At 54.8% G+C, this 57,671-nt stretch carries 48 protein-coding genes (1 of these 48 only partly in view); 30 read left to right on the forward strand and 18 right to left on the reverse strand.

Going from position 1 to position 57,671, the window contains the following annotated elements:
- Positions 1-51 precede the first annotated feature (51 nt).
- Positions 52-1,068: a glycoside hydrolase family 113 gene (locus FH603_RS15975; protein ID WP_186738539.1), complete on the reverse strand. Its 1,017-nt coding sequence runs from the start codon at positions 1,066-1,068 to the stop codon at positions 52-54.
- Positions 1,069-1,143: 75 nt separating this feature from the next.
- Here FH603_RS15975 and FH603_RS15980 point away from each other — a divergent pair, with 75 nt between their 5' ends.
- Entirely contained in the window at positions 1,144-2,289 is a 1,146-nt protein-coding gene (locus tag FH603_RS15980; protein ID WP_186738540.1) for an FG-GAP repeat domain-containing protein, read from the forward strand.
- Positions 2,290-2,299: 10 nt separating this feature from the next.
- Here the strand turns inward: FH603_RS15980 and FH603_RS15985 are convergent, their stop codons facing one another.
- Both FH603_RS15985 and FH603_RS15990 read right to left on the reverse strand, forming a co-directional pair.
- Positions 2,300-3,058, reverse strand: a complete 759-nt coding sequence (locus FH603_RS15985; RefSeq protein WP_186738541.1) for an OBAP family protein — start codon at positions 3,056-3,058, stop codon at positions 2,300-2,302.
- 167 nt (positions 3,059-3,225) lie between these two features.
- Complete coding sequence (locus FH603_RS15990) at positions 3,226-4,770, reverse strand: Gfo/Idh/MocA family protein (RefSeq protein WP_186738542.1); 1,545 nt, start codon at positions 4,768-4,770, stop codon at positions 3,226-3,228.
- A 111-nt stretch (positions 4,771-4,881) separates the two neighbouring features.
- On the opposite strand from FH603_RS15990, the gene FH603_RS15995 reads away from it, so the two are divergent.
- Complete coding sequence (locus FH603_RS15995) at positions 4,882-6,729, forward strand: beta-N-acetylhexosaminidase (RefSeq protein ID WP_186738543.1); 1,848 nt, start codon at positions 4,882-4,884, stop codon at positions 6,727-6,729.
- A 129-nt stretch (positions 6,730-6,858) separates the two neighbouring features.
- On the opposite strand, the gene FH603_RS16000 is transcribed toward FH603_RS15995, so the two are convergent.
- Together FH603_RS16000 and FH603_RS16005 are read right to left on the reverse strand one after the other, a co-directional pair.
- A complete protein-coding gene (locus tag FH603_RS16000) occupies positions 6,859-7,920 on the reverse strand; it encodes an NAD-dependent epimerase/dehydratase family protein (protein ID WP_186738544.1) in 1,062 nt (353 codons plus the stop codon).
- Positions 7,921-7,975: 55 nt separating this feature from the next.
- Positions 7,976-9,919, reverse strand: a complete 1,944-nt coding sequence (locus tag FH603_RS16005; protein WP_186738545.1) for a KUP/HAK/KT family potassium transporter — start codon at positions 9,917-9,919, stop codon at positions 7,976-7,978.
- Between the two features lie 207 nt (positions 9,920-10,126).
- Here FH603_RS16005 and FH603_RS16010 point away from each other — a divergent pair, with 207 nt between their 5' ends.
- The 5 genes from FH603_RS16010 (at position 10,127) to FH603_RS16030 (ending at position 17,190) form a co-directional block, all read left to right on the forward strand.
- Positions 10,127-10,855: a DUF2064 domain-containing protein gene (locus tag FH603_RS16010; RefSeq protein ID WP_186738546.1), complete on the forward strand. Its 729-nt coding sequence runs from the start codon at positions 10,127-10,129 to the stop codon at positions 10,853-10,855.
- A gap of 152 nt (positions 10,856-11,007) precedes the next feature.
- On the forward strand, positions 11,008-14,049 hold the full coding sequence (locus tag FH603_RS16015) for a TonB-dependent receptor plug domain-containing protein (protein WP_235985262.1): 3,042 nt from the start codon (positions 11,008-11,010) through the stop codon (positions 14,047-14,049).
- A 172-nt stretch (positions 14,050-14,221) separates the two neighbouring features.
- Positions 14,222-15,442, forward strand: coding sequence for an ABC transporter substrate-binding protein (locus FH603_RS16020; protein WP_186738548.1), 1,221 nt, complete (start codon positions 14,222-14,224; stop codon positions 15,440-15,442).
- Between the two features lie 154 nt (positions 15,443-15,596).
- Positions 15,597-16,433 (forward strand): ABC transporter permease subunit, encoded by an 837-nt coding sequence (locus FH603_RS16025; protein WP_186738549.1) that lies wholly within the window; start codon positions 15,597-15,599, stop codon positions 16,431-16,433.
- Entirely contained in the window at positions 16,423-17,190 is a 768-nt protein-coding gene (locus tag FH603_RS16030; protein ID WP_186738550.1) for an ABC transporter permease, read from the forward strand. Before FH603_RS16025 ends, FH603_RS16030 begins: the two co-directional genes overlap by 11 nt.
- A 5-nt stretch (positions 17,191-17,195) precedes the next feature.
- On the opposite strand, the gene FH603_RS16035 is transcribed toward FH603_RS16030, so the two are convergent.
- From FH603_RS16035 to FH603_RS16045, 3 genes are read right to left on the reverse strand one after another with little or no spacing between them, the layout of a single operon-like run.
- The gene (locus FH603_RS16035) at positions 17,196-19,076 is read right to left on the reverse strand and encodes a serine hydrolase domain-containing protein (protein ID WP_186738551.1); all 1,881 of its coding nucleotides are present in this window, start codon (positions 19,074-19,076) and stop codon (positions 17,196-17,198) included.
- A gap of 27 nt (positions 19,077-19,103) precedes the next feature.
- Positions 19,104-19,628 carry a hypothetical protein gene (locus FH603_RS16040; protein WP_186738552.1) on the reverse strand — a complete coding sequence of 175 codons (525 nt, stop codon included), beginning with the start codon at positions 19,626-19,628 and terminating at the stop codon, positions 19,104-19,106.
- A gap of 13 nt (positions 19,629-19,641) precedes the next feature.
- Positions 19,642-19,992, reverse strand: a complete 351-nt coding sequence (locus FH603_RS16045; RefSeq protein ID WP_186738594.1) for a PadR family transcriptional regulator — start codon at positions 19,990-19,992, stop codon at positions 19,642-19,644.
- A 115-nt stretch (positions 19,993-20,107) separates the two neighbouring features.
- On the opposite strand from FH603_RS16045, the gene FH603_RS16050 reads away from it, so the two are divergent.
- The 3 genes from FH603_RS16050 to FH603_RS16060 are packed head-to-tail and all read left to right on the forward strand — an operon-like array spanning position 20,108 to position 22,154.
- The gene (locus FH603_RS16050; protein ID WP_186738553.1) at positions 20,108-20,728 is read left to right on the forward strand and encodes a hypothetical protein; all 621 of its coding nucleotides are present in this window, start codon (positions 20,108-20,110) and stop codon (positions 20,726-20,728) included.
- A gap of 12 nt (positions 20,729-20,740) precedes the next feature.
- Positions 20,741-21,394 (forward strand): hypothetical protein, encoded by a 654-nt coding sequence (locus tag FH603_RS16055; protein ID WP_186738554.1) that lies wholly within the window; start codon positions 20,741-20,743, stop codon positions 21,392-21,394.
- Positions 21,395-21,425: 31 nt separating this feature from the next.
- Positions 21,426-22,154 carry an ABC transporter ATP-binding protein gene (locus tag FH603_RS16060; protein WP_186738555.1) on the forward strand — a complete coding sequence of 243 codons (729 nt, stop codon included), beginning with the start codon at positions 21,426-21,428 and terminating at the stop codon, positions 22,152-22,154.
- 53 nt (positions 22,155-22,207) lie between these two features.
- Here the strand turns inward: FH603_RS16060 and FH603_RS16065 are convergent, their stop codons facing one another.
- Together FH603_RS16065 and FH603_RS16070 are read right to left on the reverse strand one after the other, a co-directional pair.
- On the reverse strand, positions 22,208-23,536 hold the full coding sequence (locus FH603_RS16065) for a WD40/YVTN/BNR-like repeat-containing protein (protein WP_186738556.1): 1,329 nt from the start codon (positions 23,534-23,536) through the stop codon (positions 22,208-22,210).
- A 174-nt stretch (positions 23,537-23,710) separates the two neighbouring features.
- Entirely contained in the window at positions 23,711-24,556 is an 846-nt protein-coding gene (locus FH603_RS16070) for a class I SAM-dependent methyltransferase (RefSeq protein ID WP_186738557.1), read from the reverse strand.
- Between the two features lie 75 nt (positions 24,557-24,631).
- Here FH603_RS16070 and FH603_RS16075 point away from each other — a divergent pair, with 75 nt between their 5' ends.
- On the forward strand, positions 24,632-24,832 hold the full coding sequence (locus FH603_RS16075; protein ID WP_186738558.1) for a hypothetical protein: 201 nt from the start codon (positions 24,632-24,634) through the stop codon (positions 24,830-24,832).
- A 367-nt stretch (positions 24,833-25,199) separates the two neighbouring features.
- On the opposite strand, the gene FH603_RS16080 is transcribed toward FH603_RS16075, so the two are convergent.
- The gene (locus FH603_RS16080) at positions 25,200-26,534 is read right to left on the reverse strand and encodes an Nramp family divalent metal transporter (protein ID WP_186738559.1); all 1,335 of its coding nucleotides are present in this window, start codon (positions 26,532-26,534) and stop codon (positions 25,200-25,202) included.
- A 234-nt stretch (positions 26,535-26,768) separates the two neighbouring features.
- Between FH603_RS16080 and FH603_RS16085 the strand changes: the two genes are divergently transcribed.
- The 10 genes from FH603_RS16085 to FH603_RS16130 all read left to right on the forward strand — a co-directional run bounded on the left by FH603_RS16085 (position 26,769) and on the right by FH603_RS16130 (position 39,170).
- A complete protein-coding gene (locus tag FH603_RS16085; protein WP_186738560.1) occupies positions 26,769-27,422 on the forward strand; it encodes a metal-dependent transcriptional regulator in 654 nt (217 codons plus the stop codon).
- Between the two features lie 131 nt (positions 27,423-27,553).
- Positions 27,554-28,630 (forward strand): LptF/LptG family permease, encoded by a 1,077-nt coding sequence (locus FH603_RS16090; RefSeq protein WP_186738561.1) that lies wholly within the window; start codon positions 27,554-27,556, stop codon positions 28,628-28,630.
- 79 nt (positions 28,631-28,709) lie between these two features.
- Positions 28,710-29,633, forward strand: coding sequence for a DMT family transporter (locus tag FH603_RS16095; protein WP_186738562.1), 924 nt, complete (start codon positions 28,710-28,712; stop codon positions 29,631-29,633).
- 80 nt (positions 29,634-29,713) lie between these two features.
- Positions 29,714-31,159, forward strand: a complete 1,446-nt coding sequence (locus FH603_RS16100) for a DUF6056 family protein (protein WP_186738563.1) — start codon at positions 29,714-29,716, stop codon at positions 31,157-31,159.
- 6 nt (positions 31,160-31,165) lie between these two features.
- Entirely contained in the window at positions 31,166-31,906 is a 741-nt protein-coding gene (locus tag FH603_RS16105; protein ID WP_235985261.1) for a dolichyl-phosphate beta-glucosyltransferase, read from the forward strand.
- Between the two features lie 91 nt (positions 31,907-31,997).
- Positions 31,998-33,734 carry a hypothetical protein gene (locus FH603_RS16110; protein WP_235985260.1) on the forward strand — a complete coding sequence of 579 codons (1,737 nt, stop codon included), beginning with the start codon at positions 31,998-32,000 and terminating at the stop codon, positions 33,732-33,734.
- A 77-nt stretch (positions 33,735-33,811) separates the two neighbouring features.
- Positions 33,812-34,816, forward strand: a complete 1,005-nt coding sequence (locus FH603_RS16115; RefSeq protein ID WP_394366362.1) for a glycosyltransferase family 2 protein — start codon at positions 33,812-33,814, stop codon at positions 34,814-34,816.
- A gap of 164 nt (positions 34,817-34,980) precedes the next feature.
- The gene (locus tag FH603_RS16120) at positions 34,981-36,279 is read left to right on the forward strand and encodes a hypothetical protein (RefSeq protein WP_186738565.1); all 1,299 of its coding nucleotides are present in this window, start codon (positions 34,981-34,983) and stop codon (positions 36,277-36,279) included.
- 27 nt (positions 36,280-36,306) lie between these two features.
- Positions 36,307-37,566, forward strand: coding sequence for a hypothetical protein (locus FH603_RS16125; protein ID WP_186738566.1), 1,260 nt, complete (start codon positions 36,307-36,309; stop codon positions 37,564-37,566).
- Between the two features lie 74 nt (positions 37,567-37,640).
- Positions 37,641-39,170: an MBOAT family O-acyltransferase gene (locus FH603_RS16130; protein ID WP_186738567.1), complete on the forward strand. Its 1,530-nt coding sequence runs from the start codon at positions 37,641-37,643 to the stop codon at positions 39,168-39,170.
- Here FH603_RS16130 and msrB read toward each other — a convergent pair.
- The 3 genes from msrB to prmC form a co-directional block, all read right to left on the reverse strand.
- A complete protein-coding gene (msrB, locus tag FH603_RS16135; protein WP_186738568.1) occupies positions 39,161-39,703 on the reverse strand; it encodes a peptide-methionine (R)-S-oxide reductase MsrB in 543 nt (180 codons plus the stop codon). The two genes, FH603_RS16130 and msrB, sit on opposite strands and share 10 nt — an antisense overlap.
- 32 nt (positions 39,704-39,735) lie before the next feature.
- Positions 39,736-40,713 carry an AAA family ATPase gene (locus tag FH603_RS16140; RefSeq protein ID WP_186738569.1) on the reverse strand — a complete coding sequence of 326 codons (978 nt, stop codon included), beginning with the start codon at positions 40,711-40,713 and terminating at the stop codon, positions 39,736-39,738.
- Positions 40,714-40,826: 113 nt separating this feature from the next.
- Positions 40,827-41,675 carry a peptide chain release factor N(5)-glutamine methyltransferase gene (prmC, locus tag FH603_RS16145; RefSeq protein WP_186738570.1) on the reverse strand — a complete coding sequence of 283 codons (849 nt, stop codon included), beginning with the start codon at positions 41,673-41,675 and terminating at the stop codon, positions 40,827-40,829.
- 146 nt (positions 41,676-41,821) lie between these two features.
- Between prmC and FH603_RS16150 the strand changes: the two genes are divergently transcribed.
- Together FH603_RS16150 and ribD are read left to right on the forward strand one after the other, a co-directional pair.
- Positions 41,822-42,208 carry a hypothetical protein gene (locus FH603_RS16150; RefSeq protein ID WP_186738571.1) on the forward strand — a complete coding sequence of 129 codons (387 nt, stop codon included), beginning with the start codon at positions 41,822-41,824 and terminating at the stop codon, positions 42,206-42,208.
- Positions 42,209-42,293: 85 nt separating this feature from the next.
- Positions 42,294-43,346, forward strand: a complete 1,053-nt coding sequence (gene ribD, locus FH603_RS16155; RefSeq protein WP_186738572.1) for a bifunctional diaminohydroxyphosphoribosylaminopyrimidine deaminase/5-amino-6-(5-phosphoribosylamino)uracil reductase RibD — start codon at positions 42,294-42,296, stop codon at positions 43,344-43,346.
- Positions 43,347-43,409: 63 nt separating this feature from the next.
- Here ribD and FH603_RS16160 read toward each other — a convergent pair whose 3' ends face one another.
- Positions 43,410-46,403 carry a TonB-dependent receptor gene (locus FH603_RS16160; protein WP_186738573.1) on the reverse strand — a complete coding sequence of 998 codons (2,994 nt, stop codon included), beginning with the start codon at positions 46,401-46,403 and terminating at the stop codon, positions 43,410-43,412.
- Positions 46,404-46,745: 342 nt separating this feature from the next.
- Positions 46,746-47,918 carry an N-acetylglucosamine-6-phosphate deacetylase gene (gene nagA / locus FH603_RS16165; RefSeq protein WP_186738574.1) on the reverse strand — a complete coding sequence of 391 codons (1,173 nt, stop codon included), beginning with the start codon at positions 47,916-47,918 and terminating at the stop codon, positions 46,746-46,748.
- A 142-nt stretch (positions 47,919-48,060) separates the two neighbouring features.
- On the opposite strand from nagA, the gene FH603_RS16170 reads away from it, so the two are divergent.
- The 4 genes from FH603_RS16170 (at position 48,061) to FH603_RS16185 (ending at position 51,460) form a co-directional block, all read left to right on the forward strand.
- A complete protein-coding gene (locus FH603_RS16170) occupies positions 48,061-49,326 on the forward strand; it encodes a 3-phosphoshikimate 1-carboxyvinyltransferase (RefSeq protein ID WP_186738575.1) in 1,266 nt (421 codons plus the stop codon).
- A gap of 30 nt (positions 49,327-49,356) precedes the next feature.
- Positions 49,357-49,881 (forward strand): YdcF family protein, encoded by a 525-nt coding sequence (locus FH603_RS16175; protein WP_186738576.1) that lies wholly within the window; start codon positions 49,357-49,359, stop codon positions 49,879-49,881.
- Positions 49,882-49,989: 108 nt separating this feature from the next.
- Positions 49,990-51,021 carry an NAD(P)H-binding protein gene (locus FH603_RS16180; RefSeq protein WP_186738577.1) on the forward strand — a complete coding sequence of 344 codons (1,032 nt, stop codon included), beginning with the start codon at positions 49,990-49,992 and terminating at the stop codon, positions 51,019-51,021.
- 94 nt (positions 51,022-51,115) lie between these two features.
- Positions 51,116-51,460, forward strand: coding sequence for a DUF4260 domain-containing protein (locus tag FH603_RS16185; protein WP_186738578.1), 345 nt, complete (start codon positions 51,116-51,118; stop codon positions 51,458-51,460).
- On the opposite strand, the gene FH603_RS16190 is transcribed toward FH603_RS16185, so the two are convergent.
- Positions 51,455-52,504: an AraC family transcriptional regulator gene (locus FH603_RS16190; RefSeq protein WP_208492984.1), complete on the reverse strand. Its 1,050-nt coding sequence runs from the start codon at positions 52,502-52,504 to the stop codon at positions 51,455-51,457. The two genes, FH603_RS16185 and FH603_RS16190, sit on opposite strands and share 6 nt — an antisense overlap.
- Positions 52,501-53,253, reverse strand: a complete 753-nt coding sequence (locus FH603_RS16195; protein ID WP_186738579.1) for an ABC transporter substrate-binding protein — start codon at positions 53,251-53,253, stop codon at positions 52,501-52,503. Before FH603_RS16195 ends, FH603_RS16190 begins: the two co-directional genes overlap by 4 nt.
- A gap of 119 nt (positions 53,254-53,372) precedes the next feature.
- Here FH603_RS16195 and FH603_RS16200 point away from each other — a divergent pair, with 119 nt between their 5' ends.
- From FH603_RS16200 to FH603_RS16210, 3 genes are all read left to right on the forward strand, one after another.
- Positions 53,373-54,251, forward strand: a complete 879-nt coding sequence (locus FH603_RS16200) for a GLPGLI family protein (protein ID WP_186738580.1) — start codon at positions 53,373-53,375, stop codon at positions 54,249-54,251.
- Positions 54,252-54,436: 185 nt separating this feature from the next.
- Positions 54,437-57,364 carry an outer membrane beta-barrel family protein gene (locus tag FH603_RS16205; RefSeq protein WP_186738581.1) on the forward strand — a complete coding sequence of 976 codons (2,928 nt, stop codon included), beginning with the start codon at positions 54,437-54,439 and terminating at the stop codon, positions 57,362-57,364.
- A gap of 73 nt (positions 57,365-57,437) precedes the next feature.
- Positions 57,438-57,671, forward strand: partial view of a hypothetical protein gene (locus tag FH603_RS16210; RefSeq protein WP_186738598.1) — the beginning only. 375 nt of this gene lie beyond the right edge of the window; 234 of the gene's 609 nt are visible here — the first part of the coding sequence; its start codon is at positions 57,438-57,440; its stop codon lies off the right edge, out of view.

Raw genomic sequence — 57,671 nt, forward strand, 5'->3', positions numbered from 1 at the left:
AATACAGCCACTACCAGGGTCTACGACCACTGGCAGGGCTGGGCTGGAAAACTACCAGACTTTGGTCAATAAGGCTTCGGCGGGTTTTCCCTGCGGACTGTATTGGTCGCGCTCCCGGTGCCGAACGTCGCTTTCCATAAACCATTTCCAGGCAAAACCGCCCGCAAACCAGGGCTGTGGCCATACGGCTTCCAGTAATGCCGAGTAGGCGTTAGTCTGGGCCGTTTCGTTCGGGCGACAATCGTTGTCTGACTCCCAGGGTCGGCGGGCGGTATGGTCGCAGCTTCGGTAGCCGAATTCAGTGAACAGGATCGGCTTCTGGTACTCGGCACTTATCGCCTGTAATGGCTTTACGTGTTGTTTCCAGCCCTTGACCAGTTGCCGTACGGTGGGTTCCCGATCGTCGGAGAGAGGAAAGTAGGCATCTACGCCCACATAGTCCAACTGCTTCCAGAAGGGAATTTTCTCATACCGATCCCAGTTGGCCGCGTAGGTCAGTTTACCGTGGTAAATCTGTTTTACCTGTCCAATCAGCGATGACCAGAAGGCGGGTCGGGCAATGGCAAAGCGGTCGAGTTCGGTGGTGATGCAGTACAGGTCGACATGCAGCGAGTCGGCAACTTTGGCAAAATACAGTACATACTGCGCATAGTCGTGTTCGAAGGATTTCCAGTCAGCCTCGTTCGAGAATTCCAGGTCGAGGTGCGACCCGCCCTGCATCCAGACATGTGGCTTGAGCATGGTTTTCAAGCCCTGCATGCGGGCCATGCGCACGGTGCCGGCTACCCCTGCCGGTGTTTCGCCCCACCATTGCCCATAATTTCGTTTTTCCTTGGGCCGGTTTTCACTGAAAAAAAAGTGGGGATCACCTTTCTTACAGAACCCATAAGGCACAATAGCGACCCACTCGCCCCCCATTTTACGGACAGGTGCCAGCGCCGTTGAGTCGGGCTGATGAGGAGGTGCGACCAGGTTAACGCCTTTTAGCTTCGAACCGGTAAACTGAAAGGGCGGGGCGGCCTGACAGCCGAGCAACACCAGGATGAGCAGAAGAAAACGAGTCGTCATTTCAGGCAACAAATGGGTTCAGGAGTACAGAATAATGATCATACCTGCCTGTGCGGGTTTTAAATCCAGTTAGCTATGCGTCGCATTGTAAGTAGCCTGTTCGTCGTGCTTGTCATGGTCGGAGCCGTTGCGCCCGAACCCACTGTTCGTTTCAGCCGCTATTTTGTCGCTGCGGAAAGTTACGAATCCGTTGCTGTATTCGATGTCGACCAAAACGACACCCTCGATATTGTGTCGGGCGATTTCTGGTACGAAGGGCCACGTTTTCGCAAACGACACCTGATAGGTAACCAACCTCGGCACGATCAATATTACGATGATTTTTCGACTATTCCGATGGACGTAAACGGCGACGGCCGGCAGGATTTTGTAACGGGCGGCTGGTTTGGCGGAACGCTTCGCTGGCTGGAGAATCCGGGGAAAGACGCCCGCTGGTCTATCCATACGATTGCCAGCGTGGGTAATGTCGAAACCGCGCGGGCCTGGGATGTCGACGGCGACGGGAAGCTCGACGTGGTTCCCAACAATCCCAACCATCCGCTGAAGTACGTAACGCTGAAAAAGCCCGGACCCGATTCGGCGGGCCGGTTTCAGATCGTGACCGTAGCCCCCACCCAGGATCATGGTCTGGGCTTTGGCGATATCAACGGCGACGGACGCGGTGATCTGATCGTGAGCAAGGGCTGGCTCGAAGCACCCGCCGACCGCACGGCTGGTCCATGGACGCTGCATCCGGAGTTTAGCCTGGGTACCGCAAGTGTTCCGATCATTGTTACCGATGTCAACGGCGATCGGCTCAACGACCTGATTGTGGGGCAGGGCCATAGCTACGGACTGCACTGGTATGAGCAAATCCGCGACGGCAGCGGAAAACGCAGCTGGACCAAACACCTCATCGATGACAAAAACTCGCAATACCACTGCCTGGAGTGGGTCGACATTACCGGCGACGGTCGTCCCGAACTCCTGACGGGTAAGCGGTACCGCGCCCACAACGGCAATGACCCCGGCGAAGAAGATCCCGTTGGCTTGTATTACTTCACGTGGAATGCCGGAAAGAAACAGTTCGTTAAACACGACATCGCCTACGGCCCGGCGGGTGTTGGGAAAGGTACCGGCATCTACTTCGCCATTGCCGATCTGCGCAAAACCGGCCGCAGTGATATTGTGGTAGCTGGCAAAGACGGGTTGACGGTGTTCTTTAACGAAGGAAGGAAGTAGCTCGCACAGGTCAAAAACTGTTCTGCTTCACGTGTTCGTGCTTGTGACCCGTCAGCGCAGGCAACTGGATGATTTCACCGGACTGCCAGGAGTTAGCACCGGGTTGTGCAGGCGGAACAGGAATGTCGCTGCGGTTTTTTCGTTTTTCAGCGGTCGATACATTGAAACGCTTATCGCGGTCGGCAAGCTTATCAGGCTTAAGCTGTCCGTCTTTGGTAAAGCCCATCATCAGAGCCGGGTTACCCAGCGGCAGTGTCAGGTCCTGATCTGTATGCCAGGTATGCCAGGTTTTACCGTAGGTCGATACGATGGTTTCCATAAGTTCGTGTTCAGCCGCAATGGGTAAACCCGGTGCAATCAGTTCCCCACTTTTAACTTCGTAAGCATGACTGTGCCAAAGCTTTTTCTCGTCGGGGGGCAGGGTCTTGAATAGTTTTTCAGAGACAATGTACTCGACACCCATGATCTTGGCATCGTTGCCGTTCCCATCGTAAATGACGCACTGGGTCAGGTCTTCGTTGAGCTTCGTACAGTAGTGATGTGCTTCCATCTGACCGTTTATCTGTCCATTGTAAAAATGAAATCCGTTCAGATAGATCTCCAGTCGGTCGACGGGGGTTTTGTCCTGTAGCGCCGTAGCGCCAGCCTCCAGTACGGTGGTCTTCGTCGTCTTTTCGCTGCCCGGCGATTGAACGTTCGATGATGTGTTTTTACCTCCGCAGCCCAGTGCTATCACTACCAGTACCGCCCAGTTACCAATCCGTTTCATGCCGTCATCAGTTGTTGATACGTTGACCAACGGTCTGCTGTGGAGGTTGTTTAGACAAGTTAGGATAGCACCCTTAAACGACAAGAACCGCCCCGAAGAGCGGTTCTTGCGTACCGCGGACTTCAGTCCGCAGTTAATTTTCTGCGGACTGAAGTCCGCATTACCTGTTACGCAGGCAATGACCAGCCTTCGCGGTATTCACGTTTAACGAATTGATTGGCTTCGTCGAGGTTCGTAATTTTCATGTTCTTACCATCCCACATAAGCTTTTTACGACCAGGATAGTTGAACCCTCTGCCGTCGGCTTTGGCAGTCCGGAGGGTGTAACTGCGGATGGCCAGGTTGCCCATCAGGACAGACTCTGTAAGGGGACCCGAAAAGTCGAACGAGGAGGTAAGCGCCTTATGCTCTTTGCTGTTGAATCCAGCCTTACAGGCTTCAGTCCATAGCACCTGGTGACCATTTTCGGGTAAGGGTTTTACCGCTCCACTGTTACCGGGCTTAGGGGCTGCTTCGTATTTCTGACCGTTTTTGGTATAAAGCCGTGGATCGTCGCCATACATGCCGCACACCATCAGCCCTTTATCTCCCTGCATCAATACGCCGTTCTCGCCGTTTTCGGGCATCATTTCGCCTTCCGGCAACATATCGGGGCGGAATGGGCGAAGACCGCCATCTTCCCAGATCATTGTCACCTCCGACTTGTTCTTGCCCGTAGCCGGGAATTTCAGTTCCACCTGAGAGGATGGCGGGCATCCTTCCGGATTGTATTCAGGCGTCCAGTCTTTCAGGAAGACAGAACCGATACTGCTCTCAACTTCTGTTGGGTAACCGAGGCCCAGCACCCGGAAGGGTACATCCATGATGTGGCAACCGATGTCGCCCAGGGCACCGGCACCGAAGTTCCACCAGCCGCGCCATTTGAACGGGTGGTAGGCCGGGGTATACCCCACTTTCTGAGCTGGTCCGAGCCAGAGGTCCCAATCCAGATCGACGGGTGTTTCGCCCGCTGCCTGCGGAACAGGAATGCCCTGTGGCCAAACGGGCCGGTTGGTCCAGAGGTTAATGGTATGGACAGTACCCAACAGGCCTTTGTCGAACCATTCTACCATTTGCTTCTGCTGCGGATTCGATGACCCCTGGTTGCCCATCTGGGTAACGACTTTGTACTTGCGGGCCGCTTCGGTCAGCATCCGGGCTTCGTAGATGTTGTGGGTCAGCGGCTTCTGAACGTATACGTGCTTGCCCCGCTGCATGGCCGCCATGGCTATAATGGCGTGCGTATGGTCGGCCGTTGACACGGTAACCGCATCGATGGATTTACCTTCCTTATCCAGCATTTCACGGAAGTCCTTGTAGCGTTTGGCGTTGGGATGTTTCGTGAAATTTTCCTTGACGCGGGCCAGGCCCCAGTCGACATCGCAAAGAGCCACGATATTGTTGGCCCCGTTGTTGTACGAATTGTTGGTATCACTAAATCCTTTACCGCCAAAGCCAACGCCGGCAATATTGAGTTTATCGCTGGGAGCAATAAATCCTTTTCCACCGAGCACATGGCGCGGAACAATAAAGAATCCTGCCGTAGCCAGCGCGCCAGCCTGGAGAAACTGCCGACGGCTGGTGCCCATGCCCGTTGTTTCTTTTGACGCCAGCGCATCGTCCTGAGTGCCGGAGCTAGGCTGATGGGGCGCTGAATTATCTGCTTGGTTCATGAGAAGTAATAATCAGAGTTTACACCTAAAAGACACCGCGCCGAAAATTTACCCGGCACCCCCCATGTTTTTCCTATTGGCTTTACCTTTGATCCCCCTAAACCATTCTTAATGAAAAAAATAGTCTTTCTGCTGCTGCTAAGTTGCCCGGTGCTGGCTCAGTCTGTTTCTGTTCCAGCCCTTATTCCGGTTCCGCAAACTCTCGAACCGGGTAGAGGTTCCTTTGTCATCACGTCCCAGACCCGCCTGAATATCCTGACACCCGTTCTTGCCGTGCGCCGGATGGTGACAGATAACCTGCCCGGCATCCCCATCAGCGACCGGAACATACCTAAAAGCCGTCCTATCACCGTCCGGCTGGCAGCAGTAGCCGGGGTTGGACCCGAAGGCTATGACCTGACCGTTACGCCAACGGGTATTCTGCTCACGGCTCCCGAAGCGGCCGGCCTATTTTATGGCTTGCAGACACTACGCCAGTTACTGCCGGTAGCCAATAGCCGAACCGGGCAGTTCGTAACCACCACCAAGGGGCAACGAATACCGGCTCTGCACATCCGCGATCAGCCCCGATTTGGCTGGCGGGGGCTGATGCTCGACGTAAGCCGGCACTTCTTCGATAAAGCATTCGTGATGCGCTACATCGACCAGATGGCTCAGTACAAATTCAATGTTTTTCACTGGCACCTGACCGACGACCAGGGATGGCGGATCGAGATAAAAAGCCTGCCCCGTCTAACGCAGATAGGGGCGTTCCGCGTGCCACGGGTAGGGGCGTGGGGCGATATCGAGAACCCGATGCCGGGCGAAGCGTCGTCCTACGGCGGTTACTACACGCAGGATGACATCCGGGAAGTGGTGCGCTACGCAGCCGACCGGCATATAACCGTTGTGCCTGAGATCGATATGCCTGGCCACATGATGGCGGCCATTGCGGCTTACCCGGAGCTGACCTGTGGAAACAAGCCAGTGCTTATCCCGACAAACGGTAAATTTTATAAACTCGAAGATAACAACCTCAATCCCTGCGAAGACAGCACGTTTCTGTTCGTTGATAAGGTACTCACGGAGGTGGCCGCCCTGTTCCCGGGACCGTATATCCACGTAGGGGGCGACGAAGCGTTCAAAGGGTTCTGGGCGCAGTGTGCCGAGTGTAAACCACTGATGGCTGCCAATAATCTTAAAACGGTGGAGGAGTTGCAGAGCTACTTTATCAAGCGCGTGGAGAAGATCGTGCAGGCAAAAGGTAAGAAGCTTATCGGCTGGGACGAAATTCTGGAAGGTGGACTGGCGCCAAACGCGACGGTGATGAGCTGGCGGGGGATGAAAGGAGGAATCGAAGCGGCCCGGCTGGGACACCCCGTTATTATGACCCCGGCGCAGTACTGTTACCTGGACCTCTATCAGGGTGAACCCACGGCTGAACCCAGCACCTATAGCATCTGCCGGTTAACCGATTCGTATTCGTTTGAGCCCGTCCCTGACAGTGTGCGGGCCGATCTTATTCTGGGTGGTCAGGGAAATTTGTGGACCGAGTCGGTGCCGAGTAGCCGCCATGCGGAGTACATGACCTGGCCGCGTGCTTTCGCCCTGGCCGATGTACTTTGGTCGCCCAGAGGGCGCAAGAACTGGCCCGACTTTGTGAACCGCGTCGAAGACCATTTCCGCCGGTTCGATGCCGCCGGTATTAACTACGCCCGGAGTATGTACAATCCTATTGTTGCCGTGAAACGGCCACCACTGGGTTTTTTCGACATCTTTCTAAGCCACGAATTACCCGACGCCTTCCTGTACTATACCACCGATAACACCCTTCCGGATGATCGATCACCCTTGTACACCAAACCATTTCTGATGCCCAAAGGAGCAGGTGTATTAAAAGTAGTTGCCTATCGAAACGGCAAACCCATTGGCCGGATGGTGGAGTTAACCGTAGCTGATTTACAAAAGCGGATGAAGTAAAAGCTAGTTTCCTTACCCCCGGCCCCTCTCCCAAAGGGAGAGGGGTGAAAACCTCCGGATGGAATGCCTGCCGGATGGCCTGCTCCCCTCTCCTTATGGAAGAGGGGCCGGGGGTGAGGGAATTACAAACTACTTCAGAATTGGTTCGAGCGCATCCCGGTTTTCGTTCAGCCAGTCGTGGATGTCGGTGACGATTTCGCGGATGCCTAGCTGAGGCTCCCAACCCGTGCGCTGTGTAACGTTGGTGTTGTCGGTAATGTAAAGACGGATATCAGCCGCCCGATTCTCGGCGACAGACGTGATGGGAATCGTTTTGCCCGTCACGTCCTGACAGATGCTCGTCAGTTCCTGCAAGGAAGCACTGCTTTTAACCCCGCCACCCGCGTTCAGGATTTCGCCGTTCACGGCGTCAAGGTTATGCAGCTCCCAATCAATCAGCCGGTACAGGTCGGCAATGTGGAGCATGTCGCGGGTTTGTTTGCCCGTACCGCCGTATCCAATATAAGCCAGCTTCTGCTCGAAATAGTGCTTGGCAATCCAGAGAACCATAACACCCTGATCGACCTTACCCATCTGCCACGGGCCGGTGATGACCCCACAGCGGTTGATGACCGTTTTTAGGCCATAGAACTCGTTATATTCCTGGATCAGTAATTCCGATGCCAGTTTGGTGGTGCCGTAAAGCGACCGCGCTCCGGTCAGGGGAAAGTCTTCGGCAATACCCCGCGACGACACACCTGGAACGGGCTGATCGTCGGTGAGGACAAACCGCGTATCGGCTTCGGCGAAGTTGAGCGTCTCAATCGTTTTGATCGGGTACACCCGGCTCGTCGACAGGAAGATAAAGTTAGCCTTATGTTTGAGGGCGAAGTTGAGACAATTGACCGTCCCGAACAGGTTTGTGTTGATGAGGTAATCGGGGGTGCCGTCCAGACCAGCCAGAACGCTTGGTTCGGCGGAGGCCTCGATTACCGTATCGACCGCAGGCAAGGCATCAAAATCTTCTTTGCTCCGAATATCGCCATGCAGAAATTCGATGCCCGCGGCTTTCAACCGTGACAGGCTTAACTCCGACCCGCGCCGTTTGAGGTTATCAAGCGCAAAAATCTGGTAAGACGGGTAATTTTTCTTGAGGGAAATGGCCAGCGATGCGCCAACGAATCCGGCTCCGCCGGTAATAAGAATTTTCATAAATTAGAGTAATGCGTAGAGACCGCACCGGGTTGCCGGTCCGCCGGTGCGGTCTCTACGAAGCTATACGTTTGAGTTTAACATTCTCGACCGGCCGGATAACGAGTGGGACTTTTTCAATTTTCACCGAGCTGCTATCCAGACCAAACCAGCGGTCTTCGGGGGTGGTGAAGCTTTTGATCGTGAAATAGATATTCATGATGAACCGTTCGGTGGCGGGCAACTCGTTCTCGAACGACAGGAATTTCTCCAGCACGACAAACCGGAAGTCGCCAATCACGTTCTGGCGGCTAAGCGATTCATAGCGGCTCGTGATATCCACTTCTTTATTTTTTACCATATCCTCGATCACCTTACGAAAGAACAGGTTGATGCGCTGCTCCACCCGGAAACCAAGACGGAAGGTTACTTTGTAGGCATCGTCCGGAGCGATGGTATTCACTTTGTACTCCATTGTATAAGGATCGTCGGTCGTGTCGACGTGAACGAACCAATAGATATCCGCCCGTTTGGGCCGTTTCTGAAAAATGGAGTAAATAATCTTCGACTCTATCTCCGACTGACGGGCCGCATTGCTCATGAACACCAGGTGGGTCGCATACTTGGGGATGCTGATGTCGCGGCTAAGTTCTTTGATCGACTGTGTGTACTGGTCGATACGAACGTATTCGGTCAGGCGGAGTTTAATTTTAAAGGCCTGCAGCCAGATGATCATGACGCTGGCCATGACACCCGCAATAAGCACCGATACCCAGCCTCCAACCGGGAATTTGACAAGGTTAGCAACCAGAAAACAGCTTTCCAGGCTGAGGTAGAAAACCAGGAAGAAGATGACCAGCCAGGCATTGTATTTATGCGAGTACATGTAATAACTGAACAGAATCGTACTCATCATCATGGTCAGCGTAATAGCCAGACCATAGGCGGCTTCCATGCGCGTCGATTCCTGAAAATACAGCACTACGGCAATACAGCCGCTATACAGTAACCAGTTTATACTGGGTACGTATAGCTGTCCTTTCTGAACACTTGGGTAACGCAGTCGTACTTTCGGCCAGAAGTTAAGCCGGATAGCTTCGCTGATGAGCGTAAACGCACCACTCAGCATGGCCTGGCTGGCAATGACCGTAGCCGCTGTGGCGATACCGATACCAATGATCAGGAACCACTCTGGCATGAGTTCATAGAACGGGTTACGTTCGCCGAGTGGCTGGCCTGCCAGTGACTCTACGAAGGCACCCTGCCCGAGATAATTCAGCAGGAGACATGATTTAACGTATATCCAGCTCATCCGAATATTGGCACGGCCACAGTGGCCCATGTCGGAGTAGAGCGCTTCGGCACCAGTCGTTGACAGGAATACCGCGCCAAGCAGCCAGAAGGCACCCGGATATTCGGTTAGAAAGCGATAGGCATACACAGGGCTGACCGAACTCAGAATGCTCAGATCGTCGGCGATGTTGATAATTCCCAGAACCCCCAGCATGGTGAACCAAACGAGCATGATAGGGCCAAAAGCGGTACCGACAACGCCTGTGCCGAACGACTGAATCAGGAACAGGAGCGACAGGATGGCAATAACGATCGGGATAATTTCAATGTTCGGATACAAAATCCGAAGTCCTTCGACCGCCGACGAGACGGAGATAGGCGGAGTTATGATACTATCAGCCAGCAGGGCACTCCCCCCAATAATAGCGGGGATCGTTAACCACCGGGCATGCCGCCGGACCAGTGCATACAAGGCAAAAATGCCACCTTCGCCCCGGTTGTCGGCTCGTAGTATAAGTATCACATACTTGATGGTCGTTTGAAGGGTGATTGTCCAGAAGATACAGGAAAGGGCTCCACGTACCATTTCGGGCTGTATGGGCCTTGTCTGGCCGATAATGGCCTTTAGCACATACAGGGGCGACGTACCAATATCGCCGTAGATGATGCCCATCGCCACCAGTAAGCCGGCGGCTGTTACGGTGTCTGAATGCTTCTTATCTTCCATATAACAGGCTTGCGCCTAGTCGCTCCAAGAACGGTATAAAACGGCGCAAAGATAATCTTTGTTTATATTGATTAACGTGGCGTTCCGGGAAAGTTACCCTTTTGTTAGGCCGGTCAAAAATCAATTGCCAGACCAGTACGTAACTTTACGAACAGATTATCTTTTTCTATGAAGTTTGGGCGTTTATTTGTGCCCAATTCTATCAACATGTTCGACCAACGTTCTCCGACGGCTGTTCTGCTGTTTTCGTTGCCTACTACGCTCGCTGCGGCCCGTAAGGGACTGGCCGGGCCACAGGCAGATCGAAACCGCGCCTTCTGGGGAACGCTGCATCAGCTAACGACGGCTAAAGTCAACGCGGCTGGTCTGCCCTGCATTCGCTCGGGCAGTGTTGTGCCTGCTCCCGATTATTCGGCTTCCTTTGGTGAACAGCTACAAACGGCGGTGTCGGCAACGCTGGCGCTGGGCTACGAGCATGTCCTCGTCATTGGGAACGACTGCCCCGACCTGCGCGTCAACGATCTGCGCGCTGCCGCCAATGCACTGCTTCAGGGACAGCTGCCCGTTGGATACGACCAGCGTGGAGGTGTTTTTTTGTTCGCGCTGGACCGGCGTTTTTTGTCGGTCGGGTCAACGCCGGAAACGGCTTTGTTCCAAACGCTTCCCTGGCAGACGAGCCAGCTCGGTCTGGCTTTAACGCAGTACCTGGATCTTACTTTCGGGCAGGTCGTAAGTCTGTCGGCCGTTCGGGCTGACTGGAATGAGCAGGTCGATATCCGGTCGGGTAACTGGCTGCTGGGCGCTTTTGCCGGCCTGGCCCACCGCGTGTGGAGCCTGGTTAGCCGATCCTTTCGCCGGTTCACGACGCCCGAATTTCAGTTAAATCTCGCTCCTGTACGTACCGTCTGTCTGCGTGCCCCACCGGTTGCCGGCTGAGCAACCTTCTCTGTATCCTCACGTACTGATCGGGTCGAGGCCATTCCGGGCGAATGGCCTATCGATAGCCCTGCGCGAAAGCCGGGCTTCAACCAGTTAGTTACGTTTCATTCATTCCCAGGTGCCTACTCTATTTCATGAGGAAACTTTTTATGCTTTGGCTCCTTGCGAGTCTTTCCGTGCGGGCGTTTGCCCAAACGGCCGATCTTGACGTAACCGTTCGCGAACTGACCCGCCAGCAAGCCGCCGTTGGACAAACTATTTATTTGGAAAACCCCTCCATTGGCTTTTCGCAGTCGGCCCGGACAGATGCCAATGGGAAAGTGTTGTTTCGGTCGCTTTCCCTAAACGGCACGTATCGCCTGTACACCAAGGAAAACGACACATACCTGGAAAGCTCAGCCGAAAATATCGATCTGCGGGCCAACTTCAGGCGGGGAGTTACGCTGCTATTACCCACCAAGCGGGAAATTAACCTTACCGAAGTGAAGGTCAGCACGAGTGCGTCGCGCATTAACACGACTAACGCGGAAGTATCGTCGGAACTGACGAGCAAACAGGTGGAGGAGCTACCCGTAGAGGGGCGCGACATTACACGGGTGCTCTATCGCCTGCCCAACGTGAGTCAGGCAACGGGCTTTTTCGCCGAAGCACCAAACGTGAGCATCAACGGGGCTAATGCCTTGTTCAATAATTACCTGATCGATGGTATGGACAACAACGAGCGGTTCCTGGGTGGGCAGAAATTTGCCATTCCCGTTGGTTTCGTTCGCAACGTATCGGTGCTGACCAACAACTACTCGGTCGAGTTTGGTAATACGGGCAACGGGATCGTCAACATCACCAGCAAGTCGGGCAGCAACCAAACAACGGGCGAAGTATTCCTGCTGTCGCGGCCCGGTGCGGTCATCGATGCCCAGACGAGCTATCCCCTGCGCGACCTGTCGGGTAATCAGGTAAAAGATGGCTTTGCGCGCTATCAGGGCGGTTTTGGTATCGGTGGGGCACTGGTTAAAAATAAAACGTTCTATTACCTGAACGTAGAACATACGACCGATGTAAAGGATAACCTCCTAACGTCTCCGCAGCTGGGTGTGAACGAAACCGTACGCGGCACGAACCGCTTTACGTACATTTCGGGCAAGATCGATCAGTTCTGGACCGACCGGTTCAAATCGTCACTGCGCGTAAACGTGGGGCAGGTGGCCGTTGGCCGGCAGGCGGGCGGTCTTACAGGCGGCACCACGTTCCCGTCGGCGGCCAACGCGCAGGATCGCAATTCGGTCCTGATTGCATCGCGCAATACGTACACAACAGACCGCTTTGCTTCGGAAACCAATGTTCAGTACAGCAGCTTCCGCTGGAACTACGCCCGGGCCGAAAATCCCGACAGTCCCGATGTTACCGTCCGGGACCCAAGCGGGCAGGGCATTGCCTATATCGGTCATCCCGGCTACCTCTTCGACTCGCATGAGAACACGGTGCAGGTACAGCAGAAGTTTTCTTTTTACCGGGGTAACCACACATTCCGGGCGGGAGCGGAGGTGATATCGGCGCGGCACCGGCTCTTCGGCGGTGGCAACCCCAACGGGAGCTATACCGTACAACTCAACGCCGGCCAACTGGCTTCGCTGCGGGAGCGGGGGGTAGGCGCAGCCATCAGCCCGGTCGACCTGCCGGCCGATGCGCAGGTTGTCGGCTATGCTGTCGAACTGCGCCCGGCCTCGTTCGGAACGACGCAGAATATTTTCACGGCTTACGTCGAAGATCAGATTTCGGCTGGACCGCGCCTGAACCTGACGCTTGGGGTTCGGTACGATTATGATAACCTCAGCAAAGGCGGAGCGGCTTCGGGAGATTTTAACAACGTTGCGCCCCGCGCCAGCGTCAACTACAAACTCACCGGCCGGGCGGCTTTGCGGGGTGGGGTAGGTATCTTCTACGACAAGATACTCTACTCGGTTTATAGCGATGCGCTGGCTCAGAACAACACGGGAACGGACTTCAAACGCCAGTTGCAGTACTTCGTCGAGACGGGTGCGTTGCCCGCCACCACGAACATCGACCGTGTCACCTTCAACGGGAATCAATCGGTTGGAAGCACCAATAACGCGGGGGTGCCGATTCGCTATTTGCAGGGGCCATCGGCCGAAACCTTTGCCGGACAACGGAACCTGTTCAGTAGCGAACGCCGGATTCTGAACCCAAACGGTTACGCTAACCCGTACACGTTCCAGTCGACGGTGGGTTACCAGTATCAGGTAAGCGACAAGATGCTGTTTTATGCCGATGTGGTTTACAATGAATCCTACAATCTGTTTCGCACGACCAACCTGAACGCCCCCGCTGCCTGGGATTATGCCCTGAGCGCTGAACGGGGTATTGCCCGATCGACGGACGCGGCTAACCTGACACGTCCCTTACCGATTGTGAACGGCGCTGGCGTCATCGGCGGGCAAACGCTGACGGGCGTGGCCCAAAGCGTGGTGATGACTGAAGATAAGGGCTGGTCGCGCTATACGGCCCTGAGTGTAAATCTGCAAAAAGACCGGGCCAGCGACGTGTATGCTTACCGACTGATCTACACATTGTCCCGGCTCTACAACGATACCGAGGATATCAACTTCCGGGCCATGGATGCCAATAACTTCGCAGCCGAATGGGGGCCATCGGTCAACGACCGGCGGCACATCATCAACGGTATTTTCAATTACTACATTGGCCAGCGGCTAACCGCGACGGTGGCGGCACTGCTCCAGAGTGGGCAACCTATCAACCGCATACCAAACGGCGCTAACTACGTCGTGGTCAATCAGAACCTGAACCCCGTACTGAACGGCAACGGTCAGCGAATCACCTCCGCCGATCTCAATGGCGACGGGACAGCCTTCGGCGATGCGTATAATGGCAGTACCGATCGTCAGCCGGGCGAAAGCCGTAACGCCGACCGGCTACCCTGGTCTAAAGTGGTTGACCTGAGTGTTCAGTACAACCTGCCGATCGGGAACGAATCGCGCCGTTTTGAAATTCGGGCCGATGTGTTCAATTTGCTTAATACCAACAATTTGAGTGGTTATTCGAACAATGCTACGCAAAGCAACCAGATCCAGGTTGGGCAAGCGGGCACTGGCATCGTACAACGTAATGCGGCTCCCCCACGACAGTTTCAGTTTGGGGTGCGGTACCTGTTTTGAGTTAAGGCAGTGGCGAACTATAGGTGGTCAGAAGCATCTGAACGGCGCTGATTATCGTACTTATAGATGGCAACCTTCCTTTCTAAACGTTTTACTTTAATTAGTAATTAGGCGTGTTTAGCAGACGGCTCGTTCTCTGAGCGAGCCGTCTCTTAGTTTATATTGACCCTGTATGCACACATATAGACGACTGCTCACCAATTTATTTCTCCTTTTCCTGACGGCCTGTTCATCCGCTGAGCAGCGCGATCCGGCCACCGTTCTGAGTCAGTCGTGGGCACAGATCGAAGCGCGGGGCCGCAATCAGCCGGTCACGCTGATGATGTGGCTCGGCGATCCGTTCATCAACGACTACATGAATAAATACGTCAAGCCGGAGGTAAAAAAGCGGTATGGTATCGATCTGCAAACAGCGGCCGGGCAGGGTACTCAGGTCGTGCAGACGCTCGTAGCCGAACGGGAGGCCGGTCAGCCAAGCCAGATCGATATGGCCTGGATCAATGGTGAAACGTTTTACCAGCTTCGCCAGATCGACGGACTGCTCGGGCCAATAACCGACAAGATGCCCAACGCCAAATTGATCGACTTCACCAATCCCTACATCGGTACGGATTTTCAACAACCTGTGGCGGGTATGGAAGCGCCCTGGGGAAATGTACAGTTAGCCATTATCTACGACGGGAAGACCGTTCCAAACCCGCCCCGTTCCTTTGCCGAACTACCGGCCTATGTAAAAGCACATCCCGGCCAGTTGACCATCCCAAACGAATTTACGGGTATGACACTGCTGAAATCATGGATGATCGCGCTCGCTGGCAATCCCAAACTGTTTCAGGGTAAATTCCGGGAGGAGGTGTACCTCAAGTGGTCAACGGAATTGTGGAAGCAGGTCAATGCCATCAAACCCTATTTCTGGAAACAGGGGACGACCTTCCCGGAACAGCTGGCTACGCTCCACCAACTGTTTGCCAATGGGGAGGTGGCCTTCACTTTTTCTGATAACGACGCCGAAGTGGACAACAAGGTGAATCTGGGCTTTTTCCCGAAAACAGCCCGCGCCTATGTTCCCGCACCCGGTACGATCCGAAACTCCCACTACCTGGGTATCGTCAAAGGGGCGCAGCACCCGGAAGCGGCCATGCTGGTTGTTAATTTCCTGATGTCGCCCGAAGCGCAATTAAAGAAGATGGACCCGAACATATGGGGGGATCATACCGTGCTGGATCTTAGCCGATTAACCGCTGGGGATCGATCCAAATTCGAAAATCTACCCACGCGACGGTACGCACCGAAACGCGCCGAAATTCAGCATCTGGCGTTTCAGGAGCCCGCCCCGGAATACATGACGCGGTTATTCAAGGATTTTCGGACGTTTGTGATCGAAGCGAAGTAGCCCTGCCAGTGGGCAACGCCCCTGGTAGTGGCTGTAAGCTGGCGATACGTCTATCAAGAAATGACCCCTACCAATGGCGTTGCGGACTATTGGCTGAATAAAGACTGAAACCACTACCAGGGGCGTTGCCCACTGGCAGGGTTGATCGACTCCCATGAACAGAGTTATTTTATCTTTTTACGCCCTGCTTATCGCTGGCCTGCCGCTAGCGGGTCTGATCAATGCACTGGGGTACAGTGTGGGAATTGGCGGTCCGTTGGCAACGGGTTTTACGACGCAGTACTGGCAACAGCTATCTACAGAAACGTCCTTACTGGTGTCGCTGGCATTTAGTCTGTATGTAGCCATCTCGTCGGTGGGACTGGCCCTGCTGATTGCGCTGGCCCTGGTACTGAACCGGCAGCGCATGCTCCGGCGCTGGCCATTCCCGGCGCTGTTGTATGTGCCCCTGCTGTTTCCGTCGCTCGTAGTGGCGTTTTATCTGTTTCAGTTGCTAAGTGGATCCGGTTGGATCTCCCGGATGGTGGTTGCCCTTGGCCTGACCCAGACACCGGCTGATTTCCCGAATTTGATTCAGGACGGGGCCGGACTGGGAATCATCAGCGCGCAGGTGGTGATGGCCTTTCCGCTCTTCACCCTGTTGTTCGACGGCCTTTATACCGATGCCCGTCTGGACGAGCTACGGAGCCTTACCCGAACGCTGGGGGCGTCGGAGGGGCAGTTCAACCGGAAAGTGGCCGCGCCAATTCTGCTGCGCCGGGCTGCGCCAACGCTGGTGCTGTATGCCATTGCCGTACTGGGCGCTTATGACGTTCCGCTGTTACTGGGCCGCAACTACCCGCAAATGTTATCGGTATTTATCACGGCCCGTCTCCAGCGGTTCGACCTGGCCGATCTGCCCATGGGTTACCTGATCGGCTTTCTGCTGACGGTTGGGCTCATGATCGTGATTTACCGAACAACCCGATGGACCCAACGGCATGCGCTCTAACCCCGTCCTGACCAGTATCCTTATCGGTCTGTTCGGCCTGCCACTGGTACTGCTGGCCTTGCTCGCTACGGGGCAGTACTGGCGTTTTCCGGACGTGCTTCCACCAGGCTACTCCCTCGATGCGCTGGCGCGGGTGATTTCTGCCGAAAGCGATCTGGGAGCCGGGCTGCTGCTGAGCCTGGGTATCGCTACCGTCGTTTCGGTACTATCCACGGGGCTGGGTTTTGTGTTTTCCCGTGCCGTAGCCCGTACCAGACACCCCGACCGCTGGGTGACGCTGAGTTACCTGCCCTATGCGCTGCCACCTGTGCTGCTGGCCATAGTCATCCAGCCATTCATTATCCGGCTACACCTGTCGGGTACGGTGATGGGTGTAGGACTGGGATTGCTGATGATAACGCTGCCCTTTTGCACGCTGTTCTTTCGATCTTTTTGGGGGAATCAGGCTAGTCAGTACGAGCAGGTAAGCCGGACGCTGGGGTGTACACCTACGCAGGCGCTCTGGCGGGTGCTGCTGCCGCTGGCCCGCCCATTGCTGGTAACGTGCCTGTTTCAAACGTTTCTGATCGCCTGGTTCGACTTTGGCCTGACCAATTACCTCAGCGTCGGTAAAGTCCGGACGCTGACGGTGCAGGTGTTTCTGCTTGTGGGCGAAGCCAACAGTCGGCTGGCCGCCGTGGCGTCGCTCCTGCTGTTGCTGCCACCGTCGCTGCTGCTCTGGCTGAACCAGCGGGCCATTGCCCGGCGGGTGATCTAGCTGCTTTACAACGCCCAGATTCGGATGGCGAGCCATCCATTGGCGATCATAAACCCGGTCAGGTAGCCGCCCGCCAGCAGAATCACGATCAAATAGCTTTTCAACGCCCGGTTAGTGAGTTGGCGCCACTGCAACACCAGCAGTACGAGAGCCGCCAGGAGGCAAATCGGGAATAGCAGCGTACCGATGAAGACGAGCCAGGAGTCGAACAACATGCTCGTTCCCTGGATAATGTGCTGGTCGAGACCCGACAGCCCAATGATAACGGCAACTGCCAGCATCGCAAAGCCAAGGGCGGGCAGCAGCCGTAGCCAGGCCGTAGGTCGCCGGATCTTTCCCAGGAGCAGACCTGCCAGCCAGACCGCCCCTGTTATGAGGGAACTCGCCATGATGAGTACACTGATGAGTAACAGAACGAGCGGTGCCCAGGCCTCCAGTGCCGATATCTGCCTGAAATAAAGACCACTTTCCATAATGGCCCTATGGCCGTCGGAGTCGGTGACGAATGCGCCGGTCGGTTGGTTACTCCAGGCCATCCGGAAGGTGGTTGGCCCGGTCGGCTGTAATTGTATCGATGGGCCAAGCAGGAGCGTTTCGGTGAGCGTGTTGCCTGCTTTCTGCAATCGGAACCGGACCCGTAACTGCTCAATAATCCCGGTAATTCGGTTTTGCGGACTGTCGAACCGGTAATACCCCAGAAATGGCTCGACGGCGTTGGCCTCCAATGGATATAGAACTGGTTTATCGGGCGTAGCTGATTGCGTCAGAAAGTGTCGTATGATGGTTTCAACGGGACCAATATCCTGATGCGTAGTAAAGGCATAGGCATAACCAACTCCCAACTCACGATTGTAGCCCATGGAGGAAACAAAAGCGCCAATGCTTCCTTTGTGCCCATGAAACACAAAACCGTCGGGTCCGCCTGTGGCTTCGTTGCCTAGTCCGTAGCCCACCTTTACTCCTGCGCGGGCGGCTAACGTAGTGTGCGGAATTTCCGTTTCGTCGAGTACCTTACGCGACAGGTAGGACCGACCCGCCGGGGTTTTCCATCCGTTCAGGTACAACCGTAAACAGGCTGCCATATCGGACGCGCTGGCGTTGAGCGAGCCATTTCCTCCCTGATAAAGCGGCAGAAACGGCACGGGCTGGTAATGATCATTCTGCCAGAAATAGCCCTGAGCGTATCGCCTGGAAGCATCCGGCCGAAGTTGTACAGTGGCATTCGGCATACCCATGGGCCGGAATACGGCTTCGGTCATGTACTGTTCCCATGGCTTTCCCGACAGTTTTTCGATCAGGTAAGCAGCCACATTGTAGCCGGTGTTTACGTAGGAGTGCCGTTCGCCGGGTTTCCAGCGGGAATGCAGCGAGGGAGCGAAGAATTGTACCGCTTCCAGACCCCGCAGATCGGTTGAACCGAAATTTTGCGCCTTGTTGGGTGTCTTGTCACTGAAACCAGCGGTGTGTTCGAGCAAATGAATGACGCGTACCGGGTGGGTCGACTCCCAGGGATTGTCGATGGGCAGTTCGGGGGCTAGTGACCGGACTGGATCGTCAAGTTTTAGTTTTCCCGCCTGCACCAGGTTCAGGATACCGAGGGCCGTGAACAGCTTTGTGATCGAGCCCATGCGGAACAGGTGGTTGTCATCGACAGGACGTTTCCGACCAACATCGGCATAGCCCAGTCCCCCGGCATACAGCACCGAATCGCGGGTGGTCAGTACGAGCATCATACCTGGTATATGCTGCTGGTGCATGACTTGCCGGAGGGTATCTTTCAGTTGGGCCAGCGTCTGAACAGGAGGGCGCAATGACTGGGCCGGGGCCGGTAAAAAAAGGCATAGCCATAGCATACCGGCCCATAAGCCCGTTGGTAAACGATTCATACAGATAGGGAAAAGGGTGGATTCTGTTTAGTGCAGGTTCAGCGTTTGGGTACCTTCCTGGTGCAGGTGCCAGTTAAAGCCAACAAAGGTTATGCCCGCCAAACCCGTTAGCCAGACCGCTCCCCACGAGCTGAAGTACGAGAACGTACCGTGACCTACCATGTGCATGACCGCCATCAGCAGCATACATAAACTAAGTGTCATGATCGTTGCGTTGCGGAGGTTCTGGGGATAAGCCTGCCGCAGGGCGTAAGCACCATAGGCTTTGTTCCGGAACTCGAACACAATATCGTCCTTGCTGGCCTTCTCAAGCCGCGATCCACGCAGACCCAGCTCCCGCTGGTAGGTTTGCCGAAGCTCACGGACCACCCCGGCATTGACTTCGAGCAGGGCTTTGTCCATGGCCGACTCGAACGGCAGGCCAATCCACATGTAATGTTCAACTTCGCAGGCGAGGTGATCGAGGAGTTCATCGATCAGGGCAGCGTTGGGGCAGGTCCGGATGAGGTGATCGTGGAGCCGGGCTACCTGTTGCGGGTTTAGTGTTTCCATGAACGTAGCTGATTTATTTGGTAAGGGCCAGGGTAGGGGATTGCAGCAGTGACCGCATCATCTCCACGAAGCGTTCAAATTCCGACACTTTCTGCTGAGCCGTTTCGGTACCACTGGGTGTGAGGGCATAATACTTGCGGGTTCGTCCGTCGACCTCGACAGACTCGGTCATGAGCAGGCCTTCCTGTTCCAGTTTGTGCAAAATCGGGTAAAGCGCTCCAAATGTGAGCAAGAGCTGCCCCTGTGTACGCTCTTTTACCGCCTGAGTAATCTCGTATCCATACATGCGCTCCCGGTTGGCCAGCAGATTCAGGACGATGGTTTTGAGGGTGCCGCGTAAAAATTCGCTGTTCGTTTGCTCCATCGGGTAGAGAAATTGGTACATTGATGAAGCGAATATATGTATAAGATTCTTATATATAAAAATCGATTCGGCTCAATGTTCATTAATCTTTCTTCGCTGGTTGTCTTATAGGCCTATGCTCAATGCGCTTATCATCTCCAACAACATTGTTGGCCTGACGGATTATTACGTTTCCAACGACCTCGTGACGTATACCATCGCTCACGTCAGCGGGCATTTTAACCCTGACCTTACGCCCTACGATGTACTGGTGGTACCCAATGGCTCCGACCATATTGCCATGCTCAGGATCAAGGATAAGGTGCGGGCCTTTCTGGACGAAGGCAAGGCGGTTATATGCTCCGATGGGTGGTTCACCAGTTGGGTGCCCGGTAATCAATGGGTAATGGACAACACAAAGCGGACGATGGACACGCGCTATTTCCTCAAAACCGACGCCTATAAGCTATTGGCTGATGTCGACATCGATGAATTGATCTACTCGCACGGGATGACGGGTTGGTGGGCCTGCGGCTACATCGACGCAGCCCCCGGAGCCGATGTGGTTGTGGAAGATACCTGGCAGCGACCGATTGTTGTGCTGGATGAGGTGAGCACTGCCGGCATACTTTTTCTGACCGCCAGCGGACCATTGGCCGATGTAACGCATGCGGGTGAAAAGGAGGTAGCGCTGGTTAAGCTCTACCGAAATTTTATGCGTATGCTGGTCTCCCGAAATGAATTGATTTCCCGCTAACCCTATCCGTTTATGCAAACGATTGGCTTGATCTTCAATGGCGTATGGTCGCATTATGCTATGGCGACGGCACCCAAATACCGCGCTATTTATAAACTGATCTATATCTATGATCTCGATGTCGCGGCTATCGAAGGGCTTGAGGCACTGGTTATTCCGTTTCAGTCGAACCAGGCCGAACTGGTTGCCCGAAAGAGCGTGATTTATAATTTTCTAAGTCAGGGGAAAAAGGTATTCGTGGAAGGCGACAGCACCGCCGACTGGCTCGATGCCCAGTGGGAAGACCGGCCCGTCAATAATTACTGGTGGGTAGACAATCCGGATAACCCCCCTGTTTCAGAAACAAATTATGACCATCCCGTTTATCGGGGTCTGACGCCCCGGCAGGCCTGCTGGCATACTCATGGCGTTTACACCCGCATTCCCGACTACGCCGACATTGTTCAGTCAACCCCCGAAGGAGAGGTGATTTCGTGGGAAACGAACCGGTATGGCGGAACGCTGTTTGCGACGACCCTCGACCCGATTGTGGAGCATGGTGTGCAGCAGATCAGCCACCTCGATCACTACGTCGACCGCCTGACCGAATGGCTCTCGGGCATCAAACCGGCCCCCGGTAAGATGACCATCGAAAAAGACCTGTACGGAGAAGGCGCGCTGGTGTAGTTTTGTGATCGATCGAACGACTATCGCACTTATGCTGACTGTTTCCCTGCTGGCTAAATCGTTTGGGCCGACGCCCGTGCTGAACGACATTTCGCTCGACCTCCCAACCGGGCAGGTGCTGGCCGTGCTGGGCCGGTCGGGTTGTGGCAAAACGACCCTGCTCAAGATCCTGGCCGGGCTGGAAACACCCGACCGGGGCGACGTTCGTATGGATGGTCAAAGCGTGTTGAGCGTGCCGCCCGAGCGTCGGCAGGTGGTGTATCTGTACCAGGAGCCGCTCCTGTTTCCGCACCTGAACGTATTTGAAAATGTAGCCTTTGGCCTGCGCATCCGGCATGTCGACGCTGCCACGATCGACCAGCAGGTAGACGCGATGCTGAACGACTTGGAACTGAGTGATCAGGCCCGCAAACAGCCGAACCAGTTGTCGGGTGGTCAACGGCAGCGCGTTTCCTTCGGGCGGGCGCTCATTATCCGGCCGCGCCTGTTGCTCCTGGACGAGCCGTTCGGTAATCTCGATGCCCAGACCCGCGCCACCATGCAGGAGCTATTCGGGCGGGTGGCAAAACAATACGCGATGACAGCGCTGTTCGTGACCCACGATACCCGCGAGGCCCTGACCATTGGTACCCGCTTCGGCTACCTCGATCGGGGGGTAATGACCACCTACGACTCTGTCGCTGATTTCGTTGCCGACCCCCGCACCGGTGTCCACACCGAACTGGCTTTCTGGGAGTCGGTACAGACGCGGGCTGTTTAGGTGACTGGTCGATGGTAAAACCAGGGCCGCGACCACTCACAAAAAAACAGACGTTACGAAACGGAATGCCGTTCCAGCTTGTAGACCTTGTGGCGGTGCTGATCGGGGTGCTCACCAAATTCCGTAATCGAAATGTAGAGTACGTTTGACGAAACAGGGGAAGAACTGGCTATGCGAACTTCATGTTTGGTGCCGTCGAACTCGATTATCCGTGCCCATGAGTTTCCCGAATCAGTCGTACACATGAGCAAGCTTTTGGCCTTGTTCGAGAGGCAGCTGTAGGACGAGGCCCACACCTCCTCACCGGATGATGATTGCCGGATGACCATGTTCATGACCGGGCTTCGACGATAGGGGTCGGGTAAAACCAGTTTCCTGAATTGTTTGCCATCTGCTGTGCTGACAATGAAGTTTGTTCCCCCCAGGTAATCACTTCCCAGTAATGTATTTTCTGCTGTTTCGGCCATCGATGTGTATCCGCCGGTCTGGTGGTGATGTTTCGTAATCAATTGCCATCCGTCTTTACGCCGACCTGCCTGTTTATCGAAATGCGTAAGTGCCGAGTTAATCCATACCTGCTTTTTGTTATCGCCATCGGTTAGTAGAACGGCGTTCAGGCGGGCGCAATATTTCACCAGATGAATATGCTTGTTGACGCCCTGCTGCTTCAAAAAATCAGCCGTTGTCCAGGTATTACCCCCATCGGAGGAGTAATATAAGAAAGCAAGATTTTCCCAGGTTTGCCCATGCCAGATTGATCCATATTCACCGATCATCAACCGTTGGTCGGGCAATTCTGTCATGCCATTGTTGAATAGGAAATAACTGATACGGGTTGAGAGTTGCAGGACGAGCCTGAAGGAAGCGCCCCGGTCCTCACTTTTATAGATCACTCCGTTAGCACAAACGAAAAGGGTATCCTGGCTGCTCAGAAACAGGGAAGTAATGGGATGATCGAATGTATAGACCCGTATGGCTGACTGGCTCTGGTCGTGACTGCAACAAAGTACAGTCAGGCTGGAAAAGCGGCAGCCCCATAGTAGGCTATCCCTCGTTTGAACACAATATTTCCAGTCGACCACTACCGGTTGAAAATGAAAGCCCTGGTCGCACAGGAACGAGGGGGTGTCGGCCTCGTTCCTATGCCAGCTACCCATTCCATCCTCGCTCGTCAGGGAGAGGTAGTTGTTATCGGTGAAACTGATGTACTGCTTCGCGAACTGGTACACACGCAGTTTGTGATTTATTTCCCACAAGGCGAACGAGCAAAGCTCTCTTAGCTTGCCAACCCGATAAATGTCAATTAAAAAGTACCAGACGTATTTTGGCCAATGGAGGCTGGGTCGCTTCAGCAGCGAAAAATATTTGGAGGAAACGTCCATGAAACAAAGCAGGAAGCGTTCCGGTCAGGCTCCCTTTTGGGGAGCCCGGCTGGAATCGAACGGATGGATAGAAGTAAAGAAACCTAGGTACTGTTGTAAAGGGCAATGAGAAACCGGGTTGCCAGGCTTGCCTGGAAACAGTTGCTTTTGTAAGCGTTAAAACAGCCTACGCGATTAGCCTACCTGTGTGGGCATGGGTACTGTCCGGTTAGCTACCAGCGTATACATGAGATGGCTTTTGTTATGTTCGGCAAAAAACTGGGTGTGGTAGCTGATATGAATATCACCGAAGCCGAGTACGTCTAAAAATTGCTCAAGCAATTCAGGTGTCAGGTGCCACCATGTTTCTTCGGGGTGACCTACAGACGCAATTGGTCGGAAGATCATTGAAGGACCCAGTAGCTTATGACGAATTCGGCGCACGGTCCTGGAACCTAGCCAGCCGAAGAGGGTATTGATCACCTTCTGGCGATTGTTATCCAGGATTTCGGTAATGACGATGGTCTCTTTCGTCAGGCGGGCTGCCTGCTGTATAGCCAGGAATGGGTCCCGTACGTGAAGTAAAATACTGCCGAATGTACTGATGTCCACCATCCCAACCGATTTTGGAATGTCATACACGGTACCGTGTATGAACTCTGCCCGGGAGTTGAGAAGTGAATGGCTCAATCGGTAAGCGTTGTTCAGTTTTCGAATATGATTTTTTCGCTTGGGGGCCCAGGCTGCTCCGTCTTTGTGTGCGAAAGGAACCATATCCCAGTCAAGGTCAGGCGACAGATCGTAACTGATGACAGAAGCCCCTTCCTTTTCCATATGGAAAGACAAAAATCCATTGGCCGCTCCTATTTCAAGGACCCGTTTGTTGTGTAGGTCGATGTGGCCCAGGTAGGCCCTGGCGAAAGGGCGTAGATCCCATTCACCCTTCATTTCGCCCAGGCCGGGCAGATCAATCGTATGGTAGAAGTAATAGTCATCGGGGCTGATTTGAGCCGGATGGTTTGCGGGTTGCGGAGCGCTCATGGTTGTGGCGGTTGAGTAATGAATGAGACAAGGGAAATGGTTTAGTCAGGATATGGATAGACGTGGAAAGCGATTGTGTTGGCATTGACACGCGTTGGTGAAGCGGGTTCCGGCGATTTCAATGTCGTTGTCGAGTCTCTATCGGAGCAGGGTCAAAAAGGTGAGCAACGCAACCGGATTTTTTTTGCGGCTCAGTTTCTACTGCCCTCACCCCCGTTGCTACCACCGCATTCAGGGCCTTTCTGGTGGCAGAAAGGCACCTACAGGCGTGGGTGATTTCACGTCAGGAGCACGAGCAGCCCACTCTGTCTGATAGGGCCAAACGAATGAACGAATGTCGATAACTGGCCGGATGCGGTCTTATCTGTTGGGGACAAATTCTGGTAGATCGGGGACAGCAGCTACCGTCTGGTAAATAAGAAAAAAGAGCCGCGTCCAGATTGGGCTGGCGCGGCTCTTTTCATAGAAGCTGTCTGGGGTTTTATGTTGGCCTTGATTTTTCTAATCAGGCTGTTGGTTGTATCCTGTACGGCCACGTCCGGGTATAAACAGGTTATATTCTCGCCCGGACGTGGCCGTACAGGATACAACCAACAGCCTGTCGGTAATCCGGAACAGGTTCGTATTCGACTTTGTGTTAGACCTACGTAATCGTATCCCAGAGCAGATAAGCGTTCAGGGTGATGATGATGACCGCAACAGCCCAGGATAGGATGCGCACCCAGCCGGGGTTGACAAACGCGCCCATTTTTAGCTTGTTGCTGGTAAAGGAGACCAGTGGTACAACCGCAAAGCTAAGCTGGAGTGAGAGGATTACCTGGCTGAGAATAAGCAGGTCAGACGCCCCTTTTTCGCCGTACAGGATAGCTACCACCAGGGCCGGTACAATAGCCACAAGCCGCGTGACGAGCCGACGAAGCCAGGGCTTGATGCGCAGGTTTATAAATCCTTCCATCACGATCTGACCGGCTAGTGTACCCGTGAGCGTTGAGTTCTGCCCCGAAGCCAGCAAGGCGACCGCAAAGAGAATGCCCGCCAGCTTAACCCCCAGAATAGGGTCGAGCAGGCGGTGGGCGTCGGTGATGTCGGCTACCTGCTGGTTGCCGGAAAAGTGAAACGCGGCTGCCGACAGGATCAAAATGGCCGCATTGATGAAGAAAGCCAGAAACAGAGAAACCGTCGAATCGATAGTCGCAAATTTGATAGCCGACCGGCGCCCTGCCTCATTCCGGTCGAAGTCGCGGGTTTGTACGATGCTGGAGTGCAGGTACAGATTGTGTGGCATGACCGTTGCGCCTAAAATCCCGATGGCGATATAGAGCATAGCCGGATTGGACACAATTTCAGCGCGGGGGAGCAGACCGCCAACGACATCGGCTATGTCGGGCTGTGACACGAACAGTTCGTACCCAAAACAGGCGACGATCAGAAAAATCAGGCTGGCAACAATGCGTTCCAGTACCTGAAATCCTTTGTTTTGCAGGAACAGCAGTAACAGCACGTCCAGTGCGGTAATGAGAATACCAACCGTGAGGGGCAGGCCGAAGAGGAGGTTCAGGGCAATAGCTGAGCCGATGACCTCAGCCAGATCGGTGGCGGCAATGGCGACTTCGGCCAGTAGCCAGAGTACAACGGCAACAGGGCGGCTGAAATGGTCGCGGCAGGCCTGGGCCAGATCACGGCCGGTGGCAATGCCAAGCTTTAACGACAGGTGCTGGAGCAGGATGGCAAACAGGTTCGAGATCAGCACCACCGACAGGAGCTTGTAACCGAACTGAGCACCGCCCGCAATGTCGGTAGCCCAGTTGCCGGGGTCCATATACCCAACAGCCACCATCATGCCCGGACCGGCATAGGCCATTAGTGTTCGGAAAAAACCAGCGTTTCGGGGCACCCGTACCGATGCGTGTACCTCGGCCAGCGAATTTGCCGAGTTATCCTGACGCCAGCCTTTCGTTGAGGTATCTTTTACTTCCATTAATTGGTCAAACTATAGCCTGTTGAGCGGTTATCTGGTTACCTGGCCTGGATGATAGGCTGATCTATCCGGTAGGTTTTTGGCTGGCTGATCTGAAATAACAACGCAAATATATGTATTGTTTAAATAAAAATTTAGGCCAGTCTAAATTTTTAGAAAGTTTAACATAAAAACTACCTTTGCCCGTAAACTGTTTAACGCCGTTCAACCGTTTTAGCTACGTAACCGCACCACATGCAATCGTTCACCGAAGAAAATTACCTGAAAACGATCTATTACATCGCCACCCGCCAGGCGGGTGAGGTAAGCACGAATGCGCTGGCTGAAATGACTGCGACGAAGGCTGCTTCTGTGACGGATATGTTACGTAAACTGGCTGATAAACAGCTTATTCACTACAAAAAATACCAGGGTGTTCGCCTTACCGAAGAGGGTGAGCGACTGGCGTTGCAGGTAATTCGCCGGCATCGGTTATGGGAAGTTTTTCTGGTTGAAAAGCTGGGTTTTGGCTGGGATGCCGTGCACGAAATAGCGGAAGAACTGGAGCACGTTCGGTCAGAAGAATTGGTTACCCGGTTAGATACGTTCCTAGGAAGCCCGCAGTTTGATCCGCACGGCGATCCCATTCCTACCCAAACCGGCGACATGCCTCAAACGGGTTATCGTAAATTGTCTGAAGCCATATCGGGTGATACCGTACGGTTGATGGCGGTACTCGAACACTCGACCGAATTTTTGCAACACCTCGATCATTCGAATCTCACCCTGGGCTGCACCGTGGCCGTAACGGAGGTCAATAGTTTCGATAAATCGATGCTGGTGGCTGTTGGAAATGGTCGTACCGTGTTCATTAGTCACGACGTTGCCAGAAATTTGCTGGTTAGTTAATTCAGTTAGTCAGTCAGTGAGTTGGTAAGTTGGTCAGTGGCTGACGCCAGAGGTATTACTCACCAACTGACCGACTCACCAACTAGCTGACTGACCGACTGACCAACCTACCGACTGATTAACTACTTACTATGAAATTACTCGATTGGTATATATTAAAGCGATTCCTGCTAACCTATATTTTCGTAGTGTTGGTGATCGTGCTCGTGGTGGTGATGATCGATTACACCGAGAAGGTGGATAATTTTCATAAAAATAGTGCGCCCGGCGACAAAATCCTGTTCGATTACTACCTCAACTTTATTCCCTACTGGGCTAATTACATCAGCCCGTTGATGGTGTTTATTGCAACGGTTTTCCTAACGTCGCGGTTAGCGGCCCGCACCGAGATCATTGCCATTCTGAGTAGTGGCGTCAGCTTTATCCGGCTACTTTTTCCGTATGTACTGGGTGCATCGGTGCTGGCGGTGGTCACTTATTTTCTGGTCAATTACATCATCCCGCAGGCCAATAAAACCCGGATTGCTTTTGAAGTGAAGTACATCAATGATGCGTATACCTACTCCGGTCGCAATGTTCACCTGACCATAGCGCCGAATACGTATGCTTACATGGAGAGTTATAATAACCTGAGCAACACCGGCTATAAGTTCACGCTGGAGCGTATCGAAGGCAACCTGCTCAAACAAAAACTCTCGGCCGACCGGATCGAATGGGATGCCAAGAAGAAGAAATGGGCCGTCTACGATTATAAGATCCGCACGATCGACGGGCTGCGCGAAACCCTGACGCCCGGTATACGGCTGGATACGACCCTCAACATGAAACCCGATGATTTCGGGTCTGACTTCAACCTGTATGAGACCTTTACCCGCCCCGAACTCAACAAACACATCGACCTGCTGAGAAGCCGGGGGGCCGATGGCGTGGAAATGTACCTGCTTGAAAAATACAGCCGCGATACCCGCCCGTTTGCCATCATCATCCTGACCGTCATTGGCGTTATCATGTCGGCGCGCAAAAGTCGCCGGGGGGTTGGCTGGCAGGTCGCCCTGGGCTTCATGCTGGCGTTCACCTACCTGCTGTTTTTTATGCTGGCCAAGGGTATTGCCGAGTCGGGCAATCTGAATCCTATTGTGGCGGTCTGGTTACCGAATGTTATTTTTGCAGGAATTGGGGTGCTTTTGTATAATACGATACCCCGCTAGAAATGATGAATGACGCGTGACAACGGATGACATCGCTGGCATTCGTAACGCATCGTTCCTCATTTATCGTTCTGCCTTGATGAGTAAACCTTCTATTTCTGATTACTTCCAACTCCATTTCATTGTTCTGATCTGGGGGTTTACCGCCATTCTGGGTAAGCTTCTTGAACCGCTCGATTCGTCGGCGGTGGTGCTGTTTCGTACGGTGCTGGCCGTTCTGGGTATGGGCGTGGTATTGCTGGTACGGCGGCAGACGATCCGGGTTGCGCCCGGCGATCGCTGGCGTTTGCTGGCAACGGGTGGTATCATCACGCTCCACTGGGTTGCCTTTTTTCTGGCAGCCCGTATTGCTAATGTGTCTGTCTGTTTGGCCGGTATGGCTACAAGCTCCCTCTGGGCGAGTGTGCTGGAGCCGTTGATCCTGCGTCGGCGGGTACGAACGATAGAAGTGGTTCTGGGTGCCGTTGTGCTGTCGGGCCTGTACCTGATCTTCCGGTTTGAGTTCGACAAGGTTGTCGGCCTGGCGCTGGCGGTGTTCTCGGCCATGCTCTCGTCGCTCTTTACCATTATCAACAGCCGGTTTACCCAACGGCTCGACGCTTACGTGATTTCGTTTTACGAGATGGCCGGCGCTTCGGTAGGTGCTTTCCTGATGTGGCAGGCCATACGTATGCTGGACCCGCTCGATGTAAATCAGGTAACGCAGTATATACCCAATACGCCCCAACAGTGGGGCTGGTTGTTGGTGCTGTCACTGGTCTGTACCGTCTATGCCTACACGGTAGGGGTTCGGCTGTTGCGTAAGTTTTCGCCGTATATGGCAATCTTAACTGTAAATTTGGAGCCGGTGTACGGAATATTGCTGGCTGTACTCATTTTCGGCAATTCCGAACGCATGACACCGGGCTTTTATGTGGGTACCCTCGTCATTCTGATAGCCGTACTGGCCTATCCGATGTTGAATCATCGCCTGAATCGGTCAACACCCACCGAAGTTGCGTAGGAAAAAGAAGGGCACCAACGTCGATCCGTCGGTTGTCTGATTAACCGTTCACACCGGGCCGCTGGGTTAGGTGCTACACTATGAAAGAAACGTTTACTGGGCGGATTGCAGACGCAACCGCTGTTTTTTTGTTTTTGCTGGCCTGTATTCCGCTGCTTTGTCTGTCGTTCTTCAACCATCCATCGGCAGCCGATGATTACTGTTTTGCGGATACGGCCGTTCGATATGGTTTCTGGCCCGCTCAGAACTACTATTACAACGGGTGGACAGGGCGTTATTTTTCCAACATGCTGGTTCATGCCAATCCGCTGGTATGGGGTTGGTACAATGGCTTCAAGCTTATTCCGGCCCTGGCTGTTACGGCGCTGCTCTCCGCACTGTTTACGCTGGTAAGCGAACTGCTCCGGGGCGAATCGTTCAAAACCCGCCTGCTATCGACCGGGGTTCTGTTTTTTCTGATTGTACTGGCGCTGCAAAGCGTTGTCGAAGCGTTTTTCTGGACAGCGGCCATTGCCACTTATACCGTCCCGACTGTACTGACAATCTACCTGCTGGCGGTTATGATGCGCTGGTATCGACAGCCTGCGGGCTGGAACAAGCGCCTGACGGTAGTATGGGCCGCGTTTCTGGTCTTCGCCAGTATCGGCTCCGGCGAAACCAATCTGGTGCTGCTGCTTTTGCTGTTACTCACCATTGCGGGCTACCGCCTGGTGTTTCAGCGGACGCTCGACCCGTTTCTGGTCTTTCTGGTCGTGGTTGCCCTGGTGTCGACCTGGCTGCTGTTCCGGGCACCGGGTAATGCCATCCGGATGGGAGGCAACCCGCAAAGTGGCGAGCTGGTGAAGTCGATGGGCGCGTCCTTTGGCTGGCTGGCCCGGTCGGTAGGGGGGTGGCTCATCAAAACGCCCATACTGCCTCTGTCGCTGCTGTTCTGGCCGATAGCCCGGCGCATCACCCGGCCCGACGCGCCCTACGCCCGCCTGTTTGCGCTCCCCCCTGTTCTGCTTACCCTTGTGTATATCGGCATACTGGCCGCCATTATCTTTCCGTCTTACTACGGTATTGGCTTGCCGCCTTTTGCCCGAACGATGAACGTGTTGTTCGTCTTCTTCACGCTTGGCTGGTTCTTTGTCCTGACCGTTTGGTCGGTCAATAGGGGGCCACGTGCTCCTGTCATGGCTTTTTTGTCCGGAACGTCGATCTCCCTGCCGGTACTGGTCGTGACCGGCATATGGCTGGTGGGCAGTATCGCTTTCAGCAAATCAGTGAAGCAACTGTATACCGACCTGCTGGGTGGCAATGCGGCTACCTACGACCGCGAGATGAGCGAACGCCACCGCCTGCTTCAGTCATCGGCCGACACACTTCGGCTGGCTCCCATCAGCGTGTATCCGCCCAGCCTGTTCGTCGAAGACATCCGGCCCGAACGGACGCACTGGTGGAATCGCTGCCAGTCGGGTTACTACAACCACAAAGCCATCGTTCTCGACTCTACCCTCCTGGTGGCTACTCCTGCTAAACGCTAACCCCGCATGTCGTCAGTCTGCATGATTATTCCGTGTTACAACGAAGCCAACCGACTTCCGGGCGACGCCTTTATCCGTTATCTGCGCCAGGTGCCGATGGTGACCGTATGCTTCGTTAACGACGGTAGCCGGGACACTACGCAGGCGGTACTGGAAGGATTACGCCAGCAGCAGCCCGGTCAGATCGAAGTCCTGAATCTCGCTCAGAATCAGGGTAAAGCCGGTGCGGTACGGGCGGGGATGCTTCATTGCGCCAACCGGTCTGTCGATTACGTTGGCTTTCTGGATGCCGACCTGGCCACCCCGCTGGATGCCATTGGCGATTTGCAGGCGGCACTCGACCAGAAACCGTCGCTCGACCTGGTGATGGGATCGCGTATCAAGTTCCTGGGTGCCGATATCCGGCGCGACCCCTTCCGGCATTATGTTGGCCGCGTTATTGCTACTTTCATCAGTAATATTCTGAAACTGCCCGTTTATGACACCCAGTGCGGGGCCAAGCTGTTCCGGCGTCGGGTCGTGGCCGACTTGTTCCGGGAGTCCTTTATCAGTCCCTGGCTGTTCGACGTAGAACTGCTGGCCCGGCTGATCCGGCAGCATGGCCGGGCCAGTATGCCAGTTCATGTGGCCGAGGTGCCCCTGAAGCAGTGGATCGAGCAAAGTGATTCGCGGATCAGCACGGGGTATATGTTCAAGATGTGGTATGAACTGTACCGTATTCACCAGACTTACCGGAACGCGGGCTGATCGTGTTCGCTGCCCATACGTGACTGATTGCGTGAACGAGAAAACGCCGGTATTTCCGTACTAGCGCAAGATCAATCTGTTAGACCTAGTTATGCTGACTTCTGCTGCTTTATCCACTAAACCCATTGCCCTGACCTGGATGCGCCGGGTAGCCCCGCTGGTGATAGCGCTGCCCCTGGTGTGCTACCTGGTTCTGGTGGTTACCTATGCCGTCAATGTGCCCTGGGTGGACGATATGGATGCTTTTCTCAGCTTTATTCTGGGCTACAGCGACGCAACCACGCTAGCCGACAAGGTCGACTGGCTGCTGCGCCCCAATAACGAACACCGGATTCTGACCGCTAAACTGTCGGCGGTGGTGATGCGGGCGTTAACGGGCGAGGTCAACTTCCGGTGGCTTGTCTTCGTTGCCTTTGGGTTCCTGTTTGGCACGTTTGCCTTATGCTACCGCGTCTTCCGATCCATGAATCTGCCGTTGTTGATGTTTGCACCGGTCTGTTTCATTTTCTGGCAACCGCAGTATTACCTGACCAGTTTGTGGGCTCTGACGGGTTTGCAACATGGCGTTGTTATCTTCCTGACGTTGCTGGCCCTGTACCTGCTGTCGGGCAGTGGGCGGTACCGGTTCGCCGGCGCTATCCTGGTACAGGTGCTGGCGTCACTCTCCATGAGCAACGGGTTGTTCGGCTGGCTGGCTGGCGCGGTGGTACTGGCGCTGGCGCGGCAGTGGGGACGGTTGGGCCTGTGGCTCAGCATCGGGGTGGCTACCATCGTTTTTTACTTCCACGACTTTCAGAACGCACAGGGGAACGATAGCAGTGTTTCGTTCTTCCTGCATTCGCCACACATCGTCATGGCTGCCTTTTTTACCTTCACCGGGGCCTTGCTCGATCTGGTGCCGGTAAGCAATATTTTCCGGCGGAGTCTGTTACCCACACTCTTTGGCCTGCTGCTGGTGCCGACGGTCTTTTGGTTCTTATGGCGCATGAACTGGCCGCTCTGGTCCCGCCACCGGTCGGCCAATGCGGGCCAGCAGCGTCGGCGCTATTTCTTTACGGGCTGCTACACGTTTCTGTTTGTTAACGCGGCTGTTGTGGCTATACTGAGGCCTCGCTTTGGGTATGATGTTATGCTGGTCAGCAACTACATGATTTATCCGGCCCTGCTGACGGCCCTGGTGTACCTGACCGGACTAAGCGAACTACGGCCGCGACTGGCCCTGGGTCGGTGGGTACGTACCGGTCTGGTGGTCAGCCTGGTGGTCTGGTCAGTTTCCTACGCGCTACACTGGCCCCAGATTGCTTTCCGGAAGCAGATGCTGCTTACGTTTTCCTACAACCAGAAACACAACGATATTGGCCTTGGCCCCAACTGGGGGTCGCCTTTTGCCGATATGGTACGAACGGTCATGCGCGAGACCGTCAGGCGGGGTATATACCGGTATCCAACGGGTTATTTCACTCCTTACGAGACACGCGTTAGCTCATCGACTCCCATGCCGGCCGATCCTAACCTGAACCTCCATATGCGCGGAGGGGGCTATGATTATATTGTTGAAACAGATGTCGATGCCCTGCCGCAGCCTGTGGGTCAGGCAGCTGTGGTGATCCAGTCTAACCAGCGTACGTACCTGTTCCCGTCGGAGTTCGGTTACAGACCCGGCGTATTTTACCTGGGGCGTCCGGTCAGAACGATATGGGCCGAGGTGATCAACCCAATCTTAGCACCGGGAACCTACCGGGTTGGCCTGCTGACGCCACCCGTTCGGGGAGAAAAGGGCGTAAATTCGCCGATTCGTTTCAGTAACCGGCAAATAACGATTCCGTAAGAAACCGGTGTCGGATGCTACCCAAACATCAAAAAAGCGTACTTTTGTCCGTTACCAACTGTCCATTACTTACTGTTTTGTCAGATCCGCAGATTTCTATTGTTGCTCCGCTTTACAACGAAACAGAATCGTTTCCGCATCTTGTTGGCCGGTTAAACGCCGTTATGGACGCATCGCCCCTGAGTATAGAGGTCGTGCTGATCGACGACGGGAGCCGCGATAATACGGTGGCATTGATGGAGCAACTAGCGCTGGCCGACCCCCGCTATCACTGTGTTTTTCTTTCCCGTAATTACGGCCACCAGATTGCGCTGACAGCGGGTATGGCATCGGCCCGTGCAACCGAAGCGCTGTTTATTATCGATGGCGATCTCCAGGACCCGCCTGAGTTGCTGGGTGAGTTTTACGGGAAGCTCCGCGAAGGGTATGACGTTGTGTATGCCGTTCGGAAAAAGCGCAAGGAGAACTGGTTCAAGCGGCTGGCTTACTCAACGTTCTACCGCCTGATGCGCTCGATCTCCTACGTGGAGATTCCGCTCGACAGTGGTGATTTCTCGCTTATCAGCCGCCGGGTGGCCGATGTCCTGAGCCAGATGCCGGAGGAGAGTCGTTTCATCCGGGGTATGCGGAGCTGGATCGGTTTTCGGCAGGTTGGTGTCGAATACGAACGCGACGCCCGTCTGGCCGGCGAATCGAAATATTCTTTCAAGATGCTGCGCCGGCTGGCCTACAACGGTATTTTCAACTTCAGCGAATACCCAGTCAAGCTCGTAACGCGACTGGGCATGATCACGTTTGCTGCGGCCATGCTGTATCTGGTGCAGACACTGGTTAAGAAATACGTCTATGGTGATGTGCCCCAGGGGTTTACGGCTCTTCTGTTCGTGATCGTTTTGTTCAGTGGTGTGCAGCTTATTGCCCTGGGTATGATTGGCGAATATGTATTACGTATATTTTTTCAGACGAAAGGTCGCCCTTTATACGTTGTGCGGGAAATAATACGGCGTCAGGAACGTCAGCCGATCTCGGGTGCCAACACGATAATGCCACAAGCCACACTACCGAATCAACCCATACTATAAAAAACGCTTACCGGTGTTTTGTAGCTCCCGGCAGGCGGTACCCAACAGGAATACGATCCATTGAGTACCCATCCCGCTCGTTTAAGCAGGTGCTGGCCCATACCGGAAACACAGTCTACTTTGATTGCCACTAAAAAAAGTGCCGTTGATTTACCAGATTATCTATGATCTCATTCGATACCACTTCGCTTGTTAAAAGCATTATTGTCGTTGGTCTGGCGGTGGCTGTCTGGTTGGTGTTCTCCAACCGTCAGCGAGTGGGTCCGTTTTTGCAGCGTCATGAAAGGATCACCACCTACCTGTCATTTCTGCTCCTTCGCCTGGTACCGTTCCTGTGTGTGTATGTCGTTCTCAATCAGGAGCCCCGCAGCGATGTCGACTTCTTTTATCGCAAAGCCGAGGCTGCCATACAGGGTAAGCTCGTTTATCGCGATTTTCTCTCGTACCACGCTCCGCTGTTCGGCTACCTGATTGGTTTGCCGCTCCTGCTGTGGCATAATGCCCGGGTATTGATACTGCTCATGGCTGTTATGGAGTTCATCATTGCCAAAGCCACCCTGCGTCGCTACCGTACTACGGCTGATGCGCCCATTATCTGGTTCGTGCTGTATTACCTCTTACCGTTGCCATTCGTGGCCATGGTCCTTAGTGGCGAGGAGGACATCTGGATGTGGGGTTTCTGCCTGATGTCGCTGGCCTTGCCCCGGGGGCGGAAGTTGAGCTTCCAGCTTGGCCTGCTGTGGGGCGTTGGTATGCTGGTGATCAAGTTCATGCTGATCGTATTTCTGATCCCTCTGTTTTTTATCGTGCCCAACCGCTTTCAGTACCTGGCCGGGCTTTTGGTCGTGGGTGTGCCGAGTCTACTGGTTTTGTACAGTTTGGTGGGTATGGATTTTCTGATGCCTATCCAACATTCATCCCTGCCCATGACGCCCAATGTCGTGAGCGTATTGCGGCCTGTACTGGGTACCTATTTTGATCAGGTTCCGTTAACTTACCTGAACTGGGCAGGACTGCTGACAACCATCGGTGGCGCATCGCTGATGGGTCACCGGTGCCGATCGATGGGCTATCATCGATTACTGCCATTGTTATACGTCTTTACGTTTGCCCTGTTCCAGCTGTGCCTGCCAAGCTCGCCCGGTTTTTACTTGTTTACGCATACATTGCCGCTGGTATTCATCGTGCTCTCGACGCCAGGAGGAAAGCGGGCGTGGCCTGCTTTCATCGTGCTCAACGTGCTGACGGTCGTACAGCCGATTCTGTCGGTTTTGTATAACGAGCAGGAACTTTACAACACCTGGTCGCTGATCGACAGTCCCGCCGAATGGGTCGACTACCTCATCCAATGTATTGAAGTAGGCATTTTCGTTTATCTGTTGCGGATTGTGCTGGAGCAGATGCGATCGGGAGCCGGCCAGGAAAAGCTCACGGAGGTGCCCTCGTCAATACCGTTGGCCTAAGTCAACTTTGCCTACTTAAGTCAACGTATGTTTATTGTTTTTGCTAAGTCGGGAGTCTCTATACTGCTTGGGTTGCTGTTGCTGGTAGCGCTTTACAAGCGTAACTGGCTGGAAAACCGATTGGAGACGCCGGGCGTACCGTGGCTGTTTTTATTCTGGTTCGTGCTGAGGCTGCTGCCGTTTCTGGGCATTTATGTCTTGCTGAGCTATGAGCCGCAGTCCGATGTCAGGGACTATTACTACCCCATCGCTATTGGGGCGGGCGTTGGCAAAGTGCTGTACCGGGATGTGTACTGTCCTTACTCGCCCTTCTTCGGTTACTTTCTGGCTGGTCCGCTCTTCCTGTGGAACAGCACCCGTACGGTTGTGCTGACCATGACCGTTGTTGAAGCATTAGCCGTCTGGCTTACCTACCGCGATAACTACGGCAACGAGCCCAAAGGGCAGCGGCTGTTTCGTACCTTGTTTTATTACCTGCTGCCCGTACCGTTCGTGTTCTGCGTGATGAGCGGGCAGGAAGACGTTAGCCTCTGGATCTTTGCCATACTGGCAGGACAGGCTGTTGCAACCGGAAAGTCGCTCCGGGCGGGCCTGTGGTTCGGATTAGGGTTGCTATCGACAAAAGCCATCTTCGTGCTGTTAGGAGTACCCTTCTTTTTCCTGGTCAGGGATAAAATCAAATTCCTGACGGGCGCTGCCATGCTGGGGCTGCCGGTGCTGGTATTTCTGTACTGGAAAACAGATATGCTGTTCATGACCCAGCCGCTGGAAGAAGGAACGTACCTTAAAGCCCCTAACCTCCGGTCGGTGCTGGCTCCGCTCGTTGGCGAAGCCATCAACCGGACAGTCAAATTCGAAAACTACGCCGGGCTACTCCTGACGATGGGGATTACCCTGGGCGTGATGCTGACCATGCCGACAACGAACCGGCGTCGGTCGGTAGCATTACTGTATATACTGATGTTCAGCCTGACAACGGTCGTGCAGCACAACGCCATCAGCAACTACGCTTATCTGTTCATGCTGCCGCTGGTGTTCAACCTGGTCGATTTTCGCGACCGATGGTCCTGCTTCTGGCTCATCGGGTTTAACGTGGCCGCGGCCATACATCCGTCGTTCTGGTGGCGTATCGGTCAACCTTTCTACTATAGATTCAGCCAGCTGAACCAGCCGAATTACTGGCTCGACTACGGGCTTGAAGTGTTCCTGGTCATCGGCTTTGCGTACATTGCATTCCGGGCCGCCCGGTCGTTGAGGACAGCTATGGTGGCCTATGGTGAGCGCTAGCCAGTCAGACCCGGTGTCACAAACAGGCACCCGCTACGCGCTGAACGGATTTTGTACGATTACTTAGAGCCTGCATGTTATTTAATTCACTACAATTTTTACTTTTTTTTATTGTCATTACCCTTACTTACTTCGGTCTGAAGTGGCAGGGGCGGTGGATGTTGCTGCTGGTAGCCAGCTGCTACTTTTACATGGTGCTCAAACCAGAATATATCCTCATTCTGTTTCTGACCATCGTCATCGACTACATTGCGGGCATCTGGATCGAAAAAACAACGGGTCCGGCCCGGCGGTGGCTCCTGATCCTGTCGCTGATTTCAAACCTCGGTATTCTGGCTTTTTTCAAGTACCTCGGGTTCTTCACAGAAAATGTATCCTGGCTGTTTGAGCAGCTGCACATGCCGGAAGTTGCCAGTCAGGTGTTCAATCTGGGCAACCGGCTGTTTATTAAGGTATTGCACCTGTTTGGCGAGAGCGGTATCTCGTCCTTCAAAGACAACAAGAGCATCCTTCCTGTTGGCCTGTCGTTCCATACGTTTCAGGCCATGAGTTACACTATCGAAGTGTACCGGGGCAACCAGAAAGCCGAGCGCCATTTCGGTATCTATTCGCTTTATGTCATGTTTTACCCGCAGCTCGTGGCAGGCCCCATCGAACGGCCGCAGAACGTGCTCTGGCAGTTTCATAAAACATTTCCGTACGATGCCGAAAATGTGAAGGCCGGGCTGATGCAGATGGCGTTCGGGCTGTTTAAAAAGCTCGTTATCGCCGACCGCCTGGCCCTGCTGGTCGACTATGCGTACGGTAGCCCCGACCAGCGTAACGGGCTGACACTACTGGCGGCCACGTTCTTCTATACCATCCAGATCTACTGCGACTTCTCGGGCTATTCTGACATCGCCATTGGAGCTGCCCGGGTGATGGGGTTCTCGCTCATGGAAAATTTCCGGACGCCCTATATCGCGCAGTCTGTTTCGGAGTTCTGGCGACGCTGGCATATTTCGCTCTCGACCTGGTTCCGCGATTATCTCTATATCCCGCTGGGTGGCAACCGCAAGGGCGAAGTCCGGCAGTATATCAACATGATGATCGTGTTCCTGGCCAGTGGCTTATGGCATGGTCCTAACTGGACGTATGTGATCTGGGGTGGGCTCAATGGCTTCTATCAGATCCTGGCCGTTCTGCGCGACAAGCTTCTGGCGCGGCTGGGTTTTTCGGCCAAACCAGCCCGGCAGATAACCTCCCCTGTAAACGAGCAGAAAGCCCAGTCGCCCCTGCGGGTGGTTGGAAACGTGCTGTTCACCTTTGTGCTGATCATGCTGACGTGGGTATTCTTCCGGGCCCGCACCGTCGATGATGCTTTCCTGATCCTGGGCCGGATCGCTACGCTGTCGCCATTCGAGCACATCGACAGCCCGCTCAATAGCGTTGAGATGTGGTTCAGTATGGCGCTGATTGCGTTTTTGCTGGTGAAAGAATATTTCTACCTCAGCATACCTACGGAGAATACCACCCGCTTCGCCGTGCTGTTCGTGCTGATCACGTTCGTAACCTACCTGTTCGGCGTTTTTTCATCCAACCAGTTCATTTACTTTCAGTTCTGACGAGGAGCCCCGGTCTGGTTCTCGCCCGGTACACCGGCAAATTCCAGCGCTACCCCATTCATGCAGTAGCGCAATCCGGTCGGCTCCGGGCCATCGGTGAAAACGTGGCCTAAATGGGCGTCACAAACGGAACAGCGGACTTCGGTACGGTTACCGTCGGGTTCGTTGTAAACGGCGTTGGGAACAGCAGGCGCGTAGAAGCTGGGCCAGCCGGTATTGGACTCGAACTTGGTCTTCGACGAGAACAGCGGGTTATGGCAACCTGCACAGATGAACGTACCAGGTCGGTGTTCGTGTGTGAGCGGACTACTACCGGGCCATTCGGTACCGCTGCCGCGCATGACGTTGTACTGCGACCGGGTCAACGCAGCACGCCATTCGTCGTCCGTTTTCTCGACCCGTCGATTACCGGGCGAGGTAGCGCCGGCCGGACGGCGGTGCGGTGGGCGTGGCGTACCGAAATACGTACGGTACACCCATAAGCCACCCGCCAGCAGGAAGGCGATGAGCAGAAAAACGTGCGTTTGTCTCATGCCTGAGAAACATCAGTACACCCGCTGTCAGTTCATCGGCCAATGGCTACCTTCCGCAGGATCGATTCAATGACCTGGAGCGTCGTTACCCCATCGGCTTCCGCTTCGTAGTTGAGCATGATACGGTGGTTGAACACGTCCGGGGCCACTTCCTTGATGTCTTCGGGCAGGACGTAGTCGCGCCGGTCGAAGTAGGCGAGGGCTTTGGCTGCCAGGTTGAGGTTGATACTGGCCCGGGGCGACACGCCGTACTGGATGTAGCGGGCTTCGTCGCGGAGGTTGTAGTCCATTGGTTTGCGCGTGGCAAATACCAGTTCGATGATATACTTTTCGAGTGTTTCGGAAATGGTGATGCCGTTGATCTCGTCGCGGATGGCTACCAGATCATCTTTACCCAGTACGGGCTGCACCTCGTAATCGAAGTTCATGTTCGACATCCGGCGCATCACGGCCAGCTCATCTTCGCGGCTCAGGTAATCGACGAACACCTTCATCATAAACCGGTCGACCTGGGCTTCGGGTAGGGGGTAGGTACCTTCCTGCTCAACGGGGTTCTGGGTCGCGAGTACCAGAAAGGGCCGATCGAGTACGAATGTCTCCTCGCCAATGGTCACCTGTTTTTCCTGCATGGCTTCGAGCAGGGCTGCCTGCACTTTGGCCGGCGAACGGTTCACTTCATCGGCCAGGATCAGGTTGGCAAAGATAGGCCCCTGCTTCACCTCGAACTCGCTGGTCTTCTGGTTGAAGATCATGGTTCCGATCAAGTCGGCGGGCAACAGGTCGGGCGTAAACTGGATGCGCTGAAAGTCCAGTTCCAGCACTTTCGCCAGCGTATTGATGGTGAGCGTTTTGGCTAGTCCCGGAACACCTTCGAGCAGAATATGCCCGCCCGTAAACAGGCCGATCAGCAGTCGGTTGAGCAGTCGGTCCTGCCCTACTACGACCTGACTCATCTCGCTGAACACGTCACGGATCTTGGTATGGTAAGTAAAAGAGGTGATGGCTTGCATAATAATATGGTCGTAGAGGTCGTAAGTCGTAGAAGTCAAAAGTGCGTTTGCCACTGGTCGATCGTAAGTTTCTCAACTTAGGCCTATTACGACTTAGGACTTACGACTTCTTGTTAAAACGTCGCCCGGATACTGCGGTCTTTCCCGTGAATGTCTTTATAGACCTGGATGTTGCTGAAACCCCGGTCGGCGAATACCTGCTGCGTAGCCTCCCCGAAGCGCTCGTTGATCTCAACATAGCAAGCCCCGTCCTTTGTCAGGTGGCGGAGGCAGAAGTCGGCGACGGCTTTGTAGAACACCAGTGGGTCGTTGTCTTCGACGAACAGAGCCAGCCCCGGTTCGTAGTCCAGCACGTTGCGGTCCATAGCGGCCGCTTCGGAGCGCGTCACATACGGCGGGTTGCTCACCACACAGTCAAACTTGCTGACGAGCTCGGCGGGTACGTTCAAAATGTCCTGAATGGCAAAGGTAACGTCGGCGTTCAGGTGCTGGGCATTGCGCCGGGCGAGGGTCAGCGCGTCTTCCGACACGTCCCAGCCCGTTACAACCGACTGCGGCAGAAACCGCGCCAGCGTAATGGCGATACAACCGCTTCCCGAACCGATATCCACGATAGGCACATCGTCGGTGCGGTCGGCGAAATCGTGCATGATTAGCCGAACCAGATCCTCCGTTTCGGGGCGGGGGATGAGTACGGCGGGCGATACTTCAAATTCCAGGCCGCAAAAGATCGTCGTACCGATCACATGCTGAATGGGTTCCTGCCGGTTCAGGCGTTCCAGAATCTTGAACCAGTCGGGTTCGGTGCGGTTGGGCGGCAGCGGCTTATCGGTCAGTACGTCGGTTTTGCGAAGGCCAAAATAATGGTCGAGCATCATAAAAGCCATCTCCCGCGCTTCCTCGGGTGGGTAAGCCGTAATGTTTTTGCTAAGTCGTTCGTATAGGGGTTTGGCCGTTGCCATGCGTAATCGGAGTAATTGAACTGTAAAACTGATAAAAAGACGGGAGATTCTAACCCTTTTCTAACGCGAGTCTAACCCGGCCTTAAGACGGGCGGGCCACCTTTGTGCCATCGTTACGACGATAAACGAGGTAAAACACAAAAACGATGAAAACGACCTTATTGATAATAACCGGCTTACTCGTATCGACTGTTGCCGCTACGGCCCAGATCGATAACAACAACCGGAACGACCATACCTATTCGACACATAACTATAAACATGCCAACAAAGCGGCCGAAGCCAGCCGCTGGGAGCAGAAAACCGGTACCCTCGTGGTGGCCCCTGTTTCTCAGGGAACTGTTGCCAACTACAAACAGCCGCAGCCTGCCACAACGCCAACGGGTGGGGTATCACTTCCCGCCAGTCCGCCGGCTTCGGTAGCCAGCCGAAATTATAAAGCAGGTAACCAGCCCGCAACGGCTGACCAGAGCCAGTATGTAAATCGTTCGGGTAGCAAGTCATCGGCCGATAAATCGACCGTAGGTGACTAAGGTTAACGCTGCCTGTAAACCTGACGGACCGGTATCTTGCCGGTCCGTTTTGCTTTATTGGCCATTTCGGCGTCAACTTTGATCCATGAACGAACGCTACATGCAGCGCGCCCTCGAACTGGCCACCCTCGGCCGGGGCCACTTCAGTCCGAATCCAATGGTCGGGTGTGTGATTGTACATGAACCCACCCAACGCATCCTTGGTGAAGGCTGGCACCAGCGCTACGGGGAGGCTCATGCCGAGCGAAACGCTATCCTGTCGGTGCGGCCGGAAGACGAAGCGCTACTACCCGAAAGTACCGCCTACGTAACCCTGGAACCCTGCTCGCACGTGGGTAAGCAGCCTCCCTGCGCCGATCTGCTGATCGAGAAAGGTGTTGGCCGGGTAGTCTGTTGCAACGATGACCCAAACCCGCTGGTGGGTGGGCAGGGTTTTCAAAAGCTACGCGACGCCGGTATTACCGTTGAGCGGGGCTTGTTAAAAGAGGATGGCCGCTTGCTGAATGCCCGCTTCTTTACCTTCATGGAGAAGCAGCGGCCCTACATCATGCTGAAATGGGCCGAAACCAGCGACGGCTTTATCGCGGGCGAAAATGGTCGGCCTGTTCAAATCAGCGGACCGCTCAGCCAGCGGCTGGTACATCGGTGGCGGGCCGACGAGGACGCTATTATGGTAGGGACCAATACGGCTCGTACCGATAACCCCCGCCTGAACGTGCGGCTATTTCCCGGTGCCGGCAAAAATCCAACCCGGATCGTCATCGATAAATACCTGCGTCTGGATACGGGCCTGAACCTGTTCGACAACACACAGCCAACGCTGTGCTATAATTTCCTGAAGCAGGAGACCGTTGGGCAGACAACTTATGTACAGCTCGATCCTGGCCAACCCGTTCTGCCGCAACTCCTGGCCGATCTTTACCAGCGCCGTATTCAGTCCGTGCTGGTAGAAGGCGGAACGACCTTACTGCAATCGTTTATAGATGCCGGTTTATGGGATGAGATGCGCGTGTTCAGAAGCCCGACCATGCTCGGCAACACGCTGCCTGGGGCCGGTTTGAAAGCGCCTGCTGTTCAGGGGCGGTTAACCAGCCGGCAGCCGGTGGGAGACGATGAGCTGAGTATCTATCGGCTTTGAAAAAAGTCCCCCGTAACAGTGCTGTTACGGGGGACGGGATATTAAAAAAGGAAGGTCCACAAATTAGAACTGGAAGTTCATGCGGGCGTAGTAGTAGGCGCCCTGGAAGCCCATCTGATAGTTGTCGTAAGCAAACCGGCCGGAATCTGTCAGGTCGGCACGCGTGCGGGTGGGGTAGGTGTTGGTCACGTTATCGCCACCGACTGAGATGCGCAATGCCTTCAGCAACTGGTAGCCCACGCTCAGATCCAGCGTCATCCGCGAGGCCAGGCTATAGTCAGCGTAAGGCGAGGTAATATCTTCGGTTTCGTGGTAGTTGCTGTAGTACTGTACTGCGCCGTAATAAATTCCCCGCGCCATAGCCGAGAACGGACCTTTCTGATACACTACCGAGGCAATATACTTTTGCCGTGGGCTACCATGTTCAAAGCTGCCCCGTGAGTTGCGGTTCAGGTAGATGTCCGACAGATACTGTGCCCGCAAGGTGGCGTCTGTTGGCAGTTGGTTATCGGTGCCAACGTTGAGCGTAGCCGGATAGACGCGGGTGAAGGCAACCGTGTTCCAGTTAGCAGCCAGCGAGTAAGTAAGCTGGCCCGATCCGGCGCGGGTGCGGTAGTTGGCTACGAAATCGATGCCTTTGGTTTCAACATCGGCCGCGTTGGTGAAGAACTGGGCGATACCGTCGGCGGTGATCACGTTCTTCAGCCCACCGCCAATATCGCTGCCCGAGAAGCCGCCCGTCTGGATGATCTTATCCCGGATTTTAATGTAGTAGGCATCGGCCGTAACCTCAAGTCCCTGCATGGGCTGGGTAGTCATACCGAAGCTCATGTTCGTTGACCGTTCCTGTTTCAGGCGTGGGATGCCGAGCGCTTTGGCCGCCGTGCTGGTGTTAGTGAAATAGCCCTGATCGAAAGGGACGCCACCCGGCGTGAAGCCCGTAGAGGTCTGGGCGTAGTACAGTTCCTGTAGACTTGGTGCCCGGAATCCCGTGCTGATCGACCCCCGCAGGGCCAGTACGTCAGGAATGATGGAGTAGCGGGTGGCAAACTTGCCCGTCAGTACGTTACCAAAATCGCTGTAGTTCTCGAAGCGGGCGGCCAGGCCAATCATGAACCGTTTCGTGATGTCGACCTCAACGTCGGCATAGCCCGCCATCACCGACCGGAAAGCGCTGGCCTGCTGATCGGGCGCGAAACCCCGGAAACACTGGCAGTTGGGCGAGTAGCCTTTGATATCGACTGTGCCGCCCCGGTAAGGTATGATCAGATCGACGAAGGTTGTCGACTGCGTACCGTCGGGGTTGGTGACCACCTTTTCGGTTTTCACGTCCTTATTGACGCGCTGGGTATAATTGAAATTGTCTTCGGGTGCGGTAAATGAGCCGTAGGTTCCTTTCGTGTACGATTCGACCTGGCCGGGCAGTATCTGGTAGTTTTCTACCCGCATCTCGGCCCCGAAGGCAATGTTCATGCTCTTGAGTACGCCACCCATGGGCTCACTATATAGTCGGCTCAGGGCAATGTTCGTGGTATTCTGGGTGAAATTGTTGTCGCCAAGGCGCATGGTGGTTGGTGTAGCAGGACCGTACGATGCGTTCATGGTATTGACCATACCGTAGGCAAATTTGCTCGACCCGAAGCTGTTGCTGAAATCCACATCGAAGCCACCGGCCTTACTCTTGACTCCCACCGTCAGCGATTTGTCGGAAATTTTGGAGGTTAGCTGGGGCAGAAATCCATTTGGATACAGCTCGTTGAGAAACCGGTCCTGCTGACGGGGAAACCGGTAATAACAGCCGCTCTGGGTGTCCCGGTAGTTCAGACCACCAAAGGCGTAGAACTCGCCCCCTTTGGTATTCAGCGGTATGCCCATGTTCATGAACACCGAGCCATTGTCTACCTTGCTCAGCCCGTTGATCATTTCGAAACTCTTGGGTGTTAGTCCGCGGGCGGTCTGTAGTCCTTTATCGGTGCGTAAGGCGTTGTTGTCGGGGCTGGCCAGGGCTTCGGGGTTGGTAATGATCGGCACCCCATCGGCGGTTTTGCGCGTGTTATTGAGGTAGCTGTCATCGAACACCTGCCCGCTGTAGCCACCCTTCGGAACGCGGCTGGTGCTACCCTGCTTGCTCAGTTCGAAGGTCAGGTTGATGAAACCCCCTTTGTCGCCCAGCCCGAAGCCATAGTTGCCCATGAACTGATGCATCCGGCCGTCGGTGCCAAAGTTGTCGATGTCTTTATTTTTGGCCAGCCCTACATTCGCGTACAATCCTGTATTGTACATGCCGGTAAAGACGCCGACGCTCTTTTTCAGTTCCATATTTACCACACCTGCAATGGCGTCGGAGCCATACTGGGCAGCCGCTCCGTCGCGCAGGATCTCGACCCGCTCAACGGCGGCCAGCGGTATCGTACGCATATCTACCGTGGTAGAGGGTCCGGCGTTGTTGGCCACCAGCAGGAGAGCCGATGTGTGTCGGCGCTTGCCGTTGAGCAGCACCAGCGTCTGGTTGGGAGGCTGGTTACGTAACTGCACCGCATCGACGTGGGACGCCAGGTCGGCCCCCGGTACTTTGAGTGAATTGAACGAGGGCGCAATCTGTTTCAATAACTGCGACAGTTCGGTTTGGGGCATGGTCTGCGCCAGTTTCGAGACCGCAATCACATCGACCGGAGCGGGCGTGTCGAGTTTGGTACGGCTGCTGTTCCGGGAGCCAATGACAACCAGTTCAGCCAGCTGTTTGGTATCGGCAATCAGCATTACGTTCAGTTTGGTATCGGCACCCAGCGCCACTTCCCGCGTGGCAAATCCGATGAACGAAAACGTCAGTGAGCCACCCTGTTCAGGTACAGATAGTTTGTAGTCTCCATTGGCGTCGGTAGCGGCACCGGTATTGGTACCTTTCAAGACAATATTGACCCCTGTTATTGGCTTACCATCCTCCTCGGCTGTTACACGCCCGCTTATAACGCGCTGCTGGGCGAATGCCGGGTAAGTGAGCAAAGCAACCAGTGCGACTAAAACCCGGAAGAATCGTTTGCGTACAGATTTTCTCATTGGAAGCATTTTTAAGAATTAACTGATGGGGTATATTAAATAATTGGGCAATACTGTACTCGACAGCCGTTTTTACGGCGTAGGGAGATGACAAAAAGAGTAATGAAAAAGTAGTCAGGCCGCTACCGGTAGAGCCGCCAACCGTTGTTTCGTTGCGTATATAGGCTCACTTCCATACCTGTGCGCACGGTTATAGAAGTGAGCCGTGGTTCGTGTTGTACTTTGTCAAATTTGCCAACTATAATAATGTTATACAAGAATAGTCTAGAATAAAATTTTGAATTATAGTTAAAATACAAAACTAAATGGTAGGGTTTCTATTTGATTACAAATTCTATTCGTTTACCCGATCATCTGGCCCGATACCCACACGTTCTTCATCACAAGTGCTTTGTCCAGCCGTACCAGATTCGCGATGTACCCTGGTGCAATAGCGCCCAATTCATTACCCATCCCGATAATGTCGGCTGGGATCGTGCTGGCCATTCTCAGCGCATCTGTCAGCGATAAGCCCACCCGGTCGACGCAGACCCGAACGCAGTCAAGTAAGGTAATGGCCGATCCGGCCAGTTTGCCTTCATCGTTCATATAACAACCTGGTCCCTGTCCGGCTGCGTCAGCTTCGTAGTGAACAACGAACTGGCCGAGCGTAAAGGCCGGGCGGGGCGGGTTGGCGAAGAGTGCGTCAGAGATTAGAAAGAGTCTGTCGCCCAATACCTTATGCGCAATACGGATGGTGGCTGGATTGCAGTGATACCCATCGGCAATGACGCTGACCCGGACGCCGGGGTGATCGAAGAGCGCACCAACTACACCTGGCTCGCGGCTCTCAAATCCGCGCATGGCATTGTATAAATGCGTTGCCAGGGGTATTAGACCGGTATTCAGGGCGTCGGTGGCCTGCTCGTACGTCGCATTGGAATGACCCAGCGATAACAGCGTATGGCTGTGCTTCAATCGTCCGATGGTTTCGAGCTGGCCGGGTGTCAGGATTTCGGGGGCAAGTGTCAGGATACGAATCGCGTCGGCATTGGTGCTGAACAGGGTTTCGAGTTCACCTTCGGCAGGTGTCCGAACGTAGGCCGTGCTGTGGGCTCCGCGTTTGACGGGGTTGAAATACGGCCCTTCGATATGAAGGCCGGGTACACCATAGGGGTTCTCGGTCCGTACCGTCTGCACGGCCGCCATAGCCTGCTGCATCACATCGAGTGAGGTAGAATGAATGGTAGGCAGCAGGGTTGTCGTGCCTTTGCGGACGTGCGTGTCGTAGATATGCCGGACGGTGTCGGGCGTGGGTTGCTCGTTAAGAAACCAGTGTGACCCACCATAAAGCTGCAGGTCGATCAGGCCTGGAATGAGGTAATCGCCGTTCAGGTCGATCACCGTATCGGTTTCGTCCGTCCCTTCAGTAGTGGTCGTTGAGATGGTCTGAATCCGGCCGTTGGCAATACCGACCGACGCACCCGTCAGCCAGTCGTTGCCCGTGAAGACAGTCGCGTTAATGAAATAAGTCATGGATGTAAGACAGGGTTATACAGGTATTGAACCAACAGCTTTGGCAAAGTTCACTGCGTGATCAAGGTAAAAAAGGCCGTAATCTACCAGTTATTTCGTTTTTTTGCAGACTGATTCCTGTTGTTACCAACCCCATTGTCTTTTGAACGCCGTTCGTTTACTTTCCCCAACTACCCCTGTTCACGCCACTATTCCACTGGCTTCGTCGAAGAGCGAAAGCAACCGTGCGCTCATTCTCGATGCGCTGACCGGCTTTCAGTGTGATTTACAAAATCTGTCGACCGCCCGCGATACGCAAACGATGATCCGGTTGCTGAAGTCTCCCGAATCGACCGCCGATGTGCTCGACGCTGGCACGACGATGCGGTTTCTGACGGCTTATTTCGCCGTTTCGGGGCAGCAGAAAACCATGACCGGTACGCCACGCATGTGTGAGCGCCCGATCGGGATACTGGTCGATGCGCTGCGGACGCTGGGTGCCGACATCACGTACCTTAAAAACGACGGCTACCCACCCCTGCAACTGAATGGGTTCGAAGCGTCAGGCCAGAACCAGCTCAGCATCCGGGGCGATGTCAGCAGCCAGTATATTTCCGCCCTGCTCATGATTGCGCCCCACCTGCCGCAGGGCCTGACACTCACCCTGACCGGTCCGATCGGCTCGCGGCCCTACATCGAGATGACCATGGCCCAGATGACGTACTTTGGTGCCGACGTGCAGGCTGACTGGGAACAGCGGACCATCACCGTAGTCGCTAAACCCTATACCCCCAAGCCTTACCAGATCGAGTCCGACTGGTCGGGGGCGAGTTACTGGTATAGCGTGGTAGCCTTGTCGGGCGATGAGCAGACTGAAATAGAGCTGCTGGGGCTAAAGCCGCAATCCCTGCAGGGCGACAGCGCCATTGTTACCATTATGCGATCGATGGGCGTCGACAGTGTGTTTACCGACCGGGGCGTTACCCTTACCAAACGCCCGGCTGAACGGTCGCTGACCTGGGATTTTACCGACTGCCCCGATCTGGCGCAGACCGTGGCCGTTTGTGCGGCTGTAAACGGGGTTGCGCTGACATTGACGGGTATCGAAAGCCTCAAAATAAAGGAAACTGACCGGGTGCTGGCCCTTCAAACCGAACTTCGGAAAATTGGAGCAGAATTGGTCGAAGTTGAACCGAACCACCGCTACGAGGTACGACCACTGGCGAACCCTGGTTCGTTGCCCGTTCCAGTAATTGCTACCTACGACGACCACCGGATGGCGATGGCCTTTGCGCCGGTAGCGATGCAGCGGGAAATCGTGATCGAAGAGCCGGGTGTGGTCGCTAAATCGTACCCGTCCTTCTGGGACGATATGGCGCGGGTTGTGCCGGTAGAGCCCATCGACGAAGCCGCCAGTCACCGTGCCTGACCCCTCCGAATCGACTGCTCACCCGCGCTAATGCCTAAACCTGCCAGTTTACTAACGCAACCGTTCGATGTGGTCATCGTGCTGGGGAACCCGGCTAATGTTGACGGTAGTCCGGGCGTGTTGATGGCGTCGCGGGTAGAGAAAGCGGTTCAAATTGTTAAAAGCGGGCAGGCCGATCGCTTGCTGATGACGGGTGGCGGGGTGTACAACTCGTTCGTTGAGGCCGAGGTGATGGCATCCTATGCACACCAGTTGGGCGTTCCGGAATCAGAGATCTTCGTAGAGAACCAGGCGCGGGATACCTATCAGAACGCCCGGCTGGCAACCCAGCTGTGCCGTCAGAAAGGCTGGCAGCGGGTTATCGTCGTTACCAACCGGTTTCACCTGGCCCGCGCCCGCCGGATCTTCCGGAAAGAGTCGTTACAGTGTACGTTTGTGGGAGCCGAAACGCCTGCGGCTTTACCGTGGTATTTGAAGCTGGCTTATTACAGCTGGGAGTGGCTGCTGGACATAAAACTGGCTGTTTTCAGCGATAAGCGACTGGTCAAAAGCTGACTTGCCGTTGTTTTTTCGTAATCCGTCACTCCATTTTCATTATCCGTCATCGACAGCCGGGCTAGTCGGCCGGACCTTTGTTGTGTACTAAGCAGACACACATTCGTCATGAATACAACGCTCACCAACCCTTCGATCGATACCCTCGTGCTGGGTGCAACCGGCAGTATCGGCTATGCTGTAACCGCTAATCTGCTCGCCCGCCAGTTGCCCGTTACCATCCTGGTTCGTAATCGGGCCAAAGCCGAAGCTCTCTTCCCGGATGCGCCGACGCTCACCATTGTTGTTGGCGATGCCCAGGATGCGGCTCTGCTCAACCGCGTGGCAATCGGCAAAACGCATATTTTCCACGGCATCAATTATCCGTACAACGAATGGTTCGGCAATATGGACACGGTTACCCAAAAGGTGATCGATGCGGCTGGACACCAAAAAGCGACCATCGTTTTTCCGGGTAACATCTACAACTTTGGAAACACACGGGAGCTGATTCGCGAGGATTCGTCACCCAATCCCATTACCCGCAAAGGACAGTTGCGCGTCGAGATCGAAGCCATGCTGGAGCGGGCTGCGAAGGCCGGAAAATGCCGGGTGCTGACCGTTCGGCTACCGGACTTCTGGGGGCCAAATGTGTTGAATGCAGGCATCAAACCAATTTTTGAGAATGCGCTGATGGGTAAGCCGCTTCCCTGGCTTCTCACGGCGGATGTTCCCCACCAGGCGGTTTATACGAACGATGCCGCCGAAATTATCGCCCGGCTGATGCTTCGCTCAGCGCGTTTCGATGCGTATACGGTGCTGAATTACGGTGGAACGACGCATACGTCAATGCGGTCCTGGTTCGGGCAGATAAGTGCGTTGACAGGTAAGCCGTTGAAGATTCAACTCCATGGCCGGTTCATTCTGTCGGTGCTCGGCCTGTTCATGCCCGTTATGCGGGAGGTAAACGAGATGCTGTATCTCTACGAAAATACTATCCTGCTCAACGATAACCGGGTTCGGAATCTGTTTCCTGACTTTCGGGAAACGCCCATGGATGAGGCCCTGAACGAGACCCTGACGTGGTTCGCTACGCACCAGCTCAAGCGGCCGTTTATCCGGAGTTCTACCAACGTTGCCGCGAGCTTGCCTAGCTATTGAGAGGTAAGGTCCAGCCACTGTTTAAAAGATATTACTGTTTAACTAGCCACTACCAGGGCCCTGGCGGGCCACTGGCAGGGCATAACACGATCTAATGAAAACGCTATTGAGGTCTGAAGAACTGGCCCAGTTCCTGGGCGCTATTTATCTGTTTTCGCTGCTGCCATTTGCCTGGTGGTGGTTTCCGGCGCTGCTGTTGCTGCCCGACCTGAGCATGATCGGCTACCTGATCAATCCGGCTGTTGGGGCTGTTACCTATAATCTGGTTCATCACAAGGGATTGGGTATCGTGATCGGTCTGGCAGGTCTGGCGCTGACGAATCAAAACCTGATGCTCGCCGGAATCATCCTCTTTGCCCATGCGAGTATGGACCGGGTGGCCGGTTATGGGTTGAAATACCCCGATAGCTTCAAACACACCAGTTTAGGGTCATTATGACAGGGCTGCACTGAAGGCTGGATTCGGGTACGGAGGGGTTGATCGGTAAGCACCCGGCGTTTGTCCCGTCCATTTTTTGAACGAGCGGAAGAAAACGCTGGGCTCGGCAAACCCGAGTAGATACGCAATATCGGTGGTACTCAGGTAGGGCTCCCGCAGATGCTTTACCGCCAGATCTTTGCGGATGTCGTCCAGCAGTTGCTGATACGTGGTGCCTTCCTCTCTGAGGTGAAGCTGAAGGGTGCGGAGGCCCATCGCCAGCCGGTCGGCAACGGTTGCCAGGGTCGGTTCCTCGCCTTTCATCAGGGCTATGATCTCGGTCTTGACCCGGCTGCTCAGGTTTGGTGTCTGGAGCCGTTGCAGCAGATCGGTGGCGTGGCCTTCAAACAGGGCCGACAGGCTGGGACTCGCGTTCAGAACGGGCATGTCGAGCAATGTCGCATCCAGAACCATAGCCGTTTCGTCGGCATCGAAAGTAAGACTGGCGGGCGAAAAGACGCGTTCGTGTTCGCGGGTGTCGGCGGGGCGGGGATAGGCAAACTGAACATGACGCGCCGATAGGTTCAGGCCCGTCATGGCACGAATGGCGGCCAGATAGATCGACAGTTCAGAATTGACGGCATAGGCCGGATAAATAATATCGGGACTGATGATCTCCAGGGCCAGTATAAACTGATCGCCCGACCGGCGGCCTGTGGTCCGGATGCCGTCGCAGACGATATCCTGATACTGGCAGAGTTTCTCAAAGGCGATTCCCAGCGTCGGGCTGTGCATCATCACGTAGGCCAGTACACCAACCGCCACCGGGTTGATCATCTCCCCGATTTTGAGTGAAATGTCGGGGTCGCCCGTGGTCGCTACGACACCGGCCCAAAGCGCCTGCATCTGCCGGATCGATACCCGTCCGTCGGGGTCACGTAGCTGGTCAGGGCTGATGCCTGCCGTCTGGGCCAGCGCGTCGGCATCAGCACCGCACTGCCGGGCTGCGAACAAAATCAGGTTGACGGCACCGACAGAAAGGGTATTGTTGGCAGGAATGATCATTTCAGCAGGGCGATTTTGCTGTTTAAGGTCCTAAAATAATCCCCCGCCCGCAATAACCGGCTACCGTACCACGAAAATACCTCCCCATCGACCACCAGCGCCTGCGCCGACGGGCAGATAGCGTTCAGCTCCGCCCGGTGTTTATCCGCAAATGGGTACGGCTCCGACGACAAAAAAATCAGGTCCGGATGAGCCGCCCGCAGGTCATCTGACGTGATTTCGGGGTAGCGTGTTTGGCTGGCGAAGGCGTTTCTGAACCCGGCGGCTTCGAGCATAGCGTCGATGAACGTGTTGCTGGCCGCCACCATATAAGGCTTGCGCCAGATGAAATACGCAACGGATAAAGGCGGGGACGAGTGGGGAAAAGAGGATGAAAGGTTGGAAGCGATCTGCTGCGCCATGGCCTCCGCTTCGTGTTCTCGGCCAACCAGGCCACCAACCGCCCGGATCATAGCCAGTGCGTCGGGAAGGGTGTTTATGTCGGTGACGTAAACGGGATACTGCCGCTGAAGCGCTTCAATTTGTTCGCGGGTATTTTCTTCCTTGTTCGCCAGAATGAGGTCGGGCTGGAGGGCGTGAATCTGGTCGAGGTTCAGCGTCTTGGTGCCGCCGACTTTGGTCTTCGCCTGGACCTTGTCGGCGGGGTGGATACAGAATCTAGTGATACCGGCTACTTCGGTGTCCAGGCCAAGATCGAACAAAAGTTCAGTCTGCGAGGGCACCACGGAAACAATACGTTGGGGAGTCATAGGGAGGGTTCAGCAACACAAATTGGGCATTCGTCGCTACGTTAACGTCTTTTAACGAAATACAGTCCAGCAGCCCGGATATTTATGCAACTTTCACCTAACGATTCACTCCTTACAGCATGAAGCAGATAGCTTTTTCACTCCTTCTCGGTAGCCTGCTGACCAGCCCCCCGGCGCTGGCCCAGACTTCACCAACCGCCGGCATAATCACCTACGAAGGGATGCGCCAGATCGATCGTTCGCAGATGCGGATGGTTATTAACGGGCAGGAAGTAAGGCCGGGGAGCCCCGGCGCACCCGAGGGGCCCGAAGGAATGCCCGAGGTTATGTCGTTTACGCAAAAGCTTGTTTTCTCGGGGACGATGGCCAAAGAAGAACGCGACCGGAATCAGAACATGATGATGCGCCGAACGGTGGGGGGCGATGGGGCAGGGGACCGGAGTGGTACTCCGCGCGAGACACGCCTGACGCCCCCCGTTGAGCAGACGACGTTTCTGGACCTCGCCAACCGGCAGCGTATCGACGTGATGACGATCAAAAAGGACTCTGTCAGTACGACGTACCGCACCGAGCGACCCATGCCCAATGCCGAAAACTGGCAACCGTCCGACAAAACCAAAAAGATAGCGGGTTACCTCTGCCACAAAGCAACGGCAACCGCCAGCCTGGGCCGCCAGCGGAATAGGGCTGGTGGGAGCAACGAGGCACCGGCGAAAGCGGAAACGTACACCGTCTGGTACACCACCGATCTGCCGTTTACTTATTCGCCCGTTGCGGCACTGACGCCGGAGAAAGGTGTCGTGTTGCAGATCGAATCGGATAACGAGTCATTCAAAGCAACCAGTATCTCGACCGAGGCTGTTGCCGGCAGTGCCGTTCAGCCACCTGCCGATGCGAAAGCGATTTCGTCGGATGAGATGGAGCAACTGCGCCGTAAAGCCATGGCCGACTTTAGGCAGAAAATGATGAGCCGTTCACCGTTTCCGGGTCGCAATTAATACGGTGGGTCAGGTTTATGGGTGGAAGGGTTGCCGTATCCTGGACGGCCACGTCCGGGCGGCAAAAAGATTATCACCCGGACGTGGCCGTCCAGGATACACCCGGCCTGTCATACACGCAGGAACAAGTCAATTAAGAAGTAATCGCTACCGTTTAGGCGGTTCGATCCACGAATAGGCAACGCATGAAACGACTCCTTTTTTATTCACTGTTTATACTCTCCTGTTCGCTGATCTCAGCCCGGACACAGGCGCAATCCGGTACCATCCGGGGGGCGGTGGTCGATTCGCTGACGCGCAAACCGTTGCTCGAAGCGTCTGTTTCGTTGCTCTCGGCGCGGGATTCGTCGCTGGTGACGTTCGGGATTACCGATGGCGAGGGACGGTTTGAGTTCCTGAAAGTAGCCGAAGGTCAGTACCGGGTGCTGGTGACGTATGTCGGCTACCGGGGCAAAGCGAAGCGGGTGAGCGTATCGCCCGAAACGCCCAGCCCCGATGCCGGGACCATCGATCTGATTGCCACCTCGGAAACGCTCGTTGAAGTGCAGGTGCAGGGCGAACGGGCACCCGTTGCCGTGAAGGGCGACACGCTGGAATTCAACGCCGGTTCGTTCAAGACACGCCCCAATGCGCAGGTAGAAGACCTGCTCAAAAAACTGCCCGGCGTAGAAGTCAGCAGCGACGGCACGGTGAAGGCACAGGGGCAGGAGGTTAAAAAAGTATTCGTGGATGGGAAGCCGTTCTTTGGGAATGATCCTAAAATGGCAACCCGAAACCTGCCCGCCGACATCATCGATAAGATTCAGCTGTACGATCAGCAGTCGGAACAGTCGCAGTTTTCGGGCGTCGACGATGGCGATCGGGAGAAAACGATCAACATTACTACCAAAAAAGACAAGCGGAAAGGCACGTTCGGCCAGCAGTCGGTGGGAGCCGGTCCGCAACCGGGCGAAGACATTCGGTATTCGGCGCGGGCCAGCGTCAGCCATTTCAACAACGCCCAGCAGATATCGGTGCTGGGCATGGCCAACAACGTTAACCAGCAGGGTTTTACGGCGCAGGACCTGGGTCTGGGTACTAACTTCAGCGGAAGTGGTGGTGGAGGCCGTCAGGGCAATACCCGGGGTGGCGCTCCGGGCGGCAACACGGGCCAGGTTGGTAACAATGCCATCACGCAGTCGTGGGCGGCAGGGCTGAACTACCGGGACGCGTGGGGAAAGAAAATCGATGTGGCGGGTAGCTATAACGCCAGCAATACCAACACCCTCACCGAACAGGCGAGTCGGCGGGAAAATGTTCTGCCCGGCGGTGTGTCGGGGAGTAGCCAGTCGGACTCGGCCTTCGTAACCGACCGCCAGAACGGCTCCGACAACACCAATACCAATCATCGGTTCAACCTCCGGCTCGACTACCGGCTGGATTCGCTCACCACGATCCGGGTCATTCCCAACCTGTCGTGGCTCAGTTCGAACTACCAGACAAACAGCACCGCAGCCACACTCAGTGGTCAGGGCGACCCCGTCAATACCAGCAGAACTAACTACAATTCGGCGGGCGACGGCTTTACCGGCAACAACACGGTGCTGTTGTTTCGCAAATTCCGCAAGCGGGGCCGCACGTTTTCGCTGAACTGGAATACGGCCATGAACAACCAGAACAACGAGGGCATCAACCAGTCGGTCAATACCTTCGCCCGGTCCAATACGCCCATCTCGACGACGAACGTGACGGGGCCAAACAGCCAGACGGGCGTTTTTGAACAGCTAATCAACCAGCGCAACGATCAGCAGACGCGCTCCATGACCAACAGCGTCAACGTGAGTTATACCGAGCCACTGTCTATGCGCCAGACGCTTGAGTTTCACTATGCCGTGTCGAATAATAACAACACGTCGAATCGATTCGTAAACGACTATAACGAAGAAACCCAACAGTACGACCAGCTGAACAGGGATCTCAGCAACCGGTTTCTAAACACCTTCCTGACTAACCGGGGTGGTATTACCTGGCAAACCAAGCGACTGAAATACAACTACGCCCTGGGCTTCGACGCGCAGCAGGCCAGCCTGGCGTCGGACAATATCACGCGCGACACCAGTTTCACCCGCACGTTTACCAACCTGTTGCCCAACGCCCTGTTTACCTATAATTTCGGAAAGAGCCGTACGCTGCGGTTTCAATACCGAACGCGTATCAATGCGCCGAGTGTGAGCCAGTTGCAGCCCGTTCCCGACAATACCAACCCGCTCAATATCCGGCTCGGCAACGCCAGCCTGCAACCTGAATACAGCCATAACCTGTCGGTCAATTTCAACCGCTTCGAGCCAAGTACCTTTCGCAGTTTGTTTGCCCTGCTGAACCTGAGCCGTACCAATAACAAGATCGTCAACGCTACCTCGTTCAACCGGTCGGGGGCGCAGGTCACGCAGCCGATCAATACCGATGGGTATTACACCGCCAATGGCTCGCTGGTGCTGGGCCAGCCTATAAAATTGGGCCAGCAGAAAGCCAACCTCAACCTGACCACTAACCTGACCTATAACCGGGGAACGAGTTTTGTAAACGGTCAGCCCAACCTGGCCAACAACTGGCTGGTGGGGCAGGGGGTGGGTATCAACTCCAACTTTACGGAGAAACTGGATCTGAACCTGTCGGGAAACATCAATTATCAGTCGGCGCGGTACTCGCTGCAACCGCAGCAAAACACGGCCTTTCTGAACCAGACAGTAACGCTCGATGCGTTCTATCAACTGCCAGGTAAATTCACGTTCTCTACCAACGTCTACTACAACCATTACGGTGGCTCGGCGGGCAGCTTCAACCAGTCGTTCACGCTCTGGAACGCAATCTTGTCCAAACAACTTTTCAAGCAGAAACAGGGTGAGATTCGCTTTCAGGCCTTCGACCTGCTGAACCAGAACCGGAGCATTGTTCGTAATGTCACCGATACCTACACGGAAGAGGTGCAGAGCCGCGTGCTGAACCGTTACTTTATGGTTAGCTTCGTGTATAACCTGCGGAATTTCGTAGGCAGTGCGCCAATGACGAGCCCTTTTGGGCAACCCGGTGGGCGGGGTAACGGAATGCGGGGCGGTGGCCGACGCAACGGTTGATTTGAGGAGCTGAGTGTCGTATTGTGAGTAGTAGAACCACCAAATTAGCTTACTGGTTAAACGACCGTTCATGATGAAAACGACCTTCTTTGTCCTTACGTTGTCTACCCTGACCGTTTGTGCCCTGGCTCAGACGACCCCCGTACCGTCTGCCGATGTGCAGATCAGGACGGCTGTGCTGGCGGCTCCGGCCGACAAACAGGCGGGGGCTATGGTATATGGCTATTCGGAGAAAAATGACTTTGTCGTGCTGCGCAAGGGCACGAACGAACTGGTTTGCCTGGCCGACGACCCGGCGCAGAAAGGC

The organism is Spirosoma utsteinense (assembly GCF_014282275.1).
GTDB lineage: Bacteria > Bacteroidota > Bacteroidia > Cytophagales > Spirosomataceae > Spirosoma > Spirosoma utsteinense.

Bases quoted from the DNA above. Each gene is read 5' to 3' on its own strand.
- FH603_RS15975 (WP_186738539.1), bottom strand. From the start codon at position 1,068: ATGACGACTCGTTTTCTTCTGCTCATCCTGGTGTTGCTCGGCTGTCAG.
- FH603_RS15980 (WP_186738540.1), top strand. From the start codon at position 1,144: ATGCGTCGCATTGTAAGTAGCCTGTTCGTCGTGCTTGTCATGGTCGGA.
- FH603_RS15985 (WP_186738541.1), bottom strand. From the start codon at position 3,058: ATGAAACGGATTGGTAACTGGGCGGTACTGGTAGTGATAGCACTGGGC.
- FH603_RS15990 (WP_186738542.1), bottom strand. From the start codon at position 4,770: ATGAACCAAGCAGATAATTCAGCGCCCCATCAGCCTAGCTCCGGCACT.
- FH603_RS15995 (WP_186738543.1), top strand. From the start codon at position 4,882: ATGAAAAAAATAGTCTTTCTGCTGCTGCTAAGTTGCCCGGTGCTGGCT.
- FH603_RS16000 (WP_186738544.1), bottom strand. From the start codon at position 7,920: ATGAAAATTCTTATTACCGGCGGAGCCGGATTCGTTGGCGCATCGCTG.
- FH603_RS16005 (WP_186738545.1), bottom strand. From the start codon at position 9,919: ATGGAAGATAAGAAGCATTCAGACACCGTAACAGCCGCCGGCTTACTG.
- FH603_RS16010 (WP_186738546.1), top strand. From the start codon at position 10,127: ATGTTCGACCAACGTTCTCCGACGGCTGTTCTGCTGTTTTCGTTGCCT.
- FH603_RS16015 (WP_235985262.1), top strand. From the start codon at position 11,008: ATGCTTTGGCTCCTTGCGAGTCTTTCCGTGCGGGCGTTTGCCCAAACG.
- FH603_RS16020 (WP_186738548.1), top strand. From the start codon at position 14,222: ATGCACACATATAGACGACTGCTCACCAATTTATTTCTCCTTTTCCTG.
- FH603_RS16025 (WP_186738549.1), top strand. From the start codon at position 15,597: ATGAACAGAGTTATTTTATCTTTTTACGCCCTGCTTATCGCTGGCCTG.
- FH603_RS16030 (WP_186738550.1), top strand. From the start codon at position 16,423: ATGCGCTCTAACCCCGTCCTGACCAGTATCCTTATCGGTCTGTTCGGC.
- FH603_RS16035 (WP_186738551.1), bottom strand. From the start codon at position 19,076: ATGAATCGTTTACCAACGGGCTTATGGGCCGGTATGCTATGGCTATGC.
- FH603_RS16040 (WP_186738552.1), bottom strand. From the start codon at position 19,628: ATGGAAACACTAAACCCGCAACAGGTAGCCCGGCTCCACGATCACCTC.
- FH603_RS16045 (WP_186738594.1), bottom strand. From the start codon at position 19,992: ATGGAGCAAACGAACAGCGAATTTTTACGCGGCACCCTCAAAACCATC.
- FH603_RS16050 (WP_186738553.1), top strand. From the start codon at position 20,108: ATGCTCAATGCGCTTATCATCTCCAACAACATTGTTGGCCTGACGGAT.
- FH603_RS16055 (WP_186738554.1), top strand. From the start codon at position 20,741: ATGCAAACGATTGGCTTGATCTTCAATGGCGTATGGTCGCATTATGCT.
- FH603_RS16060 (WP_186738555.1), top strand. From the start codon at position 21,426: ATGCTGACTGTTTCCCTGCTGGCTAAATCGTTTGGGCCGACGCCCGTG.
- FH603_RS16065 (WP_186738556.1), bottom strand. From the start codon at position 23,536: ATGGACGTTTCCTCCAAATATTTTTCGCTGCTGAAGCGACCCAGCCTC.
- FH603_RS16070 (WP_186738557.1), bottom strand. From the start codon at position 24,556: ATGAGCGCTCCGCAACCCGCAAACCATCCGGCTCAAATCAGCCCCGAT.
- FH603_RS16080 (WP_186738559.1), bottom strand. From the start codon at position 26,534: ATGGAAGTAAAAGATACCTCAACGAAAGGCTGGCGTCAGGATAACTCG.
- FH603_RS16085 (WP_186738560.1), top strand. From the start codon at position 26,769: ATGCAATCGTTCACCGAAGAAAATTACCTGAAAACGATCTATTACATC.
- FH603_RS16090 (WP_186738561.1), top strand. From the start codon at position 27,554: ATGAAATTACTCGATTGGTATATATTAAAGCGATTCCTGCTAACCTAT.
- FH603_RS16095 (WP_186738562.1), top strand. From the start codon at position 28,710: ATGAGTAAACCTTCTATTTCTGATTACTTCCAACTCCATTTCATTGTT.
- FH603_RS16100 (WP_186738563.1), top strand. From the start codon at position 29,714: ATGAAAGAAACGTTTACTGGGCGGATTGCAGACGCAACCGCTGTTTTT.
- FH603_RS16105 (WP_235985261.1), top strand. From the start codon at position 31,166: ATGTCGTCAGTCTGCATGATTATTCCGTGTTACAACGAAGCCAACCGA.
- FH603_RS16110 (WP_235985260.1), top strand. From the start codon at position 31,998: ATGCTGACTTCTGCTGCTTTATCCACTAAACCCATTGCCCTGACCTGG.
- FH603_RS16120 (WP_186738565.1), top strand. From the start codon at position 34,981: ATGATCTCATTCGATACCACTTCGCTTGTTAAAAGCATTATTGTCGTT.
- FH603_RS16125 (WP_186738566.1), top strand. From the start codon at position 36,307: ATGTTTATTGTTTTTGCTAAGTCGGGAGTCTCTATACTGCTTGGGTTG.
- FH603_RS16130 (WP_186738567.1), top strand. From the start codon at position 37,641: ATGTTATTTAATTCACTACAATTTTTACTTTTTTTTATTGTCATTACC.
- msrB (WP_186738568.1), bottom strand. From the start codon at position 39,703: ATGAGACAAACGCACGTTTTTCTGCTCATCGCCTTCCTGCTGGCGGGT.
- FH603_RS16140 (WP_186738569.1), bottom strand. From the start codon at position 40,713: ATGCAAGCCATCACCTCTTTTACTTACCATACCAAGATCCGTGACGTG.
- prmC (WP_186738570.1), bottom strand. From the start codon at position 41,675: ATGGCAACGGCCAAACCCCTATACGAACGACTTAGCAAAAACATTACG.
- FH603_RS16150 (WP_186738571.1), top strand. From the start codon at position 41,822: ATGAAAACGACCTTATTGATAATAACCGGCTTACTCGTATCGACTGTT.
- ribD (WP_186738572.1), top strand. From the start codon at position 42,294: ATGAACGAACGCTACATGCAGCGCGCCCTCGAACTGGCCACCCTCGGC.
- FH603_RS16160 (WP_186738573.1), bottom strand. From the start codon at position 46,403: ATGAGAAAATCTGTACGCAAACGATTCTTCCGGGTTTTAGTCGCACTG.
- nagA (WP_186738574.1), bottom strand. From the start codon at position 47,918: ATGACTTATTTCATTAACGCGACTGTCTTCACGGGCAACGACTGGCTG.
- FH603_RS16175 (WP_186738576.1), top strand. From the start codon at position 49,357: ATGCCTAAACCTGCCAGTTTACTAACGCAACCGTTCGATGTGGTCATC.
- FH603_RS16180 (WP_186738577.1), top strand. From the start codon at position 49,990: ATGAATACAACGCTCACCAACCCTTCGATCGATACCCTCGTGCTGGGT.
- FH603_RS16185 (WP_186738578.1), top strand. From the start codon at position 51,116: ATGAAAACGCTATTGAGGTCTGAAGAACTGGCCCAGTTCCTGGGCGCT.
- FH603_RS16190 (WP_208492984.1), bottom strand. From the start codon at position 52,504: ATGATCATTCCTGCCAACAATACCCTTTCTGTCGGTGCCGTCAACCTG.
- FH603_RS16195 (WP_186738579.1), bottom strand. From the start codon at position 53,253: ATGACTCCCCAACGTATTGTTTCCGTGGTGCCCTCGCAGACTGAACTT.
- FH603_RS16200 (WP_186738580.1), top strand. From the start codon at position 53,373: ATGAAGCAGATAGCTTTTTCACTCCTTCTCGGTAGCCTGCTGACCAGC.
- FH603_RS16205 (WP_186738581.1), top strand. From the start codon at position 54,437: ATGAAACGACTCCTTTTTTATTCACTGTTTATACTCTCCTGTTCGCTG.